Origin of the sequence: Bacillus sp. SJS (genome assembly GCF_000732485.2) — a bacterium.
Classification (GTDB): domain Bacteria; phylum Bacillota; class Bacilli; order Bacillales; family Bacillaceae; genus Metabacillus_B; species Metabacillus_B sediminis.
Genome location: NZ_JAQV02000005.1, coordinates 1 through 57,671, shown reverse-complemented (window position 1 = coordinate 57,671; position 57,671 = coordinate 1). Strand labels below are relative to the sequence as shown.

The 57,671-nt window shown below is 43.7% G+C and carries 52 protein-coding genes, 1 tRNA gene, 1 pseudogene, 1 riboswitch and 1 other annotated feature (1 of these 56 running past the window's edge); of the genes and pseudogenes, 49 read left to right on the top strand and 5 right to left on the bottom strand.

The genetic code is table 11. The features are described from left to right. A protein-coding gene (locus tag AS29_RS03425) for a M42 family metallopeptidase (RefSeq protein ID WP_035410905.1) crosses the window boundary here: on the top strand, positions 1-2 show a 2-nt sliver of it. It extends 1,084 nt beyond the left edge of the window; just 2 of its 1,086 coding nucleotides fall inside the window; its start codon lies off the left edge, out of view; the stop codon is cut by the window's left edge — 2 of its three bases fall inside, at positions 1-2. 253 nt (positions 3-255) lie between these two features. On the opposite strand, the gene sspI is transcribed toward AS29_RS03425, so the two are convergent. Continuing rightward, entirely contained in the window at positions 256-465 is a 210-nt protein-coding gene (gene sspI / locus AS29_RS03420; protein WP_035410902.1) for a small acid-soluble spore protein SspI, read from the bottom strand. 114 nt (positions 466-579) lie between these two features. Here sspI and AS29_RS03415 point away from each other — a divergent pair, with 114 nt between their 5' ends. From AS29_RS03415 to AS29_RS03400, 4 genes are all read left to right on the top strand, one after another. Then, complete coding sequence (locus tag AS29_RS03415) at positions 580-1,332, top strand: TrmH family RNA methyltransferase (protein ID WP_035410899.1); 753 nt, start codon at positions 580-582, stop codon at positions 1,330-1,332. 361 nt (positions 1,333-1,693) lie between these two features. Then, positions 1,694-2,728: a phenylalanine--tRNA ligase subunit alpha gene (gene pheS / locus AS29_RS03410; protein ID WP_035410896.1), complete on the top strand. Its 1,035-nt coding sequence runs from the start codon at positions 1,694-1,696 to the stop codon at positions 2,726-2,728. A 14-nt stretch (positions 2,729-2,742) separates the two neighbouring features. Continuing rightward, a complete protein-coding gene (pheT, locus tag AS29_RS03405; protein ID WP_035410892.1) occupies positions 2,743-5,157 on the top strand; it encodes a phenylalanine--tRNA ligase subunit beta in 2,415 nt (804 codons plus the stop codon). A gap of 131 nt (positions 5,158-5,288) precedes the next feature. Then, on the top strand, positions 5,289-5,801 hold the full coding sequence (locus AS29_RS03400) for a GNAT family N-acetyltransferase (RefSeq protein ID WP_156505853.1): 513 nt from the start codon (positions 5,289-5,291) through the stop codon (positions 5,799-5,801). Between the two features lie 40 nt (positions 5,802-5,841). Here the strand turns inward: AS29_RS03400 and rnhC are convergent, their stop codons facing one another. After that, complete coding sequence (rnhC, locus tag AS29_RS03395) at positions 5,842-6,780, bottom strand: ribonuclease HIII (protein WP_035410886.1); 939 nt, start codon at positions 6,778-6,780, stop codon at positions 5,842-5,844. A 123-nt stretch (positions 6,781-6,903) separates the two neighbouring features. Between rnhC and zapA the strand changes: the two genes are divergently transcribed. The 12 genes from zapA (at position 6,904) to trxA (ending at position 18,942) form a co-directional block, all read left to right on the top strand. Continuing rightward, complete coding sequence (gene zapA / locus AS29_RS03390; RefSeq protein WP_035410884.1) at positions 6,904-7,161, top strand: cell division protein ZapA; 258 nt, start codon at positions 6,904-6,906, stop codon at positions 7,159-7,161. Positions 7,162-7,169: 8 nt separating this feature from the next. Then, on the top strand, positions 7,170-7,715 hold the full coding sequence (locus AS29_RS03385) for a CvpA family protein (protein ID WP_035410880.1): 546 nt from the start codon (positions 7,170-7,172) through the stop codon (positions 7,713-7,715). Between the two features lie 64 nt (positions 7,716-7,779). Then, positions 7,780-9,495 carry a DNA polymerase/3'-5' exonuclease PolX gene (polX, locus tag AS29_RS03380; RefSeq protein ID WP_082883720.1) on the top strand — a complete coding sequence of 572 codons (1,716 nt, stop codon included), beginning with the start codon at positions 7,780-7,782 and terminating at the stop codon, positions 9,493-9,495. Between the two features lie 20 nt (positions 9,496-9,515). After that, on the top strand, positions 9,516-11,882 hold the full coding sequence (locus AS29_RS03375; protein ID WP_035410874.1) for an endonuclease MutS2: 2,367 nt from the start codon (positions 9,516-9,518) through the stop codon (positions 11,880-11,882). Between the two features lie 16 nt (positions 11,883-11,898). Continuing rightward, entirely contained in the window at positions 11,899-12,303 is a 405-nt protein-coding gene (locus tag AS29_RS03370; RefSeq protein WP_035410870.1) for a DUF350 domain-containing protein, read from the top strand. A 216-nt stretch (positions 12,304-12,519) separates the two neighbouring features. Further along, positions 12,520-13,020 (top strand): DinB family protein, encoded by a 501-nt coding sequence (locus tag AS29_RS03365; protein WP_035410868.1) that lies wholly within the window; start codon positions 12,520-12,522, stop codon positions 13,018-13,020. Positions 13,021-13,151: 131 nt separating this feature from the next. Further along, entirely contained in the window at positions 13,152-14,840 is a 1,689-nt protein-coding gene (locus tag AS29_RS03360) for an AMP-binding protein (protein ID WP_035410865.1), read from the top strand. A 137-nt stretch (positions 14,841-14,977) separates the two neighbouring features. Beyond that, the gene (locus AS29_RS03355; RefSeq protein ID WP_035410861.1) at positions 14,978-15,565 is read left to right on the top strand and encodes a TetR/AcrR family transcriptional regulator; all 588 of its coding nucleotides are present in this window, start codon (positions 14,978-14,980) and stop codon (positions 15,563-15,565) included. Positions 15,566-15,587: 22 nt separating this feature from the next. Beyond that, positions 15,588-16,361 (top strand): enoyl-CoA hydratase, encoded by a 774-nt coding sequence (locus tag AS29_RS03350; RefSeq protein ID WP_035410858.1) that lies wholly within the window; start codon positions 15,588-15,590, stop codon positions 16,359-16,361. 83 nt (positions 16,362-16,444) lie between these two features. After that, complete coding sequence (locus AS29_RS03345; RefSeq protein ID WP_035410856.1) at positions 16,445-17,218, top strand: electron transfer flavoprotein subunit beta/FixA family protein; 774 nt, start codon at positions 16,445-16,447, stop codon at positions 17,216-17,218. A 66-nt stretch (positions 17,219-17,284) separates the two neighbouring features. Further along, positions 17,285-18,262 (top strand): electron transfer flavoprotein subunit alpha/FixB family protein, encoded by a 978-nt coding sequence (locus AS29_RS03340; RefSeq protein WP_035410853.1) that lies wholly within the window; start codon positions 17,285-17,287, stop codon positions 18,260-18,262. A gap of 365 nt (positions 18,263-18,627) precedes the next feature. Further along, positions 18,628-18,942, top strand: coding sequence for a thioredoxin (trxA, locus tag AS29_RS03335; protein ID WP_035410850.1), 315 nt, complete (start codon positions 18,628-18,630; stop codon positions 18,940-18,942). A 308-nt stretch (positions 18,943-19,250) separates the two neighbouring features. Here trxA and AS29_RS21210 read toward each other — a convergent pair whose 3' ends face one another. Further along, a complete protein-coding gene (locus tag AS29_RS21210) occupies positions 19,251-19,604 on the bottom strand; it encodes a hypothetical protein (protein WP_156505852.1) in 354 nt (117 codons plus the stop codon). 99 nt (positions 19,605-19,703) lie between these two features. Between AS29_RS21210 and uvrC the strand changes: the two genes are divergently transcribed. Continuing rightward, positions 19,704-21,476, top strand: a complete 1,773-nt coding sequence (gene uvrC, locus AS29_RS03330) for an excinuclease ABC subunit UvrC (RefSeq protein ID WP_035410847.1) — start codon at positions 19,704-19,706, stop codon at positions 21,474-21,476. A gap of 65 nt (positions 21,477-21,541) precedes the next feature. Further along, positions 21,542-21,717, top strand: a riboswitch (Lysine riboswitch). 116 nt (positions 21,718-21,833) lie between these two features. Further along, a complete protein-coding gene (locus AS29_RS03325) occupies positions 21,834-23,066 on the top strand; it encodes an aspartate kinase (RefSeq protein ID WP_035410844.1) in 1,233 nt (410 codons plus the stop codon). Positions 23,067-23,104: 38 nt separating this feature from the next. Here the strand turns inward: AS29_RS03325 and AS29_RS03320 are convergent, their stop codons facing one another. Next, on the bottom strand, positions 23,105-23,560 hold the full coding sequence (locus AS29_RS03320; protein ID WP_035410840.1) for a YslB family protein: 456 nt from the start codon (positions 23,558-23,560) through the stop codon (positions 23,105-23,107). A gap of 572 nt (positions 23,561-24,132) precedes the next feature. Here AS29_RS03320 and AS29_RS03315 point away from each other — a divergent pair. The 16 genes and pseudogenes from AS29_RS03315 to AS29_RS21540 all read left to right on the top strand — a co-directional run. Continuing rightward, a complete protein-coding gene (locus tag AS29_RS03315; RefSeq protein WP_035410837.1) occupies positions 24,133-24,741 on the top strand; it encodes a succinate dehydrogenase cytochrome b558 subunit in 609 nt (202 codons plus the stop codon). Positions 24,742-24,772: 31 nt separating this feature from the next. Continuing rightward, entirely contained in the window at positions 24,773-26,536 is a 1,764-nt protein-coding gene (gene sdhA, locus AS29_RS03310; protein ID WP_035410834.1) for a succinate dehydrogenase flavoprotein subunit, read from the top strand. After that, complete coding sequence (sdhB, locus tag AS29_RS03305; protein WP_035410832.1) at positions 26,533-27,294, top strand: succinate dehydrogenase iron-sulfur subunit; 762 nt, start codon at positions 26,533-26,535, stop codon at positions 27,292-27,294. The genes sdhA and sdhB overlap by 4 nt, the downstream gene beginning before the upstream one ends. 268 nt (positions 27,295-27,562) lie before the next feature. Next, complete coding sequence (gene gerE / locus AS29_RS03300) at positions 27,563-27,787, top strand: spore germination transcription factor GerE (RefSeq protein ID WP_035410829.1); 225 nt, start codon at positions 27,563-27,565, stop codon at positions 27,785-27,787. A gap of 149 nt (positions 27,788-27,936) precedes the next feature. Next, complete coding sequence (locus AS29_RS03295) at positions 27,937-28,383, top strand: MarR family winged helix-turn-helix transcriptional regulator (RefSeq protein ID WP_035410827.1); 447 nt, start codon at positions 27,937-27,939, stop codon at positions 28,381-28,383. A gap of 9 nt (positions 28,384-28,392) precedes the next feature. Continuing rightward, the gene (racE, locus tag AS29_RS03290; RefSeq protein WP_035410824.1) at positions 28,393-29,208 is read left to right on the top strand and encodes a glutamate racemase; all 816 of its coding nucleotides are present in this window, start codon (positions 28,393-28,395) and stop codon (positions 29,206-29,208) included. Between the two features lie 117 nt (positions 29,209-29,325). Beyond that, positions 29,326-30,402, top strand: coding sequence for a GerMN domain-containing protein (locus AS29_RS03285; protein ID WP_035410821.1), 1,077 nt, complete (start codon positions 29,326-29,328; stop codon positions 30,400-30,402). A gap of 117 nt (positions 30,403-30,519) precedes the next feature. Then, complete coding sequence (gene rph, locus AS29_RS03280) at positions 30,520-31,278, top strand: ribonuclease PH (protein WP_035410817.1); 759 nt, start codon at positions 30,520-30,522, stop codon at positions 31,276-31,278. A gap of 4 nt (positions 31,279-31,282) precedes the next feature. Then, the gene (locus AS29_RS03275; RefSeq protein ID WP_035410814.1) at positions 31,283-31,876 is read left to right on the top strand and encodes an XTP/dITP diphosphatase; all 594 of its coding nucleotides are present in this window, start codon (positions 31,283-31,285) and stop codon (positions 31,874-31,876) included. 13 nt (positions 31,877-31,889) lie between these two features. After that, positions 31,890-32,402: a metallophosphoesterase family protein gene (locus tag AS29_RS03270; RefSeq protein WP_035410812.1), complete on the top strand. Its 513-nt coding sequence runs from the start codon at positions 31,890-31,892 to the stop codon at positions 32,400-32,402. 135 nt (positions 32,403-32,537) lie between these two features. Next, positions 32,538-32,611, top strand: a tRNA-Arg gene (locus AS29_RS03265). A gap of 133 nt (positions 32,612-32,744) precedes the next feature. Continuing rightward, the gene (locus AS29_RS03260) at positions 32,745-33,509 is read left to right on the top strand and encodes a tyrosine-type recombinase/integrase (RefSeq protein ID WP_035410809.1); all 765 of its coding nucleotides are present in this window, start codon (positions 32,745-32,747) and stop codon (positions 33,507-33,509) included. 111 nt (positions 33,510-33,620) lie between these two features. Beyond that, positions 33,621-34,223, top strand: a complete 603-nt coding sequence (locus AS29_RS03255) for a recombinase family protein (RefSeq protein ID WP_035410807.1) — start codon at positions 33,621-33,623, stop codon at positions 34,221-34,223. Between the two features lie 260 nt (positions 34,224-34,483). Next, complete coding sequence (locus tag AS29_RS03250; RefSeq protein WP_035410803.1) at positions 34,484-36,061, top strand: GmrSD restriction endonuclease domain-containing protein; 1,578 nt, start codon at positions 34,484-34,486, stop codon at positions 36,059-36,061. A gap of 199 nt (positions 36,062-36,260) precedes the next feature. Continuing rightward, positions 36,261-36,497 carry a hypothetical protein gene (locus AS29_RS03245; RefSeq protein WP_035410800.1) on the top strand — a complete coding sequence of 79 codons (237 nt, stop codon included), beginning with the start codon at positions 36,261-36,263 and terminating at the stop codon, positions 36,495-36,497. 165 nt (positions 36,498-36,662) lie between these two features. Continuing rightward, positions 36,663-36,917 (top strand): annotated as a pseudogene (locus tag AS29_RS21540) (recombinase family protein); the annotation flags it as partial. Between the two features lie 630 nt (positions 36,918-37,547). On the opposite strand, the gene AS29_RS03240 reads toward AS29_RS21540, so the two are convergent. Further along, complete coding sequence (locus AS29_RS03240) at positions 37,548-37,736, bottom strand: hypothetical protein (RefSeq protein ID WP_035410798.1); 189 nt, start codon at positions 37,734-37,736, stop codon at positions 37,548-37,550. A gap of 1,118 nt (positions 37,737-38,854) precedes the next feature. On the opposite strand from AS29_RS03240, the gene ilvE reads away from it, so the two are divergent. The 14 genes from ilvE to yihA all read left to right on the top strand — a co-directional run bounded on the left by ilvE (position 38,855) and on the right by yihA (position 57,458). Continuing rightward, on the top strand, positions 38,855-39,760 hold the full coding sequence (gene ilvE, locus AS29_RS03235) for a branched-chain-amino-acid transaminase (protein WP_035410797.1): 906 nt from the start codon (positions 38,855-38,857) through the stop codon (positions 39,758-39,760). Positions 39,761-39,781: 21 nt separating this feature from the next. Beyond that, positions 39,782-40,024: a binding site (T-box leader), on the top strand. Between the two features lie 114 nt (positions 40,025-40,138). Further along, complete coding sequence (gene ilvB, locus AS29_RS03230) at positions 40,139-41,860, top strand: acetolactate synthase large subunit (RefSeq protein WP_035410796.1); 1,722 nt, start codon at positions 40,139-40,141, stop codon at positions 41,858-41,860. Next, positions 41,857-42,372, top strand: coding sequence for an acetolactate synthase small subunit (gene ilvN / locus AS29_RS03225; RefSeq protein WP_035410795.1), 516 nt, complete (start codon positions 41,857-41,859; stop codon positions 42,370-42,372). Before ilvB ends, ilvN begins: the two co-directional genes overlap by 4 nt. A 15-nt stretch (positions 42,373-42,387) precedes the next feature. Then, a complete protein-coding gene (gene ilvC, locus AS29_RS03220) occupies positions 42,388-43,428 on the top strand; it encodes a ketol-acid reductoisomerase (RefSeq protein WP_082883718.1) in 1,041 nt (346 codons plus the stop codon). Continuing rightward, positions 43,415-44,959, top strand: coding sequence for a 2-isopropylmalate synthase (locus AS29_RS03215; RefSeq protein ID WP_035410773.1), 1,545 nt, complete (start codon positions 43,415-43,417; stop codon positions 44,957-44,959). Before ilvC ends, AS29_RS03215 begins: the two co-directional genes overlap by 14 nt. Before the next feature lie 19 nt (positions 44,960-44,978). After that, the gene (leuB, locus tag AS29_RS03210; protein WP_035410770.1) at positions 44,979-46,091 is read left to right on the top strand and encodes a 3-isopropylmalate dehydrogenase; all 1,113 of its coding nucleotides are present in this window, start codon (positions 44,979-44,981) and stop codon (positions 46,089-46,091) included. A 25-nt stretch (positions 46,092-46,116) separates the two neighbouring features. Further along, a complete protein-coding gene (leuC, locus tag AS29_RS03205) occupies positions 46,117-47,520 on the top strand; it encodes a 3-isopropylmalate dehydratase large subunit (protein ID WP_035410768.1) in 1,404 nt (467 codons plus the stop codon). A 14-nt stretch (positions 47,521-47,534) separates the two neighbouring features. After that, the gene (gene leuD / locus AS29_RS03200; protein ID WP_035410765.1) at positions 47,535-48,125 is read left to right on the top strand and encodes a 3-isopropylmalate dehydratase small subunit; all 591 of its coding nucleotides are present in this window, start codon (positions 47,535-47,537) and stop codon (positions 48,123-48,125) included. Between the two features lie 132 nt (positions 48,126-48,257). Next, positions 48,258-49,289: a tetratricopeptide repeat protein gene (locus AS29_RS03195; RefSeq protein ID WP_035410762.1), complete on the top strand. Its 1,032-nt coding sequence runs from the start codon at positions 48,258-48,260 to the stop codon at positions 49,287-49,289. A gap of 173 nt (positions 49,290-49,462) precedes the next feature. Continuing rightward, the gene (gene tig / locus AS29_RS03190) at positions 49,463-50,749 is read left to right on the top strand and encodes a trigger factor (RefSeq protein ID WP_035410759.1); all 1,287 of its coding nucleotides are present in this window, start codon (positions 49,463-49,465) and stop codon (positions 50,747-50,749) included. A gap of 443 nt (positions 50,750-51,192) precedes the next feature. After that, a complete protein-coding gene (gene clpX / locus AS29_RS03185; protein WP_035410756.1) occupies positions 51,193-52,458 on the top strand; it encodes an ATP-dependent protease ATP-binding subunit ClpX in 1,266 nt (421 codons plus the stop codon). A 258-nt stretch (positions 52,459-52,716) separates the two neighbouring features. After that, positions 52,717-54,363, top strand: a complete 1,647-nt coding sequence (gene lonB / locus AS29_RS03180) for an ATP-dependent protease LonB (protein ID WP_035410753.1) — start codon at positions 52,717-52,719, stop codon at positions 54,361-54,363. Positions 54,364-54,546: 183 nt separating this feature from the next. After that, entirely contained in the window at positions 54,547-56,871 is a 2,325-nt protein-coding gene (gene lon, locus AS29_RS03175) for an endopeptidase La (protein ID WP_035410752.1), read from the top strand. Beyond that, a complete protein-coding gene (gene yihA, locus AS29_RS03170) occupies positions 56,868-57,458 on the top strand; it encodes a ribosome biogenesis GTP-binding protein YihA/YsxC (protein ID WP_035410749.1) in 591 nt (196 codons plus the stop codon). Before lon ends, yihA begins: the two co-directional genes overlap by 4 nt. Positions 57,459-57,671 lie beyond the last annotated feature (213 nt).

Sequence of the window (57,671 nt, the reverse complement as noted above, 5' to 3'; positions counted from 1 at the left end):
AATATGGAAGCAATGAAAAGGGCTGTCTAATAAGCCTTGCAAAGAGGAAATGATTAATCAAAACCCCCTGAACGCTTTGTGTAAGCATCCAGGGGGTTTTGGTTTTTACATAGTATTTTTGAACAATTATTGTATAGGCTGATTGGAGCGGAAAGCAAGCATCCTGCAGCGGAAATCAGCCAAAACCAATCTGCCCTTAAAATGCGAAAAGTGCTTAGGAAACTGACTAAAACAGACTATCTGGACGCCACTTTCTTACTTCTTCAAGCCATTTTCAAGTGTTTCAAGCATTTCCTGTTTTTCCGTGTTATCGGCATGCTGCCAGATCACTTCGAACAAAACGCCAAGTCCCGGAAGCATTTTTTCTTCTCCGCTTTGGATGGCATCGACAATTGTATGCTCAAGTTCATCCTGGGAATTGCCTGTCACATTGTGAAGTACGGCATTGCGCAAATTTAAGTTCATCGCTTATTCCTCCTTATTAAATAACATCTGACCGTAGCATCTGCTAATTTCAATTTTATTATGTACAGAAGAAAGGATATAATGGAGGGAGCATTGGATAAAGGAGTTTGAACCTTGAAAAGAATTGAATCCGCCCAAAACCCTAAAGTGAAACAATGGCGTAAATTACATACAAGAAAAGAACGCGAGAAGAGCGGGACCTTTCTCGTGGAAGGCTATCATCTTGTGGAAGAGGCTTTAAAGAATAAGCAGCAGGTATCTGAAATCATTTTAGGTGAAAACACGAATATTCCGAAAAACTGGGATTTAGATGGAGTGGACCTGTATTTAGTAACGGAGGATATCCTAAAAGCGTTGGCTGAAACCGAGACGTCTCAAGGAGTATTTGCCGTGTACCGACATCATGAATATAAGGATGAACAGCAGTGGAAAAGAGTACTGCTTCTTGATGCCGTACAAGACCCCGGAAATCTTGGGACGATTATCCGTACAGCAGATGCGGCGGGAATGGACGGGGTAATCCTCGGTGAAGGCACGGTTGATGCCTACAATGCAAAAACCCTTCGGTCAAGCCAGGGATCTATTTTTCATATCCCTGTTGTAAGAGGCAATATTCGTGACTGGATAGAAAACCTTAAAAGCCAATCCATTCCTGTTTACGGTACAGCATTAGAGAATGCATTGCCTTTTAAAGAAGTGGAATCTCAGGACGCTTTTGCGTTAATGCTCGGAAATGAAGGGAAAGGGGTATCCTCTGAACATCTTGCCGGGACCGATCAAAATCTGTACATTCCGATTCATGGCCATGCAGAATCTTTAAATGTCGCCATTGCAGCCGGTATTCTTCTGTACCATTTACGCGGATAAGGTTGCGAATCAGACTTGTTTTCACTATAATAAAGCTATTCAGGTTGTAAAATAAAATATCAGAATCGGCGTTGATGGAGAGCAGTAGTTTGCATGGATTAGCCAATAAGGGAGAAAATGCCTTAGACTGGAAGCATTTTTTTGGCTGCCGCAAATGAATTCACCTCCGTAGCCGGCACCAGGACCGTGTACATACGTAAAGGTGCCCCGGTTAATAACCGTTATCCGTTCCAAAGCGACAGACTTTTTTGCGATCCGCAAAAGTCTTGAACAAGGGTGGTACCGCGAATTCAAACCTCGCCCCTTTACCAGGGGCGGGGTTTTTTTATTTTCCAAACAGCCGTATAAAAGGAGGATTTCCATGCAGGAGCAATTAAAACAATTGCAGCAAGAAGCACTTCAAAAGATTGAAGAGGCAGATGGTTTGAAAAGCTTAAACGACATCCGTGTTGCCTACCTCGGGAAAAAAGGGCCGATTACAGAAGCGTTAAGAGGGATGGGAAAGCTTTCCGCTGAAGAACGCCCGAAAATGGGAGCGCTGGCGAATGAAGTCCGCGAAGCTATTGCCACAAAAATTACCGAAAAGCAAGACCGTCTGGAAAAAGCGGAGGTAGAGAAGAAGCTTGCTGCCGAAACGATTGACGTCACGCTTCCAGGACGTCCGGTCAAAACAGGCAACCGTCATCCGATCACAGCAGTTGTAGAAGAAATAGAAGATCTGTTCCTTGGAATGGGCTACTCCATTGAGGAAGGACCTGAAGTGGAAATTGATTACTTCAACTTTGAAGCCTTGAACCTCCCAAAAGGTCATCCGGCGCGCGATATGCAGGACTCTTTTTACATTACAGATGAAATTTTGCTTCGTACCCACACTTCTCCTGTTCAGGCCAGAACGATGAAGAAGTATGCGGGAAAAGGTCCTGTGAAAATTATTTGTCCAGGTAAAGTTTACCGCCGTGACGATGATGATGCGACACACTCCCATCAGTTCACTCAAATCGAGGGTCTTGTCATTGATGAAAAGGTCAGCATGAGCGATTTGAAAGGAACGCTTGAAGTGTTTGCGAAAAAGATGTTCGGCGATGACCGCGAAATTCGTCTCCGTCCAAGCTTCTTCCCGTTTACAGAGCCTTCAGTAGAAGTGGATGTCTCCTGTTTTAATTGCGGAGGAAAAGGCTGCAGCGTCTGCAAAAAAACTGGCTGGATTGAGATTCTTGGAGCAGGAATGGTTCACCCGAACGTGCTTGAAATGGCAGGGTTCGATTCAAAAAAATATCAGGGGTTTGCTTTCGGCATGGGGCCAGAGCGCATTGCGATGCTGAAGTACGGCATCGATGATATCCGCCATTTTTATACAAATGATCTTCGTTTTCTTAAACAATTCAAAAGAGCGTAACAGGAGGGATATACATGTTCGTTTCCTATAAATGGCTTAAGGACTACGTGGACTTAAGCGGGATTACTGCAGAGGAACTCGCGGAAAAAATCACCCGCAGCGGAATTGAAGTTGAGGGTGTTGAGGTACTGAATCAAGGAATCAGCGGGGTTGTCGTTGGACACGTCCTTGAAAGAGAGCAGCATCCGAATGCAGATAAATTAAATAAATGCTTAGTGGATATCGGCCAGGATGAACCTGTTCAAATCATTTGCGGAGCTCCAAATGTTGATAAAGGCCAAAAAGTAGCGGTCGCTACAGTCGGTGCAGTTTTGCCGGGTAATTTTAAGATTAAAAAGGCGAAGCTTCGCGGTGAAGAATCGAACGGGATGATTTGTTCCCTGCAGGAGCTTGGAATTGAAGGCAAGCTTGTTCCTAAAGAATATGCAGAAGGCATTTTTGTATTTCCGGGGGATGTTCAGCCGGGAGCAGATGCACTCCAGCAGCTGAACCTCGATGATGAAGTTCTGGAATTAGGTCTGACTCCAAACCGTTCTGATGCCTTGAGCATGCTTGGAGTGGCGTATGAAGTAGCAGCCATCCTAAACCGCGAAGTGAAGTTACCTGAGATATCTTATGAAACAGAGGGAGAAAAAACCTCTGACTATATTTCAGTCAACATTGAGGCGAAGCAGGAAAATCCTCACTATACTGCCGCAATTGTGCGTAATGTCACGATAGCTCCATCTCCGCTATGGATGCAAACCCGTTTGATGGCAGCTGGAATTCGTCCGCACAATAACGTCGTTGATATCACGAACTACGTCCTGATTGAATACGGCCAGCCGCTTCATGCTTTCGATTATGACCGTTTTGGTTCAAAAGAAGTAGTCATTCGAATGGCACAAACAGGCGAAAAATTGCTGACTCTCGATGATAAGGAACGGGAATTAAAAGAAGATCAGCTTGTCATAACGAATGGCAAAGTTCCGGTAGCTCTTGCAGGGGTTATGGGCGGTGCGGATTCAGAAGTGAAAGAAGATACGGTAAACGTCCTCCTTGAGTCCGCTTATTTTGACGGACAAACGGTTCGCAGAGCTTCAAAGGACCACGGACTTCGCAGTGAAGCAAGTGCACGCTTTGAAAAAGGGGTAGCACCTGAACGAGTAATTGATGCTGCACGACGTGCCGTTCAGCTCTTGGTGCAATATGCAGGCGGAGAAGCAGCAGAAGGATTTGCGGAAGTGAAACATCACGCCCCAGAGCCTAAAACCATTTTTATCTCCGAAGAAAAAATCAACTCCGTTCTGGGAATGAGCATTTCTGAAGAGGAAATTAAATCCATTTTGCTAAGGCTTGGTTTTGCTGTTGAAACGCAAGGAGATAAGCTTAGTGTAACCGTTCCGACGAGACGCGGTGATATTACGCTTGAAGAGGATATCGTTGAAGAAGTTGCCCGGCTTTACGGCTATGATAACATCCCTTCCACTCTGCCGCTATTCCGTTCAACTCCCGGAAAATTGACCGAGTATCAGGCGAAACGGAGAAAGGTGCGCCAATATCTTGAAGGTGCAGGTCTACTGCAGGCGATCACCTACTCTTTAACCAGCAAGGAAAAAGCGGTTCAGTTTGCCTTGAAGGAAACGGAAATGACGCGTCTTTCCCTTCCAATGAGCGAGGACCGCAGCGTTCTAAGGCAAAGCCTGCTTCCTCATCTGCTCGAAGTGCTGAATCATAATTTATCCCGGCAAATGGATCAGGCAGCCGTCTATGAAACAGGCTCTGTTTTCCTTACTAAGGGCAAAGATGAGCAGCCTGTGGAAAAGGAGCACCTGGCAGGAGCGATTACAGGCCTATGGGAGCAGCATCAATGGCAAGGAGAAAAGAAACCTCTTGATTTCTTCGTAGTAAAAGGAATTCTCGATGGCTTATTCTCTGAGCTTGGACTATCAGAGCAGGTTGAATACAAGGCGGCATCAAGAGAAGGACTTCATCCGGGACGCACTGCTGAATTGTATATCAACGGTGTACTTGCAGGCGCTGTCGGGCAGCTTCATCCCACAATTCAGAAAGAAATGGACCTTTCTGAAACCTATGTATTTGAGCTGATGCTTGAAGACCTGATGGAACAGGAAATCGGTGAAATTCAATACACGGTTATTCCTAGATACCCTTCTATTACACGCGATATAGCGTTAGTTGTAGACAAGGAAGTGGCAGCAGGAGAGATGCTGTCTGTCATTAAAGCAGCAGGCGGAACCCTTCTGAAAGAAGCTGTAATCTTTGATTTATATGAAGGCGACCGGATGGAAGAAGGGAAAAAGTCCGTTGCGTTCTCCATCCTGTACCTTGATCCTGAACGGACGCTTACAGATGAAGAAGTAACTAAAGCACATGAAAAAGTTCTAAATGCGGTATCGGAGAAATTCGGAGCAGCGTTAAGAGGATAATGGAGATGCCGCCTTCTTTTTGAAGGCGGTTTTCTTATGTAAAGGCTTCATACAATAAAAACAGTGACAAATCTGCTGTTTTCTCTTACAATCAAGCCAACTTGATCATCCGGAAGGGGATTAACATGAGTATAAACGAACGGATAGCAAAGGAAATCAATATAGAAGATCATCATATGGACGGACTCTCAAATCTATTAAAGCTCGTGGTAGAGGAAGGCTCTGCCGTAGGGTTTCTGCCGCCTATGCCACTGGAAGCAGCAGCTGAATATTGGAAAAGCCTTCCTGCAGAAGGGGTGATTCTATTTACCGTTGAGATAAATGGAGTAATTGCAGGAAGTGTCCAGCTGCATCTTTCCCTTAAACAAAATGGCCAGCACCGGGCAGAAATTGCAAAGCTGATGACTCATCCGGATTTTCGAAAAAGAGGGATTGCGCGTCTGCTGATGGAAAAAGCAGAGCAGCGAGCGAGGGATGAGCAAAGGAGTCTCCTTGTACTTGATACAAGAGAAGGTGCTCCGTCAAACCATTTGTATGTCTCAATGGGATATACGGCTGCGGGAATGATCCCCGCTTTTGCAAAATCTGCGGACGGAAGCCTGCATTCCACGGTTATTTATTACAAACAGCTCGTCGAGGCATAAAAAAACCCGCCGGAGGGCGGGCGGACACGGAAACAATCAGTTAATGGCGTTTACGGCTTGCAATCGCAAGGGCTTTCTCGGTATTGGCAAAGTGTGACTTCGTATATTGGGCAAGATCCTGTTCCCCGTTTTTTAAAATCAATTTTGCCGCTGCTTCATCCACTTGCTTGCCGGCACCTTTTGGGAGAGTCATCCCCGCTTTTTTTGAAAGCTTTTCGAACTCTTTTACAAAGGAGTAGCGGGCAATAATGGAAGCGGCAGCTACGGCAAGGTGAATTCCTTCCGCCTTCGTACTGAAATAAGTGTTTTTCTTTGAAAAGGTCTGGCCTTTCAGGTGGCTGTAATATATATTTGGATCCACAAACTGATCAATCAGAATTGCTTCTGGCTCTTCGGGATTGATTTTGTCAAGCAAATGCCGGATTGCCTGGTTATGCAGCCATGCCTTCATTTTTCCTTGAGTCATGCCCTTTTTCTGAAGCTCGTTGTATTTTTCATTTTTCAAAACGAGCAAGCTGTATGGCACAGCATGAATGAGGTTTTTCGCAATTTCAATAATTTGTGGATCCTTAAGTCCTTTGGAATCACGAGCTCCCATTTCTTTAATGAGCGGGATATTTTCCTTGCTTACATATGCAGCGACAACGGTAATCGGACCAAAAAAGTCGCCTGTTCCAACCTCGTCAGAACCAATAGCAGAGAGGGATGCGATATTTGGAGGCGGAGCAAAGCCGTTAACGGTTTTGGCAGCAGATTTCGGTTTGGATTCCGCTGGTGCTGAGCCCCAGCGCTGAGCCTCGGTTTCGGCATGCTTGCCCTGAAAAAGAATCTTGCCTGACTTGTAGCCTGTAATGGTGCAGCCCTCTATTTTTGCTGAAAAAACGGCACCTGGGGGAGGCTTTGCAGCCGCGCTGCTTTTGTAGTAATTTGCTGCTTTCATGAGCAGCTCTTGATTTGCCTGAATGACGGAATGGGACAAAAGGATTCTTCCTTCCTTGGTAAATTACGGATTTTCGCCCGGATCATGCTCCACACTGCTTCCCATATTGGAAATAAACGTGTTATGATAAAGATTAGGATTCCGAGGAATGGAGGATGTACGTTGTCGAATCGTTCAAAGACTAAAACGAATGTTGATATATATGGTCAGCAATATTCCATCATAGGAACGGAAAGCACAAGCCATATGCGCCTTGTCGCATCCATTGTAGACGACAAAATGCGCGAAATGAACAGTCATAACCCTTCTCTTGATATTAACAAATTGGCCGTTTTGACAGCGGTGAATGTCGTGCACGAATACTTAAAATTAAAAGAAGAATGCGAGCTTCTGGAAAGAAAGCTTTCAGAAAAGGATTGAATGAAAGTATGCTTGATCTGATCCTGGCAGTCGTACTGCTATTTGGAATACTTACCGGTTTGAGGCGCGGCTTTATTATGCAGCTTGTCCATCTTACCGGATTTATCATTGCTTACATTGTAGCATATTTATATTATGATGATTTAGCTCCTAAACTCGAATTGTGGATTCCTTATCCATCAATGGGAGAAGGACAGGCTGCCATCTCATTTTTTACAGGCGGGCAGCTGGAGGAAGCCTATTACCGTGCAATAGCGTTTGCTATTTTATTTTTCGGTACAAAAATTGTTACGCAAATCATTGGATCCATGCTCGATTTCATAGCTATGCTTCCGGTTATCAAGCAGCTTAACCGCTGGGGCGGGGCTATACTTGGTTTTGCAGAAGTTTATCTCATCGTCTTTATCCTTCTTTTCATCGGAGGTCTGCTTCCAATGGAAAATGTTCAGAATGCTATGAAGAATTCTGCATTATCGAATACAATTGTCCATCATACACCCTACTTTTCCGATAAGGTGAATGAACTCTGGATTCAATATACCGGCAAGTCTTAAACTTCTCATGACGAGGGGTTTTTTCCCATGTTTACGATAAATGAAGAGGTGATGCTGTGTGGCTATACATAAAAAGGACGTCATTAAGCTTCTTGAAACGATTGCTATTTATATGGAACTTAAAGGAGAAAACCCATTTAAAATTTCAGCGTTTCGAAAAGCAGCCAATGCACTGGAGCAGGATGAAAGAAGCTTAAGCTCCATTGAGGATTTCACGAAGCTGCAGGGAATTGGTAAAGGAACGGCAGCAGTCATACAGGATTTTTTGCAAACAGGAGAGTCTGAGGCTTTGGCCGAACTGAAAAAAGAAGTTCCTGAGGGCTTAATCCCTTTATTAAAGCTTCCTGGACTTGGCGGGAAAAAAATTGCCAAGCTGTATAAGGAATTAGGCGTTGACGGTGTTGAATCGTTGAAAAAAGCCTGCATTGAGCATAAAATACAAGGACTGGCCGGATTTGGCATAAAAACAGAAGAAAAAATACTTGCTGCAGTTGAAGATATAGGAAAGAGACCGGAACGTCTGCCTCTTGCTTTTATGCTTCCGATTGCAAGCGATATTGAAGCCTATTTAGCTGAATGCCCTGATATTATCAGGTATTCTAAAGCTGGATCTATCAGAAGAATGGCTGAAACCGTGAAAGATCTCGATTTTATCATTTCAGCTTCTGAACCTGAAAAGGTCAGGGACTACCTTATGAAAATCCCGCACAAAGGTGATGTGATTGCAGGCGGCGATACGAAGGTTTCGGTAGAACTCATGTATGATTTTGCCGTCAGTGCAGATTTCCGGATTGTAAAGGATGAGGAATTTGCATCAACCCTGCACCATTTTACTGGATCGAAGGATCATAATGTCCGCATGCGCCAGCTTGCCAAAGAGCAGGGGAAGAAAATCAGTGAATATGGCGTAGAGGATTTAGAAACCGGCCATATTGAGACCTTTAAAGATGAGGCTGAATTTTTTGCGCGCTTCGGTTTGCCATTTATACCGCCCGAACTGAGAGAGGACGGGAAAGAAGTGGAGGAGCGGGTCAATGTGGATGAGCTAGTCTCAAACGATCAGATCCTTGCTGACCTTCACATGCACTCCACTTACAGTGATGGTGCCTTTACAATAGAAGAAATGGCCAATGCGTGCCGAGCAAAAGGCTACAAGTATATGGCGATAACCGATCATTCCCAGTATTTAAAAGTGGCAAACGGTCTGACACCCGAAAGACTGAGAGAGCAGCGAAAAGAAATTGACCGTCTCAATGAGAAATTCAATGATTTTACCATTCTCGCTGGAGTGGAAATGGATATTCTGCCTGACGGGACACTGGATTACGATGATGAGATGCTGCAGGAGCTGGACATTGTCATTGCGTCCATTCATTCAAGCTTCTCACAGCCAAGAGAAAAGATTATGGAAAGGCTTAAAACTGCTTTAACAAGCCGCCATGTTGATATCATTGCCCATCCCACAGGCCGGCTGATCGGCAGAAGAGATGGATATGATGTGGATATTGATATGCTGATTCAGCTCGCAAAAGAGACGGATACAGCACTCGAGTTAAACGCTAATCCAAACAGACTGGATTTAAGCGCCGAGCATTTGAAAAAGGCTCAGGAGGCTGGTGTGAAGCTCGTCATCAATACGGACGCACACAGCCTGGACATGCTGGAACATATGCCAATTGGCATTTCAACCGCGATAAAAGGAAATGTAAAAGGGGAAAATGTCTTAAATACTTGGGAACTGGATCAGCTTAATCAATTTCTGAACAGACATGATTCCTGAAGATTTGGGAGGTCTGCAAGTTGCAGGAAAAAGGATTGCGTGTTTTAGAATTTCATAAAATCAGGCAGCAGCTGACGAATCATGCTGCCTCATCACTGGGTAAAGAGAGAGCCGAGGCTCTGCTGCCGACAAGGGACCTCAATGAAGCGGAGAAGCGGCAGCAGGAAACGTTTGAAGCAGCTGATATATTAAGAGTGAGAGGTCATGCTCCATTTGGCGGCCTGACCGATATAAGAGCAAGTCTCAAACGGGCAAAAATAGGGGGAGTGCTCAGTGCGCATGAATGTATGAGCACAGCAGGCGTTCTTTATGCAGGGAGACAAATGAAGCAATTTATTTTAGACCTTGCTGAAGATGAAATCCTGACCATTCCTTATTCAGAGGAAAAGGCCCGTCTTATTGAGCCCCTGTCAGAGCTTGAGAAAAAAATCAATCAGTGCGTGGATGATAATGGAGATATCCTGGATCATGCGAGTGATTTGCTTCGCTCGCTCCGCCAGCAGCTGAGAACGCTTGAATCCCGCGTCCGTCAAAAGCTTGAATCCATGATTCGTTCCTCTGCGGCGCAAAAAATGCTTTCAGATGCCATTATTACCATTAGAAATGACCGGTTTGTTATTCCCGTTAAGCAGGAATACCGTTCATCATACGGTGGAATTGTCCATGACCAGTCATCATCAGGAGCGACTCTGTTTATTGAACCGCAAGCGATTGTTGACATCAATAATTCTCTTCAGCAGGCAAAGGTAAAAGAAAAGCAGGAGATTGAACGGATTTTGCGGGAGCTGTCAGAGGCGATAGCTGTTGAAGCAGATCTTATTCTTTCCAATGTAGAAGTATTGGCCGACCTGGACTTTATGTTTACAAAAGCGAGGTATGCAAAAGCAATTAAAGCTTCTCGCCCGCTTATGAATGACAGAGGCTATATCAAAATGATAAAAGCCCGCCATCCGCTATTATCTTCAGATGAAGTTGTTGCCAATGATATTGTACTCGGAGACTCGTATTCAACAATCGTTATTACCGGACCGAATACAGGAGGGAAAACTGTTACCCTCAAGACGATTGGCCTTTGCACATTGATGGCTCAATCAGGTTTGCAGGTTCCGGCTGCCGATGGATCAGAGATGGCTGTTTTCGATTCTGTCTATGCAGATATAGGCGACGAGCAATCCATTGAACAAAGCTTGAGTACCTTCTCCTCCCACATGGTAAACATCGTAGACATCTTGAAAAAAGCGGATGAAAAGAGTCTCGTCCTTTTTGATGAACTTGGAGCGGGTACAGATCCGCAGGAAGGGGCAGCTCTTGCGATTTCCATCCTGGATGAAGTATACGGCAGGGGATCAACCGTAGTCGCTACAACTCACTACCCAGAGTTAAAAGCGTATGGCTACAACCGAGAAGGTGTCGTAAATGCGAGCGTTGAGTTTGATGTTGAGACATTGAGTCCGACCTATCGCTTGCTGATCGGAGTACCAGGCCGAAGCAACGCCTTTGAAATTTCAAGAAGACTAGGTCTGTCCGAGCATGTCATCGACTACGCTAAGTCGAATATGAATGCAGAAAGCAATGAAGTCGATACGATGATTGCTTCACTTGAAGAAAGCAAAAAAGAGGCGGAAGCAGAAACAGCAGAAGCAGAACAATTCCGCAAAGATGCTGAAGATCTTCATAAAGAGCTCCAAAAGCAAATTCTGGAGTTTAATGAGCAGCGCGACAGACTGTTCGTGGAAGCAGAACAAAAGGCAGCAGAAAAGCTGGATGAAGCAAAAAAGGAAGCGGAAGAAATTATCCGTCATCTGCGCAAGCTTCAGAAGGAACAATATGGATCGATAAAAGAGCATGAGCTGATCCACGCCAAAAAACGCCTGGAGGAAGCTCAGCCTGTCTTTACGAAATCCTCTCCTCAAAAGAAGCAGGAAAAAGCGAAGGAAGATCATTCTCTTAAACCTGGTGATGAAGTGAAGGTAATCAGCTTCGGGCAAAAAGGAATTCTGCTTGAGCAATCAGGCAACAAGGAATGGCATGTTCAAATCGGAATTTTAAAAATGAAAGTGAAAGAATCCGATCTTCAATATATGAGCAGGCCAAAGCCTGTTGTTGAAAAACCTCTCGCAACAGTAAAAGGGAAAGATTATCATGTTTCCCTTGAACTTGATTTAAGGGGAGAGCGTTTTGAAAATGCAATTTCGAGAGTAGAAAAATATCTGGATGATGCGGTACTGGCCGGCTATCCGAGGGTATCCATTATCCACGGCAAAGGAACCGGAGCATTGCGCAAAGGAGTACAGGAACTCCTGAAAAACCATCGCAGTGTGAAAAATACACGGTTCGGAGAGGCCGGAGAAGGCGGCAGCGGTGTCACCATTGTTGAACTCAAATAAGGAGGTAAACAGCCAGATGAATCCTTTCTGGGAAAATGAACTGGTCCAGACTGCTGCCTATTACAGTGTTGTTGTTTTATGTATGGTCGTGTTCATGAGTATCTTTGAACTTGTAACCAAATATAAAAATTGGGATGAAATTCAAAAGGGAAACCTTGCAGTGGCCATGACAACCGGCGGCAAAATTTTCGGGATCGCCAATATCTTTCGTTTTTCCATTGAGCAGCATAATTCTCTTTTTGAGATGATCGGCTGGGGCTGCTACGGCTTCTTTCTATTGCTGCTCGGTTATTTTATTTATGAGTTTTTAACACCAAAATTCCGGATTGATGAAGAAATTGAAAAAGACAACCGTGCAGTAGGATTCATTTCAATGGTCATCTCAGTGGGGCTATCCTACGTCATTGGATCAAACATTTAAGGGGTATGAAATGGAGACTTTAGCAAAAGTGCTGCTGGCTGTTTGCGGATTGTTTTTAGTAATTGGTTTGCTTTATCTATTTTTTTGGACTTAATCCGATTGGAAAAGGATTCTCATACGAGAGTCCTTTTTTTAATTCTTCAGGAGATGGAATGAAACAAACGAGTGTTCTATAATGGAGATGAAGAGATTTAAAAATGCAAGGAGGAGCAGAGAATGTATATAACCGTTGCAGATTTTATTGCTGAATGGAAAAAGGAAGCAGGATTAACTCAAAAGCTAATGGATTGTTTGACAGATGATTCATTGAAACAGCAAGTGTATCCGGAAGGGCGTACATTAGGAAGCATTGTCTGGCACTTCACGGTGAATATTCCAGATTATTTAGCCGAGTTCGGACTGGAGATTGACCGTATCGGAACTGAGGAAAATGTGCCACCGTCTGCACAGGAAATAGCAGCAGCCTTCAAGGATGTAAGTGCTGAGGCAGCCAGAGTCATTCAGGAACAATGGAAGGATGAAACACTCAGACAAGTGCAGAAAGCCTTTGGAAGACAAGAATCAAATGCTTCGATTCTGATGGGGCTGATTAAACACATTGTTCATCATCGCGGACAAGCGACCGTTCTTATGCGCCAGGCGGGATTAAAGCCGGCATGGATTTATGGGCCCGCAAAAGAAGATTGGATGGAGATGGGCATTCAGCCGCGGCTTTAAAAACATCCGATTCCAATTCCAGCCCCCTACTTATGAAAGAGCAATTAGGCGGTTCAGATAATTTATTTAAAAGTCTGAATATACTGTTATAATAAAGGCGTAAGCCGAAAGTCATAAGGGGGGTAATAGATATGGATTTAATCAGACCATGGCTCGATCAGTATCCCGCGGAAATTCCGCCGGCGTTAAGCTTTGAGCCCAAAACGCTTCAAACCTATTTAGAAGAAACGGCTGGGGAGTTTCCAGAAAAAAAGGCGATTAATTTCCTTGGGAAAACACTCACTTACTCCGTATTGCTGAATGAAGCCAAAAAATTAGCAGGATATCTACAAGGTCTTGGGCTGCAAAAAGGCGACCGTGCAGCGATCATGCTGCCTAATTGTCCTCAGGGGGTCATTTCTTATTACGGTGTACTGATGGCAGGGGGAGTGGTCGTCTCCACGAATCCGCTCTATACCGAACGGGAAATTGAATACCAGCTGAACGATAGCGGGGCGGAATACATCATAACGCTGGATTTGCTTTTCCCAAGAGTGTCTAAAGTGAAAGCGTTAACAAAATTAAAACATGTCATTGTTACAAAGATTCAAGACTATCTGCCATTCCCGAAAAATCTTTTGTATCCGATTGTTCAGCGCAAACAGTCAAAAGTTAAGGTAGATGTTTCCCATGGTGGAACGACGCATTTATTTTCTAAGATTATAAAAGAATCTAAAGCTGTGTTCTCAAAGGTAGAGACGGATCCGGTTGAAGATATCGCGCTGCTTCAATATACAGGAGGAACGACCGGCTTTCCGAAAGGGGTTATGCTTACCCATAAAAATATAGCAGCGAATACCGTGATGTGCTCGGCCTGGATGTACAATTGCCGCCGCGGAGAAGAAAAGGTACTCGGGCTGCTTCCATTTTTCCACGTGTATGGGATGACGGCCGTTATGCACCTTTCTGTTACAGAGGGTTATACCATGATTCTCCTTCCGAAATTTGATGCAGGGGATACTTTGAAAACCATTCATAAGGAAAAGCCTACATTATTCCCTGGGGCACCTACCATCTATATTGCCCTGCTTAATCATCCTGATCTGAAAAAATACGATTTATCGTCTGTACAGAGCTGCATTAGCGGTTCGGCTCCCCTTCCCGTAGAAATACAGGAAAGGTTCGAAAAGGAAACCGGAGGCAAGCTTGTGGAAGGATATGGCCTGTCAGAAGCATCCCCCGTTACCCATTCCAACTTTCTATGGGGAAGAAGAAAGAAAGGCAGCATCGGCGTACCCTGGCCGAATACTGACGCTATGATTTTATCCCAGGAGACAGGAAGCCAGGCCGAGCCAGGTGAAAAAGGGGAATTGATCGTCCGCGGTCCTCAGGTTATGAAGGGCTATTGGGGAAAACCGGAGGAAACAGAGGCTGTAATGAAGGATGGCTGGCTGTTTACAGGTGATATCGGGTACATGGATGAAGAAGGGTATTTTTATGTAGTTGACCGCAAGAAGGATATGATCATTGCCGGAGGATACAACATTTATCCGCGTGAGGTTGAAGAAATTCTCTATGAATATGATAAAATACAGGAAGTAGTGGTCGCCGGGGTGCCGGATCCTTACAGAGGGGAAACCGTGAAAGCATATGTGGTCCCTAAGGAAGGCGTGAAAATTTCGGAGGAAGAACTGAATGTTTTTGCCCGACAGCATTTGGCGGCCTACAAGGTTCCAAGAATTTACGAATTCAGAAGTGAGCTCCCTAAGACTGCCGTTGGGAAAATTTTAAGAAGAGCACTTATAGATGAAGAAAAGGAAAAGCTGAAAAACGCCAATTAACGCAGGCAGGGGGGATTTCTCCCATCAGGAAATTTCCCCTTTTTAAAATAGTGGTTTTCGCTTGACACATCCTGGCCAATTTACTATTATGAAAATATGAATGATGATTCATTCATTTCAAAAAGGAAGGTAGTCCAGTGAAACAAAACAAACCGAAATACAAACAGATTATTGATGCGGCAGTGATTGTCATTGCTGAGAATGGATACCATCAGGCCCAGGTTTCAAAGATTGCCAAGCAAGCCGGTGTAGCAGATGGAACCATCTATTTATACTTCAAAAATAAAGAAGATATCCTCGTTTCATTGTTCCAGGAAAAAATGGGGCTCTTTATTGAAAAAATTGAAGGAGAAACTTCCGGAAGAACGAAAGCTGCAGATAAGCTTTACGTTCTGATTGAAAAGCATTTTTCTCTCCTTTCAGATGATCATCATCTTGCAATCGTCACGCAGCTTGAATTGAGACAATCCAATAAAGATCTCAGGCTCAGGATTAATGAAGTGCTTAAGGGATACTTGAATGTATTGGATTCTATTATTCAAACAGGGATTGACACCGGTGAATTCAGGGAAGATCTGAATCTGCGCCTTGCTAGGCAAATGATTTTCGGTACAATTGATGAAATTGTCACCACATGGGTAATGAATGAAGAAAAGTATGACTTGGTGGCTCTGGCCGGACAGGTTCATCATATGATTGTCCGCGGCTTTGGGAACAGTCAATAAACCATTTTCAGGAGGGTGAACAGTGGGATACTTAACGATTCAAAAAGAGCAATTTGTAGCTTCAGTTAAAATTGATAATCCCCCTGCAAATGCATTAGGTTCCTACGTTCTTGAGGAATTAGCAGGATTCATAGAAGAAGCGGAACACGATCCTTCCATCCGTGTCATATTGCTTTACGGCGAAGGGAAATTTTTCTCTGCAGGAGCTGATATTAAAGAATTCACTACTGTTGCGTCTGGAGCCGAATTTTCAAAGCTTGCAGCAAAGGGCCAGCAGCTGTTTGAAAGAATAGAAAGCTTCAGCAAGCCGGTCATTGCAGCCATTCATGGAGCAGCGTTGGGAGGCGGCCTTGAGCTTGCCATGTCCTGTCATATTCGTTTAGTGACAGAAAATGCCAAGCTTGGTCTGCCGGAGCTGCAGCTTGGGCTGGTGCCTGGTTTTGGCGGTACACAGCGTCTGCCGCGCTACGTTGGCCAGGCAAAAGCACTGGAATTGATGGCGACGAGCGAACCGATCAGCGGGGCGGAAGCAGCGAAGCTTGGACTTGCAACCAATGCGGTTCCGGATGAAATGCTCCTTCATGAAGCAAAACAGCTCGCTTTAAAAATGGCTTCTAAAAGTCCGAATACAATCAAAGCGGTCCTTGAGCTTTTAAGCTTTGGAAAGTCAGCAGACTTCCACAGAGGAATGGAAAGAGAAGCCGTTCTTTTTGGAGAAGTTTTTGATAAACAGGATGCAAAAGAAGGAATTCAGGCTTTTCTTGAGAAACGCACTCCTCAATTTAAAGGGGAATAGTTGGACGGGGGGAATTCCCCGGCTATATAATGGAAGCGTATACAACTAAAACGGAATGATATGCGAAACAGGGGGATGGAGAAATGAATATTTTTGTAATCATGAAGCGCACGTTTGATACGGAAGAGAAAATTTCCATCAGCAGCGGAAGAATTCAAGAGGATGGAGCCGAATTTATCATCAATCCTTATGATGAATATGCGATTGAAGAAGCCATTCAGATCAGGGATGCTGAAGGCGGAGAAGTGACTGTTGTCACAATCGGCGGCGAAGAAGCAGAAAAAGAATTGCGCACCGCTCTTGCAATGGGCTGCGATAAAGCAGTTTTGATCAATACGGAAGATGACCTGGAAGACGGCGATCAGTTTACATCTGCAAAAATCCTTTCTGAGTTTTTGAAGGACAAAGATGCAGACTTGATCCTTGGCGGAAACGTTGCGATCGACGGCGGGTCTGGTCAGGTTGGGCCGCGCCTTGCAGAGCTTCTGGATATTCCTTACGTTACGACAATCACAAAACTTGAAATCGAAGGCCGCAAAGCAACAGTCACTAGAGACGTTGAAGGAGATTCGGAAATCATCGAAACCTCCCTTCCGCTTCTTATTACTGCGCAGCAAGGACTGAATGAACCACGCTATCCTTCATTGCCGGGAATCATGAAAGCGAAGAAAAAGCCGCTGGATGAGCTTGAATTGGATGACCTGGATCTTGAAGAAGACGATGTAGAGCCAAAAACAAAAACCATTGAAATTTATATGCCTGCCAAGAAGGAAGCTGGGAAAGTCCTTCAGGGAGAATTGGATACACAGGTAAAAGAGCTTGTCAGCCTGTTGAGAAACGAAGCAAAAGTCGTATAATCACCGTATTAAATGCTTATTGGCTATAGCATGTTCGGGAATCCGGAGAAATAGGGGGAAATAATGATGGCAAGAAAAGTTCTTGTATTGGGAGAAGTTCGGGATCAATCACTGCGTAATGTTTCATTTGAGGCAATCGCAGCGGGTAAAGTTGTTTCGGAGGGCGGAGAAATCGTAGCCGTTTTAATTGGCGACCAGGTTTCCGCTCTTGCGGAAGAAATGATTCAATATGGAGCAGACCGCGTTGTAACCGTAGAAGATGAAAAGCTTGCTGCATATACACCTGACGGCTATTCACAAGCTCTTATGGCTGTTGTGGAGGAAGAAAAACCAGAAGGAATGGTGTTTGGCCATACGGCTTTAGGAAAGGACTTATCTCCTAAAATTGCTGCAAAACTAAACTCAGGATTAGTATCTGATGCTACAGGTGTAGAAGAAGCAGGAGGCAATATCGTCTTCACCCGTCCGATTTACTCCGGTAAGGCCTTCGAAAAAGTAATCGTAACAGAAGGAATCATTTTTGCTTCCATTCGTCCTAATAACATTGCACCGCTTGAAAAGGATGAGTCCAGAAGCGGAGAGGTTCGTTCCGTAACAGCTGAAATTAAAGACTTGCGTACAATTGTGAAAGATGTCATCCGTAAAGCAACAGAAGGAGTAGATCTTTCCGAGGCAAAAGTGATTGTCGCCGGAGGAAGAGGCGTGAAAAGCACGGATGGATTTAACCCTCTAAAAGAGCTTGCTGACGTTTTAGGCGGAGCGGTAGGAGCATCCCGCGGTGCATGTGATGCGGATTACTGCGATTACTCCCTTCAGATCGGCCAGACAGGAAAAGTGGTTACGCCTGATCTGTACATCGCTTGCGGAATATCCGGGGCCATTCAGCATTTAGCCGGAATGTCCAACTCTAAGGTGATTGTCGCCGTTAATAAAGACCCGGAAGCGAACATCTTTAAAGTGGCTGATTATGGAATCGTAGGAGATCTGTTCGAAGTCATTCCAATGCTAACGGAAGAGTTTAAAAAATTGAAAGTTCATTCTTAACCATAAACGATGTATTATGAAATTCCCTCGGATGATTCCGGGGGGATTTTTTAAGGAATGACCCTATTCCTGTAATAGAATGGTTTTTGGAAAGCGCCCGTTAAAACGAAAACAGCCTTTACCAAAGGCTATGTAAAAAAAAGGCTATGTAAAAGGATGATGTTGTTTTTAACACCAGTTGATTGGAGCAAACGGCTGCAGCGGAAATCAACAGCCTGTTTAACTGAGCTTTACTCAGCTATTCAGACTTTTGTGTTTTTCCATATTTAAATGGGAATAATGACATCGAGGCAAATTCTTAGCACACTCAAAGGTTAGGTGCTATACTAAGTGCATATTCTTTAAGATTTTAGGAGGAATACAAAATGGCTATTTCACACGTAACGGATCAAAACTTTTCTGCTGAAACTGGAGAAGGCGTCGTTCTTGCAGATTTCTGGGCACCTTGGTGCGGACCTTGCAAAATGATCGCCCCAGTACTTGAAGAACTGGATCAAGACATGGGTGACAAAGTAAAAATCGTCAAACTTGACGTTGATGAAAATCAAGAAACAGCTGGCAAATACGGCGTAATGAGTATTCCTACACTGCTTGTTTTCAAAAACGGCGAAGTTGTAGACAAAGCGGTTGGCTACCAGCCGAAAGAAGCTCTAGCTGAATTGCTAAGCAAACACGCATAATGAAAAATCAGCCCTCTTTCGGGGCTGATTTTTTTATTATATAGGCTAAGGTAAAATGTGAGCTTTATTGTTAAGACTTGTTGATTGGAGAGAAAGCCAACAACAATCAATAGTCTAGTCCAATAATGCTAATATCTAAAACTGCAGTCCGGTACAATAAAACTGCGCGGGCGGACAGAATTATTGGGCCGGCCAGAAAACCCGGATCAACGGCCAAAATCGAGACACGAACGGCTAAAAAAGGGTAGCGGACGGACAGAATAACTCGATCGGCCAGAAACGATGTGAGAACGGCCAGAAAACCCGGATTAACGGCCAAAATCGAGACACGTTCGGAATAAATGGTAGCGGACGGACAGAATAAATCGATCGGCCAGATACGATGAGAGAACGGCCAGAAAACCCGGATCAACGGCCAGAATATAGACACGAACGGCTAAAAAAGGGTAGCAGACGGACAGAATAAATCGATCGGCCAGATAAGGCGTGAGAACGGCCAGAAAACCGGGATCAACGGCCAGAATATAGACACGAACGGCTAAAAAAGGGTAGCGGACGGACAGAATAACTCGATCGGCCAGAAACGGTGTAAGAACGGCCAGAAAACCCGGATCAACGGCCAGAATCGAGACTCGAACGGCCAGAATAAAAGGATCGGCCAAAAATGCGGACCGGACGAACAGGTTATAGAAGGCTATTCTTAGTAATTTTCGTGCATTTATCGTACAATAAAAGGCAAATGACTGGATGGAAGTGGTTAGATGAGAGATAAAATCAGAGAAAAATTAGCCCTCCTTCCCGATCAGCCAGGCTGTTATTTAATGAAAGACAGGCAGGGAACCATTATTTATGTCGGTAAAGCGAAGGTTATAAAAAACCGCGTCCGATCTTACTTCAGCGGTTCTCATGATGGGAAGACGCAGAGGCTGGTTAATGAAATTGAGGACTTTGAATACATCGTAACGTCCTCGAATATAGAAGCGCTGATTCTGGAAATGAATTTAATTAAAAAATACGATCCTAAATATAATGTGATGCTGAAGGATGATAAATCCTTTCCTTTTATTAAAATTACGGGAGAACGGCACCCGCGCCTGATTGTTACGAGGAAAATTAAAAAGGATAAGGGGAAATACTTTGGGCCGTATCCGAATGTGCAGGCAGCAAGGGAAACGAAAAAGCTGCTTGACCGGCTGTATCCGCTCCGGAAATGCAACAGTATGCCTGACCGGGTTTGTCTTTACTATCACATGGGGCAGTGTCTGGCACCATGCGTCTATGATGTTACCGCTGAGACGAACCGGAAAATGGTCGATGACATCAGCCGTTTTCTAAATGGCGGCTACGAAGAAATTAAAACGGATTTAACTGATAAAATGTACAAAGCATCCGAAGCGATGGATTTTGAAAGGGCAAAGGAATACAGAGATCAAATTGTTCACATTGAAGCTACGATGGAGAAGCAAAAGATGTCGATGACCGACTTTGTAGACAGGGATGTATTTGCATATGCGTATGATAAAGGCTGGATGTGTGTTCAGGTATTTTTCGTGCGTCAGGGGAAACTGATTGAACGGGATGTTTCAATGTTTCCTATTTATAATGAACCGGATGAAGAATTTTTAACTTTCCTTGGGCAATTTTATCAGCAGAGCAGTCATTTTCTTCCGAAAGAAATCATGATTCCCGATAGCGCAGATGCAGTTATGGCTGAGCAGCTTTTGAATATTCGTGCTCTGCAGCCTAAGCGTGGAGCGAAGAAGGATTTACTGATGCTTGCCCATAAAAATGCCAAAATTGCTCTTGGGGAAAAGTTCTCTCTTATTGAACGGGATGAAGAGCGGACGATTAAGGCGATTGAAAATTTAGGGGAGAAGCTCGGGATTGCTGTGCCGATCCGGATTGAAGCTTTTGATAACTCCAACATCCAAGGTTCTGATCCTGTTTCTGCGATGATCGTTTTTATCGATGGAAAACCGGCGAAAAAGGAGTACAGGAAATATAAAATCCGCACTGTAACGGGTCCGGATGATTATGAGTCAATGAGAGAGGTAGTAAGGAGAAGGTATACCCGTGCATTAAAGGAAAATCTGCCGCTGCCGGACCTGATCGTAATTGATGGGGGTAAGGGCCAGATTTCTGCAGCTAAGGATGTGCTTGAAAATGAACTGGCGCTGGAAATTCCCGTTGCCGGTCTTGTGAAGGATGACAAGCATCGCACGTCCAATCTCATGCTTGGAGATCCTCTTGAACTGATTCAGCTGGAACGGAATTCACAGGAATTTTACCTGCTTCAGCGAATTCAGGATGAGGTTCACCGATTTGCGATCACCTTTCATCGGCAAGTGCGAGGGAAAAATGCAATCCAATCTATCTTGGATGAGATTCCAGGCATTGGGGAAAAGCGGAGGAAGATGCTGCTTAAGCATTTTGGATCCGTTAAAAAAATGAAGGAAGCTACTGTTGATCAGATCAAGGAAGCGGGAGTACCTTATGCAACCGCAGAGCTAATCTATGAAAAATTAAAAGAATAAGCTTGTGCTTTCCTGAAACCTTTGCTACAATACAAACTAATTTAATACGGTCGTTTAGTTCGTTAAATGACGATAGAGGTGCGAACTTCAATAGTAAGCATAAACAGGAAAATGGTTTCCGTTTACTTATGCTGAAAGGGGAGCGTCGCCGAAGAAGAAAGGGTGCCATTGCTGTTTCTTCTGGTTTTGCATTGAATAAATGCAGGGCTGTCAAGATTAATCTTGGAGAGCTATCTCATTGTATGAATGAAGAATTTTTTCGTTTATGCAAGCAATGAGATGTCTGTCTCATTGCTTTTTATTTTGGCCTCTAACGTTTGAACTTGCGATTTACTTTGACCAAAGGAGCGATAACGCGTGGGACTGATCGTGCAAAAATTCGGCGGAACATCCGTGGGATCTGTAGAAAGAATTTTGAATGTTGCAAACAGGGTGATTCAGGAAAAGGAGAACGGTCATGACATCGTGGTAGTGGTGTCGGCAATGGGAAAAACAACGGATCAGCTCGTTTCACTGGCAGGAGAAATTACGTCGAAACCAAGCAAGAGAGAAATGGATATGCTGCTGACAACCGGCGAGCAGGTCACGATTTCGCTATTAACAATGGCTCTTCAGGAAAGAGGGTATGAAGCGGTTTCCTATACAGGCGGACAGGCGGGCATTTTAACCGAATCCCGTCATGGGAATGCCAGAATTACAAATATTGAGGATGATCGGATCTCAAATGATCTCGCTCACGGGAGAATTGTGGTTGCTGCCGGCTTTCAGGGGAAAGATGAGAACGGAGAAATTACAACACTCGGACGCGGAGGCTCGGATACAACTGCAGTTGCACTGGCTGCCGCTCTTAAAGCAGATAAGTGCGATATCTATACAGACGTAACCGGTGTATACACAACAGATCCGCGCTACATTCAGGGAGCGAGGAAGCTTGCCGGAATTTCCTATGATGAGATGCTTGAGCTTGCTAATCTTGGAGCTGGTGTTCTTCATCCGAGAGCAGTTGAATTTGCAAAGAATTATCAAGTTGCATTAGAAGTGCGTTCCAGTATGCATGATGAACGCGGAACGCTAATCGAGGAGGAAAGTACGTTGGAAGAAAATTTAATTGTTAAAGGGATTGCATTTGAGGATCAGGTTACGAGAGTATCAGTATGCGGTCTTCCGAATGACTTAAGTACGCTTTCTACCATTTTCACTACACTTGCAGAGAATGGCGTGAATGTAGATATCATTATTCAGAGTGTGACAGATAAAGAGAATGCGTCTATTTCTTTCTCCGTTAAAACAAACGATCTTGAAGAAACGATTGACGTGCTTGAAACGCATAAAGGCAAAATAAAATTTAAAAAAATCGAGTCTGAAAAAGGTCTTTCGAAGGTTTCCATTGTTGGCTCTGGAATGGTTTCCAATCCAGGTGTGGCAGCAGGAATGTTTTCTGTTCTGGCAAAAGAAGGCATTCAGGTAAAGATGGTTAGTACTTCTGAAATAAAGGTGTCAACTGTAGTTGAACAGGAGGATATGGTCCGTGCAGTAGAAGCGCTGCATGAAGCATTCGAACTGTCTGGCCAAAAAGCACCCGTAAGATAATGAAAAAACAGGCACCCGAGGGTTTGCCTGTTTTTTGCTTACTCAGCAATCATGTCTTTTTTATCCCATTTTACAGTCAGAATTACTTTTCCGGTTCGGCGTTTCACCTGCTCAAAGCTTTCAGCGGCATGCTTGCCGATTGTTTGCACCTGTTCTGCAATAAATCCGGCTTCCAGCTGAAAGGATGGCTCCTTTTTCGATTGAAAGCGCAGCTGAATGATGTCTGATGATAATTCAAATTCCATTTCACCCTGTTTCTTATGTACGAGAGATAAGGTTCCCCAGCCTGCTTGTGTAAAAAACTGAGGAAGTTCTTCTACAGCTTCCAGCGGGTAATGCCTGGCAAGCTTTCTGCCAGCCCAATAAAGCATGGACTGATACTCCTGTCCGAGGATTTCGGGAAGCAGGATTTCACGAAGCAGCTCATGGCCAAAAGCAGGGACGCTCAAATCCTCAAATGCTCCAGCCTCTACCTGATTACGGATACTTTTCATATTCTTTCCCCTCTTTCTAAGCCCATTATATATCAGAGAGGGGGGGATTAACATGAAATAAAAGGAAGATTAGCAGAGCAGCGTGCATCAATGGAGAGTTCTCGTCTATAAGCTAAGAAACACTCTTGTTTTATAGCCATTTTAAGTTTGGATGACAATTTTACAGCAAGGACCAAAAGTTTATATACATATTTTTTTCTATATTTCAATATATTAATAAAATTAATTTTGTAAAAATCCATAACAATTCCGAAAATTATAATTTATGAACACGTTTTCTTGACGCTCTATAATGTTAGGAGTAAAATGAATTTGTCACATTTTATCAGTTATTATTAAGGTGGAACAGCGATTAGTTAAAAGTTTCCAACTGCTCAATGCCAGATTGAGATACTTGCTTCCTAATCTTGCAGGTGAAGGAAAAGCCAGCGATTTCAGGAAATATTTTGGGGTGAAATGCTATTTTAATAGCTTGCCAGTAACTAATCCTCTCGTGTTCCGGGCTGAAAAATGGGGATAAGAGAAACCCGATAAAAAATTAGAACGAACTTTGATTAGGGGGTAAAGGATTTATGGCTGGAAATAAGGAGTTTGCGCTGCGCAGACTGCACTCGCTGCTGGGGGTTATTCCTGTAGGAATCTTCCTGATTCAGCATCTTGTGGTTAACAACTTTGCTACTAGGGGAGAACAAGCATTTAATGATGCTGCTCATTTTATGGAAAGCCTTCCATTCAGGATTGTGCTTGAGACGGTAATCATTTTCCTGCCGCTATTATTCCATGCTATTTATGGTGTTTATATTGCTTTTACGGCAAAAAACAATGCTACCCGATATGGCTACTTCAGAAACTGGATGTTTGTGCTTCAGCGTGTATCCGGCGTCATTACATTTGTGTTCGTTTGCTGGCATGTATGGGAAACAAGAATTGCTGCGGCATTTGGCGCATCCGTTAACTTTTCCATGATGGAAAATATTTTAAGCAACCCGCTGATGGTCGCTTTTTACGTAATTGGTGTTGTTTCAACGGTTTTCCATTTTGCAAACGGGCTTTGGTCATTCTGTGTTACTTGGGGAATTACGGTTACTCCGCGTTCCCAGCTAATTTCTACGTATGTAACACTGGCTGTATTCGCGGCTTTAGCTTATGTAGGTGTTAGTTCCATCTTTGCTTTTATTTAATGAGGAGACGTCAATCAAGGGAGTGGGCTAGATGAATAACAATCGTGTAATTATCGTCGGCGGCGGATTGGCCGGCCTGATGGCTACTATAAAGGCTGCGGAAAAGGGAGTCAGTGTTGACTTGTTTTCTTTGGTTCCTGTAAAGCGTTCTCACTCTGTGTGCGCGCAGGGCGGAATCAACGGAGCGGTAAACACAAAAGGGGAAGGGGATTCTCCTTGGGAACATTTTGATGATACCGTTTACGGAGGGGATTTCCTTGCAAATCAGCCTCCGGTAAAAGCAATGTGCGAGGCAGCGCCTTCCATTATTCATTTGCTTGACCGTATGGGCGTTATGTTTAACCGGACGCCGGAAGGACTTTTGGATTTCCGCCGCTTCGGAGGAACTCAGCATCACCGTACAGCGTTCGCCGGTGCAACAACAGGGCAGCAGCTATTGTATGCATTGGATGAACAGGTTCGCCGCTATGAGGTGGCAGGCCTTGTAAGAAAGTTTGAAGGTTGGGAATTCCTTGGGGCTGTGCTGGATGATTACGGTGTTTGCCGGGGTATCACGGCACAGAATCTTTCCTCTATGGAAATCAAATCCTTCCGTTCCGATGCCGTAATTATGGCAACAGGCGGTCCTGGAATTGTGTTCGGAAAATCAACGAACTCTGTCATCAATACCGGTTCTGCCGCATCAATCGTTTATCAGCAGGGCGCTTACTATTCAAATGCAGAGTTTATTCAAATCCATCCTACAGCCATCCCCGGAGACGATAAGCTGCGCCTGATGAGTGAATCAGCCCGCGGTGAAGGCGGACGTGTCTGGACTTATAAAGATGGGAAGCCATGGTACTTCCTTGAAGAGAAATATCCTGCTTACGGAAACCTTGTTCCAAGGGATATCGCTACAAGGGAAATCTTTGATGTCTGCGTCAATCAGAAGCTTGGGATCAATGGAGAAAACATGGTTTATCTCGATCTTTCCCATAAAGATCCTAAAGAGCTTGATATTAAACTTGGCGGAATCATTGAAATCTATGAAAAATTCATGGGTGACGATCCGCGTAAAGTGCCAATGAAAATCTTCCCTGCCGTTCACTATTCTATGGGCGGACTATGGGTTGACTATGATCAAATGACGAATATTCCTGGATTGTTTGCAGCAGGTGAGTGCGATTACTCGATGCACGGAGCCAACCGCCTTGGAGCGAACTCCCTTCTTTCTGCGATTTATGGAGGAATGGTTGCGGGTCCAAGCGCTGCAAGATATGCACAGGGACTTGATACATTTGCTGAGGACATGCCGGCTAGCGTATTTGAAAGGCATGAAAAGGAAGAGCAGGCTAAGTGGGAAGGAATTATGAGCATGGACGGAAATGAAAATGCTTATGTCCTTCACAGAGAGCTTGGCGAGTGGATGACAGCAAACGCGACTGTTGTACGCTATAACGATAAGCTTATGGAAACAGATGAGAAGATACAGGAATTGATTCAACGTTATGACCGAATCAATATTAACGATACGGCAAAATGGAGCAATCAGGGTGCAGCCTTCACACGCCAGCTGAAAAACATGCTTAACCTTTCCCGTACAATTGTACTCGGAGCTTACAACCGCAATGAAAGCCGCGGAGCTCATTACAAACCGGATTTCCCGGAACGTAATGACGAAGACTTCCTAAAGACAACGATGGCTAAATTCACAGGCGATCATCAAGCGCCTGCTTTGCATTATGAAGAAGTGGATACGTCCTTGATTGCACCTAGAAAAAGGGATTATTCCAAGAAGAAAGGAGCAAAAGCATGAGTGAGAAAAAGATCATCCGATTCGTGATTTCACGGCAGGATTCTCCTGAGGCTGCTCCATATGATGAAGAATTCGAGCTTGAATACCGCCCGAATATGAATGTTATTTCTGCTCTTATGGAAATCAGGAGAAATCCGGTAAACTCAAAGGGAGAAAAAACAACTCCCATTACTTGGGATATGAACTGTCTGGAGGAAGTATGCGGTGCGTGTTCAATGGTCATCAACGGCAAACCGCGCCAGTCCTGTACAGCGCTTGTTGATCAGCTTGAGCAGCCAATCCGTCTTGCGCCGATGAAGACATTCCCGGTCGTACGCGATCTTCAGGTTGACCGCAGCAGAATGTTTGACTCTCTTAAAAAAGTTAAAGCCTGGATTCCGATTGATGGAACGTACGACCTTGGTCCTGGACCAAGGATGCCGGAGAAAAAGCGCCAGTGGGCATATGAACTATCCAAATGTATGACCTGCGGTGTTTGTTTGGAAGCCTGTCCGAATGTAAACAGCAAATCCAACTTCATCGGACCTGCTCCGCTATCGCAGGTGCGTTTGTTTAATGCTCATCCAACAGGGGAGATGAACAAATCTGAGCGTCTCGATGCTTTAATGGGAGACGGAGGCCTTCAGGACTGCGGAAACTCACAGAACTGTGTGCAATCCTGCCCTAAAGGCATTCCGCTTACGACATCCATTGCTGCGCTTAACAGAGATACCAATTTGCAGGCCTTCCGCAATTTCTTCGGAAGCGACCGCTCTTAATAAAGAAGGAAACCGCCGATCTATCAAGGTAGAGATCGGCGGTTTTTTTGTATAAGGCTAAGTTAAAGCAACATGTTGATTGGAGCGAACGCCCGCAGCGGAAATCAACAGGATAGTCCAATAGAGGTTTGTAAAAATTGGACGCCCCGATCACTGCCCGAAATTTTCAATTCAGTCACCGCTCTGCCTGAAAGCACATACTATATGTTGACTAATCGGATACCCACGTGCAAGCGCAGCTCTCACCTAGCAAGGAGGGTTACAATAATTGAAGGACAAAGAGTATCAATCTAAGCCATTACTCACGAAAAGAGAAAGAGAAGTTTTCGAATTATTGGTCCAGGATAAAACTACTAAAGAAATAGCAGGAGAGCTCTTTATCAGCGAAAAAACAGTTCGAAACCATATTTCGAATGCGATGCAAAAGCTTGGAGTCAAGGGGCGTTCACAAGCGGTTGTAGAGCTCCTTCGGATGGGTGAACTAGAGCTCTGATTAACTGCCGGCCGGCCTATACATAGGACCGCCGGTTTTTTCATGTCTAACTATAAGCGGGACTTGCATTTTTAAAGAAAAACGAGGAAAATAACAGAGGGAAACGGCCAATGTATCGTTTCTAATGCAAATGAGCGGGGTATGGCGTGATGAACGATAAACGATCTGAAAAAGGCCATGTAGCGGATATTGAAAAGTCGCTCAGGCGGATTTCGGGGAATATTAAACAAAAAGGCAGAGAAATACTGAATGAATATAAAATAACTCCACCGCAATTTGTAGCACTTCAGTGGCTTCTTGACCACGGCGATATGACGGTTGGGGATCTTGCGGGCAGGATGTATTTAGCGTGCAGCACGACCACAGATCTTGTTGACAGGATGGAGAAGACCAGTCTTGTTGTCCGTATAAGAGATGAGAAAGACAGGCGGGTAGTCAGAGTTCATTTGCTTAAAGAAGGGGAACGGATTATCGAAGCGGTGATTGAGAAAAGACAGGAATATCTCGATCAGCTTTTAATTCATTTTACTCCATCTGAAAGGCTCACTTTTGAGCTTCTTCTGAATAAACTGCAACAGGAAATGAAAGAAGAATGAGGCGATTTTTTGAATAGACCGATAGGAGTCATTGATTCAGGAATAGGCGGTCTGACAGTAGCGAAAGAAATGATGAGACAGCTGCCTAAAGAGGAATTGATTTATTTAGGCGACAGCCAGCGCTGCCCATACGGACCGCGTCCTGAATCTCAAGTACTGCAGTATACATGGGAAATGACAAATTATCTTTTGTCTGCCCATCATATTAAAATGCTGGTAATAGCGTGTAATACAGCAACGGCGATTGCTCTTGAAGATATTAAAAGCAAGGTGGATATCCCTGTTATCGGGGTTATTCAGCCTGGAGCCAGAACAGCAATTAAACTTAAAAAAAACCAGCATATCGGAGTCATCGGCACAGTGAATACCATTCAAAGCGGTGCTTATGAAGAGGCGCTGAAAGCATTGAAACAGACAGTAACGGTTGAGAGTCTTGCATGTCCGGAATTTGTGCCTCTTGTAGAAAGCGGAAAATATGAAGGGGAGCTTGCTAAAGAAATCGTCAAACAGTCTCTTCTGCCGCTAAAGAACCAATCGCTTGATTCACTGATACTCGGCTGCACCCACTATCCGATTCTCAGACCATTAATTGAAGAGTTTATGGGGCCGGGGGTAAAGGTGATTTCGTCGGGGGATGAAACAGCAAGGGAAGTAAGTACCATTCTTTCCTATCATCAGGCTCTAAATGAAACAGACGGCAAAAAGGATCATCAATTTTTCACTACAGGTCCGCGTGACCTTTTCCAATCCTTCGCATCGAATTGGTTCGAAGAGACAATCGAAAACGTGCACCCCATTAATTTGGAAGAGGCGCTTCAGTCGTAAAGAAAGATCCCGTTTGCATGGGATCTTTTTTGCGTATAAAAATGTTTTGAGCGGGCGGTATAAATCCTGCAGAGGCTCGTATACATAGTAGTACAAACTGCCTCAGGAGGGATTATCATGCCTGTTAACAAAAAATTAGCCATTGCTGTTTCTTCCATTGCCGTCACTTCCATTGTGCTATCTGGCTGCGGCATATTCGGCGGAGGAGAGCAAGCGGTCAAAGAAGTGGATCCGCCGCAGGATGTTACGTATACAGATGGGAAGAATGCGGATGTAAAGCCGGCAAATACAGAAAAAGCAGGGGAGCAAAAGGCTCAGACTGTTTCGAGGGATGTATACTTAATCGATAAAAATGGCATGGTTGTTTCACAGGCATTGCCTCTCCCTAAAAAAGAAGGGGCAGCCAAACAAGTGCTGACATACCTTGTTGATGGCGGACCTGTAAGCAATATTCTTCCTGACGGATTCCGTGCCGTGCTGCCTGCGGATACGGAAGTGCTTGGAGTCACCATTAAAGATGGTACAGCAACAGCAGATTTTTCTAAAGAGTTTGCCAATTATAAGCGCGAGGATGAGCTGAAAATTCTCCAGTCTGTTACATGGACGCTTACCCAATTTGAATCTGTGAAAAAAGTGAAAATTTGGGTGAATGGCCATCCGCTTAATGAAATGCCTGTCAATGGAACTCCAATTTCCGGAGATATGGGAAGAGCGGACGGAATTAACCTGGATACGGCAGATGTCACTGATATCACGAATACCCATCCAGTGACTGTTTATTTCCTTGGCCAAAATGATAAAGGAACGTATTATGTCCCTGTCACAAGACGGGTGGATAATAAAGAAAAGGATCCTATTACAGCAGCTGTTACAGAGCTGTTAAAAGGTCCTTCCAGCACAAGTGGGCTTCTGGATGAGTTCCAAGGTCATGTGAAGCTTAATTCGGCCCCGAAATACGAAAACGGAAAAGTGACACTCGACTTTAACAAGTCCATTTATGGCAGCTTTGACGAAAAGAAAAAAGTTATTTCCGAAAAAGTGCTTAATTCCATTGTGCTGACCTTAACGGAGCAGCAGGGTGTGGAGACCGTCGCCTTGACAGTTGACGGAAAGGCTGACCTTCAAAATGAAAAAGGACAGAAACTGGCCAAACCTGTCGCCCGCCCGGCAAATGTGAACACTGGTAGTTTTTAAAGCGGGATTTTTGATATACTATAAAAGGAAAGATAAGAGGCATGCTTGTAATGGAGCTGCCTCTTATTTATTGAGGGGGCGGACGTTTGGCCCGTTAATTGGACGGAGGTTTGATCGATGAGAAACGATGGAAGAAGCAGAAACCAGCTTAGACCGGTTGAAATGGTGACGGAGTTTATTACACATCCTGAAGGATCTGTGCTGATTACGGTTGGGAATACAAAGGTGATATGCAATGCAAGTATTGAAGATAGAGTGCCTCCTTTCATGAGGGGACAAGGGAAGGGCTGGATTACCGCTGAGTATTCTATGCTTCCAAGAGCTACTGAGCAAAGAACAATCAGGGAATCTTCAAAAGGCAAAATTTCAGGAAGAACGATGGAAATTCAGCGTTTAATCGGACGGGCTTTGAGAGCAGTGGTTGATTTGAACAAGCTCGGCGAGCGGACGATCTGGATTGACTGTGATGTCATTCAAGCGGATGGCGGAACGAGAACGGCCTCTATTACTGGTGCATTCACGGCAATGACGATTGCACTGGGCAAGCTTGTAGATAAAAACGTTCTGTCTGAACTTCCGATCACTGATTTTCTTGCAGCAACCTCTGTAGGAATCGACTCAGAGCTGGGTGAAATACTTGATTTGAATTATCTAGAGGATTCTTCTGCAGAAGTGGATATGAACGTGATCATGACATCCAAAAATGAACTGGTTGAGCTTCAGGGAACAGGTGAAGAAGCCACTTTTTCCAGAAAACAGCTGGATCAATTATTAGATCTTGCAGAAGAGGGTATACATACATTAATCGAACATCAAAAATCAGTTTTAGGTGATTGGGGATCTCATATTGTCAAAAATCTTGAGAAAGAGGGATGAACAAATGAGCCAAATCATTATTGCGACTCGCAATGAAGGGAAGGCAGCAGAATTTAAAGCGCTGTTTGAACCAAAAGGGCTTCAGGTTGCCTCATTAAACGAATTGCAGGACCTTCCTGAAGTGGAAGAAACGGGTCATTCATTCGAAGAAAATGCGATACTAAAAGCAGAAACCATCTCCAAGCTGACAGGAAAACCTGTTATCGCAGACGACTCTGGCCTATCTGTGGATTCTCTTGGAGGAGAGCCCGGTATTTACTCTGCGCGCTATGCGGGAGAAGAAAAAGATGATGCAGCTAACATTGAAAAGGTTCTTGAAAGCATGAAGGGTGTGGAAAAGGACCAGAGAACAGCCAGATTCAGATGTGCGCTTGCGATTGCTGCACCAGGGAAAGAAACAAAAACGGTTGAAGGCTCAGTGGAAGGATACATCACCGAGAAACCAGAGGGGCTAAATGGATTCGGATATGATCCAATTTTTCTTGTGAAGGATAAAGGGTCCACAATGGCCCAGCTTCCGCCCGAGGAAAAAAATAAAATCAGCCACCGTTCCGATGCACTGAAAAAATTAGAGAAGCTGATTGGAGAGTACTTTTAACGGGGGGATGGCAATGAACGTTCTCATCATGAGTGACAGCCATGGATTGACAGACGAATTGGAACAGATAACAGCCCGTCATAAGGATGAAGTAACTGCTGTTATTCATTGCGGTGACTCTGAGCTGCAGGCAGACGACCCTGGCATCCGTTCTATGTGGATTGTCGGGGGGAATTGTGATTTTGACGGGGGGCTTCCGAATGAGCTGGTAAAGGAAGCAGGGATGTACCGTTTTCTTATTGCTCATGGCCATTTGCATTCGGTTAAATCCACCCTAAATCATTTAAAGTATAGAGCACAGGAAGAAGATGCATCCATTGTCTGTTTCGGCCACACACATATTGCAGGATCCGAAATGGACGGTAATATCCTGTTCATTAATCCGGGCAGCATACGTCTTCCGAGAGTGCGTCCTGAAAGGTCTTATGCTATAATCAGCCTCGAAGGCAAGCAAGCCGATGTTCTATTTTATGATTTTTCAGGAAATCCGATAAAAGCACTGGAAAAAACCTATACATTTGCATAAAATATAAGAGGAGGAAGAAATTCCTCCTCTTCCATAAAAAAGTTTAGAAAAGTTATTGACTTTATTATCGAAAGAAAATATAATAAATCTTGTCGCTGATACAAAAACAAAAAAACGACAAACAAAATCATTCATGTCCCAGTAGCTCAGCTGGATAGAGCAACGCCCTTCTAAGGCGTCGGTCGGGAGTTCGAATCTCTCCTGGGACGTCCAAAAATCGGGTTCTAAAGCCCGTCAAATTAACCTCTTATATCGTTTAGTGAAACGGTCAGTATAACGGTCATTTAAGAAATTACACCAGTTATTGACTTTAACGCTAAATGATATAGGAGGTTTTTTTGTATGACCAAACGCAAGGGACTGTTAGATGTTAAAGTGGATGTTAAAGATCTTTTAGAGAGGGTGTCCAATTCGCTCTCTACTGCTTCTAAATCATCTATTGAACAAACACTAGCATCCAAAGACTTGATGTCAATTACAACCGCTCTTGAGACGATTACAATGCAAATGAAGGTAAGCGGTAATAGAAGCCGAACAATAAGTGATTATGCCCTTCATGTGGAACATTTTCAAAGGATAACAAATGTACAATATGTTTCTGATATCACAGTGGATTCGATCTATAAATGGTTAGATAGCATGAATGTAAGTAATCAGACCAAACTTACTCGTTTAAAATGTTTGAAGGCATTTCTCTCCCGCTGCTTTGATAATGGCTGGATTGGACTTAAGTTTTGGAAGACAATCAATATCAAGGTTGATCAAAAGGTAAAAGAAGGGGCTACGGAGCGTGAGGTTAATATCCTGCTATCTTTACTCGATTTAGGGAGCTTCATTCAATTAAGGGATGCTGTGGCCGTTTTGGTGATGTTTAAAACTGGTATCCGTATTAATACCCTGAATCAGCTAGAAGAGAGGCATATTGACTTAAATAACAATGTTCTTAACTTAAAAGGAAGCATTATGAAAAATTATCTGCAAATTAAACTCCCATTTGATGAATTCCTAAAAAGTATGTTAATGGTTTTGATTAACCATAATGCAGTGATTAGGAAGGAATATGGCAAGCAAAATAGCATTTTACAAAGCGATAGAATAAGAGTTTGAATAGTATCATATGGTGTTAAATTGTTTTTTTGGAACGTATCATAATTGTTGTTTACCTTTTGAAACTAATTCGGTAACATAAGATTATCAAATAACAAGGTGGAAATAACAATGGACAACAAAGAATTCGGATATGTAAGAGTAAGTAGTAAAGACCAAAATGAGGCACGGCAATTTGAAAATATGTATGCTCTTGGAATTGATGAACGTGATATTCATATCGATAAGCAAAGTGGTAAAGACTTCAACAGACCTCAATACCAAGCTTTGAAACTGCGTATGCGTAAAGGGGATACATTATACATTCATTCTTTAGATAGGCTAGGTCGCAACAAAGAGATGATTCTAAACGAGTGGAAAGAAATAACACAAAACATCAAAGCACATATTGTTGTACTTGATATGCAATTATTGGACACCCGCAAATACAATGATTCAATCGGTTCTTTTGTTGCTGACTTAGTATTACAGGTATTATCTTGGGTTGCTGAGGAGGAGAGAACTAAAATTAAGACTCGTCAAGCTGAAGGTATTGCTTCTGCAAAGGTACAAGGCAAACATCTTGGAAGACCTAAAACATCTATCACAGCAGAGTTTGAGCAGGCTTATAAGGACTGGAAAAAAGGGAATATCACTGCCGTTGAAGCAATGAAAAATTCAAATATGACTAAGGCTACATTCTATCGCAAGGTAAAGGAATATGAACCAAGCTAGGAGACTCCCAAACCGAGGAGTCTCTTTTCTTTTGGTAATGATATGGGGGGGGCATATTTTCCACACTTTTATGGGGTGCAAAGTAAGGATATACCCTCTGTACCCTCATCCACACATCACGAATAATCCGAAACGAAGAAGGAATTAACCGTTCATAGTCTATTACACTATGATACAGAATTCAGAGAATCATAATATGAAAAATAAGAAAAAAATGGTAACATTAAGAGATAATACATAATTCATAGGAGGTAATTCCCATGGCAGATCCCATTTCTATTAGAAGTATAATAAATAAGGTAGTTTCTGGTGAAATACGCATTCCTTCTTTTCAAAGGTATTACGTTTGGACATCTGAACAAGTAGCTTTCCTTTTAGATAGCTTATACAAAGGTATACCTATTGGTAACATTTTCCTATGGAAAACTAGTGAAAAACTTAAAATAGAAAAAGACTTTGGTAACTTCAGTTTACCTGACCCCGAAAAGGACTATCCAATTAAGTATGTATTAGATGGGCAGCAGCGATTGACATCATTATTTACCGTGTTCCAAAATGTTTTAGAACCGACAAAACAGAATCATAATTGGGTTGATATTTATTTTGATTACATAGCCGATGAAAATATGCAGGATAGCCTATTTATACCTCTTGCAGAAGGGGAAGTAGACACGAATCGTCATTTCCCAATGAGTGCAATGTTTGACTCGGTGAAGTATAGAAAAGCTACAGCAGAAATAAATGAAGAGTATATTGAAGTAATTGACAAAGTACAAGAACGGTTTAAAGAAGTTATGATTCCTGTTCAAGAGATAGAAACCGAAGATAAAGGAAAAGTAGCTATAGTCTTTGAGAGAATAAACAGAGCGGGGACAGAATTAGATACTTTTCAACTTTTAACAGCTTGGACTTGGAGTTCTGAATTTGACTTACAAGACCAGATTGATAAGCTAGTAGATGAATTGGATGAATTTGGATTTGGTGATATATCAGAAGATAAAGACTTACTATTAAAGTGCTGTAGTGGTGTGATTTTAGGTGAAGCTTCACCACAATCCATAATGTCCCTAAATGGTGAGGAAGTGAGAAATAACTTTGAAAAAATAAAAAATGGAATAAAGGCTACTATTGATTTCCTTCAAAGAGAGTTAAATATAGAGTCAATAGACGTAATGCCCTATACATCAATGATTGTAAGTTTAACACGCTTTTTTGCGTCAGATAGAAAAAATGGAAGTCTTTATACTGATAAACAAAGACGTGAATTATTACGTTGGTTTTGGAGGTCATGTTTCTCTCGTAGGTATACTAGCGGTGTAACACAAAAACATAAACAGGACTTACAGGCTATGGATAATTTAAAAGGTGATGAAAATCAAGTTATCTCAGATTTTGATTGCAATGTTAATACGAGTTTTTTTACGGAAAACCAATTTAATCTAGGTTCTGTTAACACAAAAACATATGTCATCACGCTTGCAAGCAAATCTCCTTCATCATTCATTTCTGGGGGAAACGTAAATTTAAGAAATGTATTGAAAAAAGCAAGTAGAAATGAATTTCACCATATTTTTCCTAAAAACTTTTTGAAAGGATTAGGTAAAAGTGATAAAGAAATAAATGTGTTAGCAAACCTTTGCTTTCTTAATAATGCAGATAATCAAACAATTAAGGATAAAGCACCTAGTGTTTATAAATGCTTGTTACCATCAGATAGACTTGAAGAAATATTAGAATCACATTTGTGTCCTGCGGATACTTTTGATTTAAATTATGAACAATTTATCGAAAAACGTTCGGAATTTCTTAAAGATTATGTAAGTGAATTCATAAAATAGAACATGGTGAAGGGAATTAATAATACTTTATTCAGTACATTAAAGGCAGCGGGTAAAATAACCACTGTGTTTTTGTTCTAGGAAAAAGAGTACGTTTTTTTGAAGGAAGAACTAGCAAAAACTTCTTTATAGACAATTAATTAGTCATAAAGTAAGATTTAATCATCATAGTTAATTTCTAGGAATAGAGGGGTGCTTAATGGAGAGATGGATATTACTACTTGATAAAAACGAATATGCGGTTTTTGACAATGAGTCTGAAGCTAATGAAGCATATAATAAAGCATTAAAAGATTATCCTTATGAAGGCTCGACGATTGAATTAGTGAAGGTTATCAAATCTACAGGCACACGTAAACTCAAACCATATACAGCAGGTTTGATTAAAAGATTTTTGAAAGACCAAAGCACTGGTCCGAAAAGAAAAGATAGTTAAGCATAAAAGACAGAGAGCATTTACAAGCCTCCTGTCTTTTGTTTTAGAGATGGAAACTATTATTGTAAAAAGGAGTGCGGATTTCCACCTTTTTGCCCTTCACAGTTTTGATAAGGTCATAGTGAGTATGTCCACACGTCATAAATTTCTGCGGAATCACTAATTCCACCAGGAAGACTGATTTTCAATATACTCAGTTCATTTGCAGAATTTGAATGAGATATGATTTTAGAACGTACTCAAGAAGGAAAGACATTGGCTAAGCAACGTGATGATTTCAGAGAGTGTAGACCAAGGAAACACTCTAAGCAGTAAGTACAACATGTCTTATAATTACTTAAGACTCAAACATACAAGGAAGTTGAAGCAATGACTGGAATAAAGAAGCGTACTCTGATTAACAGAAAGAACGAATTGAAGCAAAGCAGCTATAAGAGACTTCCCAACAAAGGAGTCTCTTTTCTTAAGTTGAGGATAGGGTGGATATCCACATTTTCACTGGGGGCAATAGGAAGGGTATACCCATAGTCGCTTCAACTACACACCATAAAAAAGAGATAACAATAGAAAAAGTTGTAATTCTGGTTTGAACTTGCTATCCCAAAATATATAACCCAGCTAGACTACTTTACAGTTTTCTATCACCACTTTATAATTGGAGATGAAGCTTTAACACTAGAAGTGGTTAGTGTTAGTTGAATATAAGTAATACATGATTAAATCAAGGTCCGCTGCATCTGTTGCTGCAATGTTCTTAACAACTGAAGTAGTTATTGTCGAAAAGCTAGCAGCCTTTTTAATAACACAATGTCCAACATAGATGTCTTTGGGTATTCATCACTAGTAGTAAGAATTCTATCTCCTTTTTGGAGGTAGAATTTTTTTTATAAAAATATTGTAATACTTTCTTTGGGGTTTTATACCAAAGAGGGTTGGATATCAATTGTAAAGATAGTAAGGAGTAATCCACCGTTTTTTTACGTTCATAATAAAATATCGATTTTATTCAAAACCAGCTTTATCTGATTTATGATTTTGTTGGACAAGTGATTAATCCTTATCCCATTCTTTGTTACAGTCTGGACATTTCCATTTAATAATCCGATCATCTTCGATACTACTGATACCAATTTTTCGTGTGAAATGGGAAGAACCATATACTTGCTGCGATTCTTTAGGAATAGGTTCTCCTTGTAAATCAGCTTTACAATATGGACAATAATCTTTGTTATCTCTCATGAAATCACTCCTTTAAATAGCAGATTTGAGTATATGTAAATCTGTACTACCTTTTCAATAGGGTTGTTTTCTACTTTATGAATGCTTGAATTATAAATCGTGGGCAAATATAATAGAAATAAAGTCAATCGGTCAAAGTTCGAAAAATGACCGTTATACATGAACGTGAACGAATAGCGAAATATAGGGTGCTGGCGGCGAAAGCCATAGTGGGAAGCTAAGGCGTCGGTCGGGAGTTCGAATCTCTCCTGGGACGTCCAAAGTCAACACAGTCAAAACTGTGCTTGCAGCAGAAAAAGGATACTAACGCAGATTAGATTACTGTGGTAGTATCCTTTTTTTATGCCTGAATTACTCTGTGAAAAAATGCAAATAATTTTCTTGATCTCATAAAGCCAGAGGATATGAAGCTCACTGACGGTCCAATTTTTTGACGTAAACACTGATAATTTTAAAAGCACTTAATGATTTTAATTATGTTTTTCTTTTAAAAAAATTAAGTTCAAGCACGATGATGATTTTTAACACCTGTTGATTGAAGTGGAGGGCGAGAGACTCCAGCGGGAGCAGCGGGACAGGTGAGACCCCGCAAGCGCCCGGCGCTGAAGAGGCTCACCGCCCGCCCCGCGGAAAGCGATCGCCCGCAGCGGAAATCAACAACCTAAGTTAAACAGTTCTTTTAAAGACGTTACATATTGCGAGGCACAATTAAATAAAGTACGAATATTAAATCCCGCTGATCAATTTTATTCAGCGGGATTTTTATTTTGCTGCAAAAGTATTATCGTATCTAATCCCGCCGATCCTTCCCCCTCCATAAAAATCCTGTCAAAAAACCCTGTCAGAAAAAAGTACAAAAAAATTGCAAAAAAGCTTTTCCTATAACAGCGCGGATGTAAGCGTATACAAATAGTTTAATTAATCTAAATTATCAGTTAATTCGGAAAAAGGGTGTTGACTCTCGACTTGAACGGGCGTAAGATAGGTTCAAACATTCAATACACGGCAACGTGACAACTTAAAATCATCCATATAACAATCGTTATAGGATCTTTTTTTACAACTAATTATGTATTGATTTAAAGCGTCTTATCATTAAAGGAAAGGTGTGACCAGGCATGAGTGATCAATGGATCTTCTTGAACGGTGAATTCGTACGGAAGGAAGATGCCAAGATTTCTGTATATGATCACGGATTCTTGTACGGAGACGGCATTTTTGAAGGAATCAGGGTATACAACGGAAACATCTTCCGAATGAAAGAACATATGGACCGGCTATATGAGTCTGGAAAATCAATTTTACTCAATATGCCCTACAATCAGGAAGAATTAAGTGATCTTGTTATTAAAACGGTTGAAAAAAACGGATTGAGAGACGCCTACATCAGGCTTGTCGTATCAAGAGGGGTCGGAGATCTTGGACTGGATCCTTATAAATGCCCTTCAGCGAATGTGGTCATCATCGTAGAACCGCTGGCCATTTTTCCGAAGCATCTTTACGATACTGGAATCGATATCGTAACGGTCCCTACAAGGAGAAACCGCCCAGACGTTCTCAGCCCGAAAGTGAAATCACTGAACTACTTAAATAATATTCTCGTGAAAATAGAAGCACATCTGGCAAACGTAAGCGAAGCACTTATGCTGAACGATCAGGGCTATGTTGCAGAGGGCTCTGCCGATAATGTATTCATTTACAAAAACGGCAAGCTGCTTACCCCGCCGGGATATATTGGAGCATTGGAAGGAATCACGCGAAATGCCATTATTGATATCGCCAATGAACTGGGCTATAAAGTTTCGGAGGAGCCATTTACTCGACATGACGTTTACACAGCGGAGGAAGTATTCCTGACAGGAACCGCCGCAGAAGTCATTGCAGTTGTCAAAGTAGACGGCAGGGTCATTGGAAACGGAGTACCTGGAGAGCATACGAATTATCTGCTTGAAAAGTTTAGAAGAAAAGTCATTGAAGAAGGCGAAAAAGTAAATCTGCCTGATGAAAATCTTCACGTAAGCTAACGAACTATTAAAAATCCATACAGCAAAACAAAGACGAGGATAAGTAGGTATCCGAATACGCCATCTTCAGAGAGCCGGGTTGCTGGAAACCGGCGGTGGCAAGGGTAGTGAACTCACCTCGGAGTGCTCTTCTGAATTGAGTAGGAGGAGCCGGGTGCATCCGAAGCACTCGTTATTAAAATGAACATGATTGTTCCTGAGATGGCCTTAAAGCCATGAAAAAGGGTGGTACCGCGCAGAGTTTCTAACCTCTTCGCCCCTTTGATCCGATAAACACGGGTCTTATGAGGGGTGGAGAGGTTTTTATATTGCTTGACATTGTTCCCGCTGCAGAGAATTTAGGAATGAAACGCTTTTGAAAGAAGAGGAGGCATAAAAATGAAACTGCAAGTAGAGATGGATGAGGCACAGCTCGAACGCCCAGTTAGGATGACCGGAGGAAGCATGCTGATTGAAGCGCTGAAAAGAGAAAAGGTCGAGGTGCTTTTCGGATATCCCGGGGGAGCTGTCCTTCCGCTTTACGACAAACTGTATGGTTCAGGGCTGTTCCATATTCTGACGAGACATGAGCAAGGTGCCATTCATGCGGCTGAAGGGTACGCCAGAATTTCGGGGAGGCCGGGAGTAGTCATTGCTACATCCGGACCTGGGGCAACAAATCTCGTAACCGGACTTGCCGATGCGATGATTGATTCCCTTCCGTTAGTCGTTTTTACAGGTCAGGTAGCATCAACGGTTATCGGTTCCGATGCTTTTCAGGAAGCGGATGTGCTGGGCATCACTATGCCAATCACGAAACACAGTGTTCAGGTCAGGCATGTGGATGAACTGCCGATTGCCATCAAAGAAGCGTTTCACATTGCTACTACAGGAAGACCAGGACCGGTACTAATTGATATTCCGAAAGACATCGCCGTATCAGAAGGGGAATTTAAATACGACCAGGAGCTTGAATTGCCGGGCTATCAGCCTGTTACAGAGCCGAATCATTTGCAAATCAGGAAGCTTGTGGAGGCGGTTAGCCGGGCAAGAAAACCTGTCATTCTGGCAGGAGCGGGCGTTTTGCATGCTAAAGCGTCTGAAGATTTGAAAAATTATGCCGAGCAGCAGGATATTCCCGTCGTTCATACTCTTCTTGGCCTTGGCGGGTTCCCGGCAGACCATAGGCTGTTTCTCGGCATGGCGGGAATGCATGGAACGTATACGGCCAATATGGCGCTCTATGAATGCGATCTTCTCATCAATATCGGGGCGAGGTTTGATGACCGGCTGACAGGAAACCTGGATGACTTCGCAAAATATGCCACGGTTGCCCATGTGGATATTGACCCTGCTGAAGTCGGGAAAAATGTACCGGCGCATATACCGGTTGTTGGAGACGCGAAAAGGGTGCTGCAGGAACTCATTCATCAGAACGGAAAGAAAGCGCAAGCGGCAGAATGGCTTGCAAAACAGGACGAATCCAAAAAAGAATTCCCGCTATGGTATGGAGAATCAAAAGATGTGATCAAGCCTCAAAAACTGATGGAAATGGTTTATGAGAACACCGAAGGAAATGCAATTGTCACGACGGATGTCGGACAGCATCAAATGTGGGCAGCTCAGTTTTATCCATTTAAAACAGCCGACAGCTGGGTGACGTCGGGCGGGCTCGGAACAATGGGCTTCGGACTGCCATCTGCAATCGGGGCACAGCTCGCGGATCGGAGCAGAAAAGTAGTGGCTGTTCTGGGAGACGGCGGTTTTCAGATGACCTTGCAGGAGCTTTCCGTTATTTACGAACTTCAGCTTCCGATAAAGATTATTATCTTAAACAACGAATCTCTCGGAATGGTTAGGCAGTGGCAGGAAATCTTCTACGAAGAACGCTACTCCCATTCAAAATTCGTATCGCAGCCGAACTTCAATAAGCTTGCAGAAGCATACGGAATTAAGGGGCTGACAATTACAAATATGGCAGAGGCTGAAGCAGAACTTAAAAATGCCCTCTGTTCAGAAGAGCCGATGCTGATCAATGTCCTGGTTGAAAAGGAAGAAAACGTTTATCCGATGATTGCTCCAGGCAAAGGAATTCATCAAATGACAGGGGTGAAACCGTGAAACGAATCATTACCATCACCGTGCTGAATCGGCCTGGTGTGCTGAACCGGATCACCGGACTTTTTACTAAACGCCTATATAACATCGAAAGCATCACGGTTGGCCATACCGAGACTGAAGGGGTTTCAAGGATTACCTTTACGGTCGAGGTTGAAGATCATAATCAGATCGAACAGCTCACAAAGCAGCTAAACAAGCAAATACATGTTTTGAAAGTAACAGACATGACCAATCAGAATGTAGTGGCAAGAGAGCTTGCCCTTATAAAAGTGAGCTCTCCGGCCGCAAGCAGACTGGAAATATACGGAATTATTGAACCGTTCCGGGCATCAGTCATTGATGTCGGGAAAGAAAGTCTCGTCATTCAGGCGACAGGTGAACCGGGTAAAGTTGAAGCGCTCATCGATCTGCTGAAACCATATGGAATTAAAGAGGTTGCAAGAACAGGAACCACCGCATTTACAAGGAGCAGCAAACGGAATACATCTGAAAAAGCAACGTTTATTGTTTAACAAAACCAATTCGAAATGGAGAGATGGACAATGGCAAAGGTTTACTATAACGGGGATGTAAATGAACAGGCACTTCAAGGGAAAAAAATCGCGGTAATCGGATACGGCTCTCAAGGTCATGCTCATGCACTGAATTTGAAAGAAAGCGGACTGGATGTAGTTGTAGGTGTCAGAAAAGGCGGTTCATTTGAAAAAGCAAAACAGGATGGACATCAGGTTTTTACAGTGAGGGAAGCAGCTGAATCGGCTGATGTCATCATGGTCCTGCTGCCGGATGAACAGCAAGCGAAGGTATATGAGAATGAAATTAAAGACGCGCTTGAACCAGGAAAGTCATTGGTTTTTGCCCATGGATTTAATATTCACTTCCATCAGATCGTGCCGCCTGAATTTGTAGATGTATTCCTTGTTGCACCGAAAGGTCCGGGACACCTTGTACGGAGAACCTATACTGAAGGGGCAGGTGTTCCAGCGCTGTTTGCGATCCAGCAGGATGTTTCCGGAAAAGCCCGGGATACAGCCTTAGCTTATGCAAAAGGAATTGGGGCCGGCCGTGCGGGAGTTCTTGAAACAACGTTTAAGGAAGAAACGGAGACGGATTTGTTTGGAGAACAGGCGGTATTGTGCGGCGGTTTGACGTCCCTTGTAAAAGCTGGATTTGAAACACTGGTAGAAGCGGGATACCAGCCGGAACTTGCTTACTTTGAGTGTATGCATGAGCTGAAATTAATCGTGGACCTCATGTATGAAGGCGGCTTGGAAGGGATGAGATACTCTGTTTCAGACACAGCACAATGGGGTGATTTTGTTTCAGGACCAAGAGTTGTGGATGCCAAAGTAAAAGAGTCCATGAAAGCGGTTCTTGAAGACATTCAGTCCGGAAGATTTGCGAAGGAATGGATTGTTGAAAACCAGGTGAACCGTCCTCAATTTAACGCGATCAATAAGAATGAAAACGAGCATCAGATTGAAAAAGTAGGAAGAGAACTTAGAAGCATGATGCCGTTCGTCAAGCCAAAAGCAAAAGAGGCGGTGACCGCTGGTGCGGAAAATTAATGTATTTGACACAACCTTAAGAGATGGTGAACAGTCAGCCGGCGTCAATTTGACGTTTGGAGAGAAGCTTGAAATCGCAAGGCAGCTTGAAAGACTCGGGGTGGATATTATGGAGGCGGGATTTCCTGCTTCCTCCAAAGCGGAGATGAAGAGTGTCAGAGAGATCGCCCGCACAATCCGCAGCTGCTCCGTCACCGGCCTTGCAAGGTCCGTTAAAGGGGATATAGACACCGCTTGGGAAGCACTTAAAGACGGGGCTGATCCAAGATTGCACGTTTTCCTTGCAACCTCCCCAATCCATAGAGAATATAAGCTGAAAAAATCGAAGGAGCAGGTCATCGAAGCAGCAGTTGAAGCGGTCAAATACGCGAAGACCTTTTTCCCGATTGTTCAGTGGTCAGCGGAAGATGCATGCAGAACGGAGCTTGATTTTTTAAGCGAAATTGTTGCCGAAGTCATTAAAGCGGGAGCAGATGTTGTAAACATCCCGGATACAGTCGGCTATATACATCCAAAAGAATACGGAGAAATTTTCTCTCATTTAAAAAGACATGCAGATGGCATTGACCGGGTCATTCTCTCGGCTCATTGCCATAACGATCTTGGAATGGCTGTTGCGAACTCCCTTTCTGCCATTGAACATGGTGCCGGTCAAATAGAGGGGACCATCAACGGGATTGGAGAACGGGCAGGAAATGCAGCTCTGGAAGAAATTGCAGTTGCCTTGAAAATTAGAGGAGATCACTATCAATCCTACTTTGATTTGAAGCTGGATGAAATCAAGCGGACAAGTGACATTGTCAGCAAATTGACCGGAATGGCCGTTCCAGGCAATAAAGCGGTAGTCGGTAAGAATGCATTTGCCCACGAATCCGGTATTCATCAGGATGGAGTGCTGAAAGAAAAAACTACTTATGAAATTATTTCTCCGGAAATGGTCGGTGTTTCTTCTAACTCACTCGTCTTAGGAAAGCACTCCGGAAGGCATGCGTTTGGAGCGAGAATGAAGGAATTGGGCTTTACCTTAGAGGATAAAGAATTAAAACGAGCTTTTGACCGGTTCAAAGACTGGTCTGAGAAAAAGAAAGAATTCACGGACGCTGATCTTATTTCTATATTAATGGAGGAAAAAGCGGCAAACGGTGCCTGCGGGTATGAATTAATGACTCTGCAAGTACAGTTCGGAACGTCGAATATAACGACAGCAGCGGTAACGCTCAAAGACCGGAACAAGGCCGTCATTCAGGAAGCCGCCACCGGGGCAGGAAGTGTAGAGGCGATTTACAACACGCTGGAACGCTGTATTGGTGCACCGGTCCATTTGAAGGACTACCGGATTCAATCCAACAGCAGCGGCAGAGACGCACTTGCAGAGGTTTATGTGAAAGTTGAATTTAAAGGAATTGAAACGAGTGGACGCGGAATGGCGCAGGATGTACTGGAAGCGTCAGCGCGTGCTTATGTAAATGCTGTGAACCGGGTGCTTTTGTTCAGTCAGGAAGAGCAGGAAGCCATCAAGATGCCAGTCTAAACGAAATGGGGGATGAATCATGAAGAAAACAATCGCAATGCTGCCGGGAGATGGAATTGGAAAAGAAGTGATGCAGGGTGCACAGGAAGTCTTGTCCGTCATTGCCGAACAGTTTGGCCATGAATTTATCTTTACATCCGGATTAATTGGCGGTTCCGCCATTGATCAGCGGGGAGTTCCGCTTCCTCCTGAAACCCTTGAGCTTTGCCGGAACGCGGACGCTCTTATGCTTGGCGCAGTAGGGGGCCCGAAATGGGACGGGGAGCCTCCGGAAAACAGACCGGAGAGAGGATTGCTTGCGCTTCGCAAAGAGCTTGGCCTATATGCTAATATCCGGCCTGTCAAAGCATATGAGTGTCTGACGGATCACAGCCCGTTTAAAAAATCGGTGCTGGATGGAGTGGATTTCGTTATTGTCAGGGAATTAACGGGCGGTTTGTATTTCGGGAAACCGAGTGAACGTTCCGGCAAGGGCGGAGCGGAAGCAGCGGTGGACACTCTTTTTTACACGAAGGAAGAAGTCAGACGGATTTTAACAGCTGCATTTGAAATGGCAGCCGGCCGAAGGAAAAAGGTCACGTCCGTAGACAAGGCCAATGTGCTGGAATCGAGCAGAATGTGGAGAGAAACCGCTGAAGAAGTGAAGGCGGGCTATCCGGATGTCGAGCTTGAGCATATGCTGGTCGACAATGCTGCCATGCAGCTTATTAAAAATCCTGCTCAATTTGATGTTCTCGTGACGGAAAATATGTTTGGCGATATTTTAAGCGATGAGGCTTCTGTATTAACAGGATCGCTCGGGATGCTTCCTTCTTCAAGCTTATCGCTGAACGGCCTCCATCTATATGAGCCGGTACATGGATCCGCTCCTGATATAGCCGGGGAAAATAAAGCCAATCCGCTCGCGATGATCTTATCGGCTGCGATGATGCTTCGCACTTCCTTCGGTATGGAGGAGGAAGCAAATGCGGTTGAACGCGCTGTCCAGCTTGTTTTGGATGCGGGAAAACGAACCGGAGATCTGGCATTTGAAAACGATCATCCGCTTACTACAGAAGAAATGATTGCTGAAATTAAAGAAGGACTGGCCGATGATAATGCCATTCTTCATATTATGGAAGCTTACGCTTAAAAGCTGAAAAAGGAGGAGGAGAAACATGAAACGAAGAACGCTTTTTGAAAAACTGTGGGATCAGCATGTTGTCTATAAAGAAGAGGGGAAACCGGATCTTCTCTACATTGACCTGCATCTCATTCATGAAGTAACCTCTCCGCAGGCATTCGAAGGACTTCGGACAAAAAACAGGAAGGTTAGAAGACCGGATCTGACCTTTGCTACCATGGACCATAATATTCCTACCGTCAATCGGACCGTTATAAAGGATGAAACTGCAAGAAATCAAATTAGTGCTCTGGAAAGGAATTGCCGGGAGTTCGGTGTGGAGCTTGCCGATATGGAAAGTGAAGATCAGGGGATTGTTCATGTCATTGGACCTGAGCTTGGATTGACCCTTCCCGGGAAAACAATTGTATGCGGAGACAGCCACACTTCAACACACGGTGCATTTGGTGCTCTGGCATTTGGAATCGGAACGAGTGAAGTGGAGCACGTTTTTGCGACTCAGACGCTTTGGCAGCAAAAGCCAAAAACCCTGAACATTCAAATTGACGGGGAACTGGGAGAAGGGGTTACGGCAAAAGACGTAATCCTTTATATCATCGGGAAATACGGGGTGCGTTTCGGAACGGGGTATGTCATTGAATACAGCGGAAGTGTTATCCGCAGCCTTTCAATGGATGAGCGGATGACCATTTGCAACATGTCCATTGAAGCAGGTGCCAGAGCTGGATTGATTGCTCCTGATGAAACGACTTTTTCTTATATAAAAGGCAGAAAGTACGCGCCTAAAGGCGAAGCGTTTGAACGGGCAGCCGAACAATGGAAGCAGCTTGCCTCAGATGAAGGAGCTGTTTACGATAAAACAGCCGTCATTCATGGAGATGATATCGGACCGATGATCACATGGGGGACGAACCCGGGAATGGCTTTATCTGTTGACAAGCATGTTCCGATGCTAGATTCCTATTTAACAAAGGAAGAAAAGCGGGAAGCGGAGCGCGCCTATTTTTATATGGATCTTACTCCGGGCCAGCCGCTTGAAAACCTTCCTGTTCAGCACGTTTTCATCGGTTCCTGCACAAACTCCCGTATTCATGATCTTAGGGAAGCTGCGGCCTTCGTGCAGGGAAAAAAAGTAGCCTCAACGGTCAGGGCTATGGTCGTCCCGGGCTCTGAAGCAGTCAAGCGCAAGGCGGAAGAAGAGGGACTTGATGCCATATTCACAGCAGCAGGCTTTGAATGGAGGCATTCAGGCTGCAGCATGTGCTTAAGTATGAACGATGATGCAGTTCCAGAAGGAGAACGGTGCGCCTCTACGTCCAACAGGAATTTTGAAGGACGTCAGGGAAAAGGGGCACGCACCCATTTAGTAAGTCCGATTATGGCCGCTGCGGCAGCGGTTTACGGGCAGTTTACAGATATACGGAAAAATATCGGATAAGGAGGGAGATCTTCATGCTTCAGCCGTTTCTTCTTCATAAAGGAAAAGTTGCAGTTCTCGATCGAGACAACGTCGATACCGATCAGATTATTCCGAAACAGTTTTTAAAACGGATTGAAAGAACGGGCTATGGCAGATTTGCCTTCTATGACTGGCGCTATAAAGAGGATTATGAGCCAAATCCTGATTTTGAATTAAACAGGCCTGAATTTGCGGGAGCGACGATTTTGGCTGCCGGAGAAAATTTCGGGTGCGGATCCTCGAGGGAACATGCGCCATGGGCCTTAGGCGATTACGGCTTCAAAGTCATCATTGCCCCGTCCTTTGCAGATATTTTCCATCAGAACTGCCTGAAAAACGGCATTCTTCCGATTCGACTGGAAAAAGAAAAAATTACGGAATTTATGGAAAAAGCCAATAGCGGGGGAGTGGAGCTCACCGTTAATTTGGCCGACCAGACAATCTGGGCGGATACAGGATTGGCAGCCGCCTTCGAAATCGATCCCCATTGGAAGGATATGCTGATCAATGGAAGAGACGAAATCGCTTATACACTCATCCATGAGGACAGAATTCGCCAATTTGAAGAAAGCCGGATTGTATAATGGGAGATAGGTGCAAAGCATTTACTGCTTTGCACCTTTTTGCTGGCTGCAGCCGGGACTCCTTGCTGCTTGTGTTCCGTTCAGCACATTGGTAAACTTGTAACAAAAATGAACGCGGAGTTGGTCTGATTCATGAGTGAAGACAAAAAATCAAAGATCATTCCATTTCCAAACCTGAAGGAGCGCCTCGTCGACAAGGGGATGGAAGCTTTGAAAAAGAAACAGTTCCAGGATGCACTGGAATTTTTCTCGGAAGCAAGAAATATGGATGAAGATCAGGCTGAAATACAGCTTGGAATTGCTTTGTGCCTTATGGAAATGGGGGAGCTGCACGAAGCAGGCAAAGTATGCAAAAAAATGCTGAATGAAGACATCGGCCAGTATTTTACTGTGCTGCAGGTATATTTGACGATTCTAATTCAGCTGAGGGAATATAACGAAGTCCAAACGACAATCGAAGCCGTTTTACAGGAGAATCAGCTTCCGGCAGAAAGTGCAGAGCAATTTTACAGATTGCTTGATTTTAGCCGTCGGATGAGCGGCTCTGAGCAGGATGCCGGATTGGAAGAAGAGGAGTCTTTCAGCTACGAGCCTGATGATTGGACAGAATCAGAAACATTTATGGCGGATCCCTCCCGGCAGATTGAATATATTCAATCGATCCGTGACCGGAACGTAGCAAAGCATATGCCTACACTGAGATCTCTTTTGGAGCATACTCATGCCCACCCGGTCATTAAAACAATGATTCTGCAGGTGCTCATGGAGCATGAGGTGGAAAAAAGCGTTACGATTGAGAAGTTTGAGGATGTGCTGACCGTTGTGCCTGCTTCTTTGTCAGACCTATCTGATACACCTTTTGCCAAAAAGGTGCTAATTTTACTTGATGATGTACTTGGAGCTGAAAACCCGGCTCTATTTGAAGCGGTAAAAGAGCTGTGGATCCGTCACCTGTTTGTTCTGTTCCCTTTCCTGCCAAAGCCTGCTGATGCTTCCCTTTGGGCTGCAGCTCTTCATAAGGCTGGTTATGAAATGCATGGAATCGATATTGATGAAGAGGAGATTGGAAATATGTATCGCATTCCTCCTTTTCAGCTGGCAGATGCTTGCAGCAGGATCTTTCAGATTGAAAAAATGTCATATCTGGATCATGGGCCTGTCTAATTTAGAAAAATATTGGAATAGGTTGAAACCAAGTCATTCTGTGTTATAATGAAATGGTTTCATATCGTGATGTGGAGCGGAAAACGCTCGATTTACATAATGCAGCTGATGTTGCTGCTGATTTAATGAATCATGAAACTAACCACATACTATAGATTTTTGGAGGGAAACGCATGTCTGCTAAATGGGAAAAACTTGAAGGTAATCAAGGGATTTTGACTGTTGAAGTGGATGCTGAAACTTTCGACAACGCTTTGGACGAAGCATTTAAAAAAGTCGTACAGCAAGTATCCATTCCTGGCTTCCGCAAAGGGAAAGTTCCGCGCAGCCTGTTTGAACAACGTTTTGGAGTAGAATCATTGTATCAGGACGCACTCGATATTCTTCTTCCGGTTGAATACGGAAAAGCAATTGACGAGACTGCAATCGAACCAATCGACCGCCCTGAAATTGACATCGATTCAATGGGTAAAGGTGAAACACTTACTTTCACAGCAAAAGTAACAGTGAAGCCTGAAGTGAAACTTGGGGATTACAAAGGCCTTGAAGTTGACAAGGACGATGCTGAGGTAACAGACGAAGATGTAGATCAGGAATTAAAGCAGCTTCAAGAGCGCCAAGCTGAGCTTGTTGTGAAAGAAGATGGCAAGATTGAAGATGGAGACACAGTTGTAATGGACTTCGAAGGCTTCGTAGATGGTGAAGCATTTGAAGGCGGACAAGCGGACAACTATTCTCTTGAAATTGGATCCGGTTCTTTCATTCCAGGTTTCGAAGAGCAGCTTGTAGGACTTGAGACAGGTGCTGAGAAAGATGTGGAAGTAACATTCCCGGAAGAATACCACGCTGAAGAGCTGGCTGGAAAAGCGGCTACATTCAAAGTGAAAATTCATGAAATCAAAGCGAAGGAACTTCCAGAGCTTGACGATGAATTCGCTAAAGATGTTGATGAAGAAGTAGAAACACTTGAAGCGCTAAAAGCTAAAACGAAAGAGCGCCTTCAGGAAACACGCAAAACTGAAGCAGAAAACAAGCTTCGTGACGCACTTGTAGAAAAAGCTGCTGAAAATGCAGAAGTAGAAATTCCGCAAGTGATGATCGACAGCGAAGTAGAGCGCATGATGAAAGAATTCGAACAGCGTCTTCAAATGCAAGGGATGAACCTTGAACTGTACTTCCAATTCTCCGGTCAGGATGAAGAAGCACTGAAACAGCAAATGAACGAAGATGCTGCAAAACGTGTGAAATTCAACCTTACTCTTGAAGCGGTAGCTGCAGCAGAAAACCTTGAAGTAACGGATGCCGAAGTGGATGAAGAGCTTTCTAAAATGGCTGAAATGTATAACATGCCTGTAGATAGCATCAAACAAGCCCTTGGTTCAACCGACGCTGTGAAAGAGGATCTTAAAATCCGCAAAGCCATTGATTTCTTAGTGGAAAACAGCAAAAACGCTGCATAATATAAATTAGCTGACAGGGCGCGATTAGATCGTGCCCTGTTTTCTAAACAAAAGCTTTTGCAGAAAATGGCGACACATACTTAGAAGCAGGATCATTCCTAATTAATTGAAAACATGCTAAAATACATATACATACATCATTACATATCCCTTTCAGGGAACTCCGTGATTTACCTGCCGCATAAGTATGCAAAAGATGTTTTTTCTTCAAAATTTAGGGTAGGATATAGGAAAGCATACATAGCAGCAATTGATCTTCAAACATCTTAATATCCATCACCGCAGTGTTTATGTTAAAATGCAGTACATACTTGATTGACTTGCGATTCCTATACCTTATCGGAGAACAGCCCTCACGGATTATCTCTGTAAATGTACCATTTGTATTCGCTGATGGACGGGGTTTTGATCGTATGAAGAGATAAAGAATAAGGGGTGAAATAATGTTTAAATTTAATGATGAAAAAGGACAGCTTAAATGTTCATTCTGCGGAAAGACACAGGATCAAGTACGCAAGCTGGTAGCTGGACCGGGTGTTTATATATGTGACGAATGCATTGAGCTCTGCACGGAAATCGTTGAAGAAGAGCTTGGTACAGAAGAGGAAGTTGAATTTAAAGATGTTCCGAAACCTGCTGAAATCAGAGAAATTCTTGATGAGTATGTAATCGGACAGGATGCAGCGAAAAAATCATTGGCTGTAGCTGTATACAATCACTACAAGCGAATCAATTCTAGCAGCAAAATTGATGATGTTGAGCTTTCAAAGAGTAATATTGCCATGATCGGACCTACTGGGAGCGGTAAAACCCTACTTGCTCAAACATTAGCCAGAATTCTGAATGTACCATTTGCCATTGCGGATGCTACTTCTCTTACAGAGGCTGGGTATGTTGGTGAAGACGTAGAAAATATCCTTCTTAAGCTGATTCAGGCAGCAGACTATGATGTAGAAAAAGCTGAAAAAGGCATTATCTACATTGATGAAATTGACAAAGTGGCACGAAAATCTGAAAATCCATCGATTACTCGCGATGTTTCAGGTGAAGGCGTTCAGCAGGCATTGCTGAAAATTCTTGAAGGAACGGTTGCAAGCGTACCTCCGCAGGGCGGACGCAAGCATCCTCATCAGGAGTTTATTCAAATCGATACAACAAACATTCTCTTCATTTGCGGAGGAGCGTTTGATGGGATCGAACAGATTATCAAACGCCGTTTAGGCAAGAAGGTAATCGGTTTTGGATCAGATAATACGAAAGAAGAGCTGGATCAAAAAATGCTTCTTTCTAAAGTCCTTCCAGAAGATTTGCTTAAATTCGGTTTGATTCCAGAATTCATCGGCCGTCTACCGGTTATTTCAAGCCTGGAGCCGCTTGATGAAGGTGCGCTTGTTGAAATTTTGACAAAGCCTAAGAATGCCCTTGTTAAGCAATATCAGAAAATGCTTGATCTTGATGGAGTAGAGCTTGAGTTTGAAGAGGAAGCCCTGCTCGAAATCTCCAAAAAAGCCATTGAGCGTAAAACCGGAGCCCGCGGCTTAAGGTCCATCATTGAAGGACTTATGCTGGACGTTATGTTTGAACTGCCATCCCGTGATGATATTGAAAAATGTGTCATTACCGGAGCAACGGTTTCTGATCAGGTTCCGCCAAAGCTTGTTACAAATGATGGAACAGTGATTGAAAAAGATAAAAAGACTTCAGCTTAATCGCTGATATAAAGCCCGGGGCCTCCCGGGCTTTTTTATGTTTCTTAAAAAAATTTCTGCTGGCATTCCTCCTTATGTTACGGTCTCTTCCGCATCAAATGGTCATCCGTAAAACTCATCGTTTCCGACTGTAAATCTTTAAGCTTCGGGTTTATTCCTTTGAGGAGGGGGAGATACTAGATGGAGCAAGAAGCAGCAACATGGCTAAGAGAGGATGACTCTTTTACATAGAAAAAGGAAGCGGCAGGAGGGACCAATATGAGTTGGACAAGCATCGCACTGTTCGTGCAATTGTTTTTCGGCATTATCATCGGCCTGTATTTTTGGAATTTACTTAAAAGCCAAAGGACTCAAAAGGTTTCCATAGACAGGGAATCGAAAAAAGAAATGGAACAGCTTAGGAAGATGAGATCCATTCGTTTAAGTGAACCGCTATCGGAAAGAGTGCGTCCGAAGACGTTCGCAGACATTGTTGGACAGGAGGATGGCATTCGGTCCTTAAGTGCAGCGTTATGCGGCCCGAATCCTCAGCACGTGATCATTTATGGGCCTCCAGGAGTTGGGAAAACGGCGGCGGCAAGGCTTGTTTTAGAGGAAGCAAAACGAAATGGAAAATCGCCATTCAGGCCATCCGCAGTATTTGTAGAATTAGATGCGACCACAGCAAGATTTGATGAGCGGGGAATCGCCGATCCACTCATCGGCTCTGTTCATGACCCGATTTATCAAGGAGCAGGGGCAATGGGACAGGCTGGAATTCCTCAGCCCAAGCAGGGAGCAGTCACCCATGCGCACGGAGGAGTCTTGTTTATTGATGAAATTGGCGAGCTCCATCCTATCCAAATGAACAAGATGCTTAAAGTTCTGGAAGATCGAAAGGTTTTTCTGGAAAGTGCCTATTACAGTGAAGAAAATTCAAACATCCCGACGCATATTCATGATATTTTCCAAAATGGCCTGCCGGCGGATTTCCGTTTAATCGGAGCAACCACGAGAACTCCGAATGAGATTCCCCCTGCAATTAGATCCCGGTGTGTGGAAGTGTTCTTCCGGGAGCTTGACCAAGCAGAGCTGTCCATTGTAGCCAACAAAGCAGCTGTTAAAATTGGCATGAACGTGTCACCTCAGGGAATTGATTTGATGACCTCTTATGCGAGAAATGGACGGGAAATCGTCAATATGATGCAAATTGTTGCGGGCATGGCGATGAATGAGGACCGGGGTGAGGTGACCGTTAAAGATATTGAGTGGGTCATCCATTCCAGTCAAATGTCACCGAGATTTGACCGGAAAATCGGTCTTGAAGCCAAAGTTGGTCTAGTAAACGGCCTTGCGGTACATGGTCCTAATACAGGCTCCCTCTTAGAAATTGAGGTAATGGTTCTCCCTGCGAAAGATAAAGGCAGCGTAAACATTACCGGCATTGTAGAAGAGGAAAGCATTGGGGACCGTGGAAAATCGATTCGGAGAAAAAGTATGGCAAAAGGGTCAGTGGAAAACGTGATTACCGTCCTTAAGTCTATGGGTGTGGATGCGGAGAACTTTGAAATTCATGTTAACTTCCCTGGCGGCGTTCCGATTGACGGACCTTCAGCGGGAATTGCCATGGCGGCAGGTATTTTTTCAGCGATCCACAAAATCCCCATTGATCATACCATTGCGATGACTGGCGAAATCAGTATTCATGGTCATGTGAAGCCCATCGGCGGCGTTGTCCCGAAAATAAAAGCGGCAAAGCTTGCCGGTGCAAAACGAGTCATTATTCCGGCAGAGAACAGTCAGTCCATATTGGAAGACATACCTGGAATTACCATCATACCCGTATCGAATTTTCAGGAAGTCCTGGATCATGCACTGCTTGATCCTCCTGCTGAATTTTTGTTGAACGAGAAAAAATCAGTTTGAGTCTGCATATAGTAAATAGCGGTGAACCTCCAGGCAGCCTGGGGGTTTTCCTGTGCATAGAGAAGGCAGGTTCACTCGATGGGCAAAAATTAAACATCCAAATAGACACCCTATAAAGAATAAGTTAGAATTAGACAAGAACTCGCACATACTCTATCAAGAAAGAGACGGAGGTGCATAGGTATGGCGAATAATAATAAGGCAACCATTCCTTTGCTTCCATTAAGAGGGCTATTGGTCTACCCAACCATGGTTCTTCACTTGGATGTCGGCAGGGATAAATCAGTTCAGGCGTTGGAAACGGCCATGATGAACGATCACATGATATTTTTAGCTACACAAAAGGATATTTCTATAGATGAACCTGCAGAGGACGATGTGTACCGTGTAGGAACATATACGAAAATAAAGCAGATGCTGAAGCTTCCAAATGGAACAATCCGTGTGCTTGTTGAAGGCTTGGAAAGAGGAGAGATTCATTCTTTCCAGGAAGAAAATGATACGCTCATGGTTACGATTGAGACCTTGACGGACTCATCGAAAAAAGACGTGGAAAGTGAAGCGCTCATGAGAACGCTGCTTGAATACTTTGAGCAGTACATAAAGCTTTCCAAAAAGGTATCTGCGGAGACCTTTGCTTCTGTTGCAGACATAGATGAACCGGGCCGCGTGGCTGATCTTGTTGCATCCCATTTGCCTCTGAAGCTGAAGGAAAAACAGGAAGTCCTGGAGACTGTGGATATAAAAGACCGCCTGCACAAGGTGATCAGCATGATCAATAACGAAAAAGAAGTGCTGAACCTTGAAAAGAAAATTGGCCAAAGGGTTAAGCGGTCAATGGAACGTACGCAAAAGGAATACTACCTGCGCGAGCAAATGAAGGCCATCCAAAAAGAATTGGGCGACAAAGAAGGCAAAACGGGTGAAGTCTCCCTGCTGGCAGAAAAGATTGAACAGGCTGGCATGCCAGAAGAGATAAAAGCTGCAGCCGCAAAGGAACTCGACAGATATGAGAAGGTCCCTTCCAGTTCAGCTGAGAGCGCCGTCATCCGCAATTATATTGACTGGCTGCTATCTCTTCCTTGGTCAAATGCAACGGAGGACCGTCTTGATTTAAGAATTGCTGAAAAAATTCTCGATGAGGACCATCATGGACTGGAGAAAGTGAAAGAGCGGGTTCTGGAGTATTTAGCCGTTCAAAAGCTGACAAACTCGCTTAAAGGACCGATTCTTTGTCTTGCCGGACCTCCTGGGGTCGGGAAAACATCACTTGCCCGCTCGATTGCAAAATCACTGAACCGGAACTTCGTGAGGATTTCTCTTGGCGGTGTCAGAGATGAATCTGAAATTCGAGGCCATCGCCGGACCTATGTTGGAGCAATGCCGGGCCGTATCATCCAAGGAATGAAAAAAGCCGGCAGCATTAATCCGGTCTTCCTTCTGGATGAAATCGATAAAATGTCCAGTGATTTTAGAGGGGATCCTTCTTCAGCTCTGCTTGAAGTTCTCGATCCTGAGCAAAACCATAATTTCAGTGACCATTATATAGAAGAAACCTATGATCTATCGAAAGTTATGTTTGTTGCAACAGCGAATAACCTTGCAACGATTCCGGGTCCGCTCCGCGACCGCATGGAAATCATTACGATTGCCGGATATACAGAGCTTGAAAAAATCCAAATTGCTAAAGATCACTTAATGCCGAAGCAGCTCGAAGCTCACGGTCTGAAGAAGGCCAATCTTCAGGTGAAGGAAACAGCTCTTCAGAATATCGTGCGGTATTATACAAGAGAAGCGGGCGTGCGCGGAATGGAGCGCCAGCTTGCAGCTATTTGCCGTAAAGCGGCTAAAAAGATTGTTTCAGAAGAAAAGAAAAAAATTATTGTTACGGACAAAACGCTTCAGGATTATCTCGGGAAACAGATTTTCCGTTACGGCCAGGCAGAGATCGAGGATCAAATCGGAGTTGCCACCGGACTCGCTTATACAACGGTTGGAGGCGATACCCTATCAATTGAAGTATCCTTGTCCCCCGGAAAAGGAAAACTGATTTTAACCGGTAAGCTTGGAGATGTGATGAAGGAATCCGCTCAGGCTGCCTTTAGTTTTATCAGGTCCAGAGCAGAGAAATTGAATATTGATCCTGAATTCCATGAAAAGAATGATATCCATATTCACGTTCCAGAAGGAGCTGTACCAAAAGACGGGCCTTCAGCCGGTATTACAATGGCCACTGCTCTCATCTCCGCTCTTACAGGAAGACCTGTGAGGAAAGAGGTGGGAATGACAGGAGAAATCACCCTGAGAGGCCGTGTGCTTCCGATTGGCGGGTTGAAGGAAAAATCGCTGTCAGCCCACAGAGCAGGATTGAAAAAAATAATTTTGCCCAGAGAAAACGAAAAAGACTTGGAAGATATACCGGAAAGCATTCGCAACGATCTGACCTTTGTTTTAGTGTCCGACATTGAAGAAGTGCTTAAACATGCATTGACTGGAGAAACGAAATGAAAGTAACCTCATCAGAAATTGTAATAAGTGCTGTAAAACCCGAGCAATATCCAGATGGAGGTCTTCCCGAAATTGCGCTTGCAGGCAGGTCGAATGTTGGGAAATCCTCCTTCATCAACAAACTGCTGAATCGTAAAAATCTGGCCAGGACTTCCTCTAAGCCCGGGAAGACGCAAACCCTGAACTTCTATATTATTAATGAAGTGCTTCACTTTGTGGATGTACCAGGATACGGGTTTGCAAAAGTATCCAAGAGCGAGCGGGATGCATGGGGAAGAATGATCGAAACGTATTTAACGAACCGGGAAGAACTGAAAGCGGTCGTTCTCATTATTGATGTCCGTCATAAACCGACTAAAGATGATATCATGATGTACGATTTCCTTAAGCATTATGGAATCCCTGTTATTGTTGTCGCAACGAAAGCGGATAAAATTCCGAAAACGAAGTGGCAAAAGCACGTAAAGATCGTGGAAGAGGAATTGGACCTTGCTGAAGAAGACTCCATCGTACTATTCTCCGCTGAAACTGCCAAAGGCAAGGAAGAGGCGTGGGGAGCCATTAAGAGGCTGACTGGAGTCAAATAAAGAAGAGGTTGCCCATAAATTAGGCTGGTTTTGGCTGATTTCCGCTGCAGATTGCTTGCTTTCCGCGGGGCGGGCGGTGAGCCTCCTGATATGAACGAAACTGTCAAGGCCTCCACTCATTCTTCGGTTAGGTACTATTTTTGACCATGTTTAAGAAGAGAAGCTCATTTTGGCTTCTTTTTTTTTGCGGTATTTCGACAAACAGCGGTTTAA

What these genes read in the sequence shown, in the direction of transcription:
- leuD (WP_035410765.1), top strand. Translation starts at nt 47,535, where the DNA reads ATGCTTCAGCCGTTTCTTCTTCATAAAGGAAAAGTTGCAGTTCTCGAT.
- AS29_RS03360 (WP_035410865.1), top strand. Translation starts at nt 13,152, where the DNA reads ATGGATTTAATCAGACCATGGCTCGATCAGTATCCCGCGGAAATTCCG.
- sdhA (WP_035410834.1), top strand. Translation starts at nt 24,773, where the DNA reads ATGAATAACAATCGTGTAATTATCGTCGGCGGCGGATTGGCCGGCCTG.
- pheT (WP_035410892.1), top strand. Translation starts at nt 2,743, where the DNA reads ATGTTCGTTTCCTATAAATGGCTTAAGGACTACGTGGACTTAAGCGGG.
- AS29_RS03240 (WP_035410798.1), bottom strand. Translation starts at nt 37,736, where the DNA reads ATGAGAGATAACAAAGATTATTGTCCATATTGTAAAGCTGATTTACAA.
- leuB (WP_035410770.1), top strand. Translation starts at nt 44,979, where the DNA reads ATGAAGAAAACAATCGCAATGCTGCCGGGAGATGGAATTGGAAAAGAA.
- AS29_RS03260 (WP_035410809.1), top strand. Translation starts at nt 32,745, where the DNA reads ATGACCAAACGCAAGGGACTGTTAGATGTTAAAGTGGATGTTAAAGAT.
- rph (WP_035410817.1), top strand. Translation starts at nt 30,520, where the DNA reads ATGAGAAACGATGGAAGAAGCAGAAACCAGCTTAGACCGGTTGAAATG.
- leuC (WP_035410768.1), top strand. Translation starts at nt 46,117, where the DNA reads ATGAAACGAAGAACGCTTTTTGAAAAACTGTGGGATCAGCATGTTGTC.
- AS29_RS03365 (WP_035410868.1), top strand. Translation starts at nt 12,520, where the DNA reads ATGTATATAACCGTTGCAGATTTTATTGCTGAATGGAAAAAGGAAGCA.
- ilvC (WP_082883718.1), top strand. Translation starts at nt 42,388, where the DNA reads ATGGAGAGATGGACAATGGCAAAGGTTTACTATAACGGGGATGTAAAT.
- AS29_RS03340 (WP_035410853.1), top strand. Translation starts at nt 17,285, where the DNA reads ATGGCAAGAAAAGTTCTTGTATTGGGAGAAGTTCGGGATCAATCACTG.
- uvrC (WP_035410847.1), top strand. Translation starts at nt 19,704, where the DNA reads ATGAGAGATAAAATCAGAGAAAAATTAGCCCTCCTTCCCGATCAGCCA.
- sspI (WP_035410902.1), bottom strand. Translation starts at nt 465, where the DNA reads ATGAACTTAAATTTGCGCAATGCCGTACTTCACAATGTGACAGGCAAT.
- AS29_RS03195 (WP_035410762.1), top strand. Translation starts at nt 48,258, where the DNA reads ATGAGTGAAGACAAAAAATCAAAGATCATTCCATTTCCAAACCTGAAG.
- trxA (WP_035410850.1), top strand. Translation starts at nt 18,628, where the DNA reads ATGGCTATTTCACACGTAACGGATCAAAACTTTTCTGCTGAAACTGGA.
- AS29_RS03295 (WP_035410827.1), top strand. Translation starts at nt 27,937, where the DNA reads ATGAACGATAAACGATCTGAAAAAGGCCATGTAGCGGATATTGAAAAG.
- AS29_RS03270 (WP_035410812.1), top strand. Translation starts at nt 31,890, where the DNA reads ATGAACGTTCTCATCATGAGTGACAGCCATGGATTGACAGACGAATTG.
- AS29_RS03320 (WP_035410840.1), bottom strand. Translation starts at nt 23,560, where the DNA reads ATGAAAAGTATCCGTAATCAGGTAGAGGCTGGAGCATTTGAGGATTTG.
- lonB (WP_035410753.1), top strand. Translation starts at nt 52,717, where the DNA reads ATGAGTTGGACAAGCATCGCACTGTTCGTGCAATTGTTTTTCGGCATT.
- ilvB (WP_035410796.1), top strand. Translation starts at nt 40,139, where the DNA reads ATGAAACTGCAAGTAGAGATGGATGAGGCACAGCTCGAACGCCCAGTT.
- pheS (WP_035410896.1), top strand. Translation starts at nt 1,694, where the DNA reads ATGCAGGAGCAATTAAAACAATTGCAGCAAGAAGCACTTCAAAAGATT.
- AS29_RS03250 (WP_035410803.1), top strand. Translation starts at nt 34,484, where the DNA reads ATGGCAGATCCCATTTCTATTAGAAGTATAATAAATAAGGTAGTTTCT.
- ilvE (WP_035410797.1), top strand. Translation starts at nt 38,855, where the DNA reads ATGAGTGATCAATGGATCTTCTTGAACGGTGAATTCGTACGGAAGGAA.
- sdhB (WP_035410832.1), top strand. Translation starts at nt 26,533, where the DNA reads ATGAGTGAGAAAAAGATCATCCGATTCGTGATTTCACGGCAGGATTCT.
- lon (WP_035410752.1), top strand. Translation starts at nt 54,547, where the DNA reads ATGGCGAATAATAATAAGGCAACCATTCCTTTGCTTCCATTAAGAGGG.
- AS29_RS03315 (WP_035410837.1), top strand. Translation starts at nt 24,133, where the DNA reads ATGGCTGGAAATAAGGAGTTTGCGCTGCGCAGACTGCACTCGCTGCTG.
- AS29_RS03275 (WP_035410814.1), top strand. Translation starts at nt 31,283, where the DNA reads ATGAGCCAAATCATTATTGCGACTCGCAATGAAGGGAAGGCAGCAGAA.
- yihA (WP_035410749.1), top strand. Translation starts at nt 56,868, where the DNA reads ATGAAAGTAACCTCATCAGAAATTGTAATAAGTGCTGTAAAACCCGAG.
- AS29_RS03385 (WP_035410880.1), top strand. Translation starts at nt 7,170, where the DNA reads ATGCTTGATCTGATCCTGGCAGTCGTACTGCTATTTGGAATACTTACC.
- AS29_RS03370 (WP_035410870.1), top strand. Translation starts at nt 11,899, where the DNA reads ATGAATCCTTTCTGGGAAAATGAACTGGTCCAGACTGCTGCCTATTAC.
- tig (WP_035410759.1), top strand. Translation starts at nt 49,463, where the DNA reads ATGTCTGCTAAATGGGAAAAACTTGAAGGTAATCAAGGGATTTTGACT.
- AS29_RS03255 (WP_035410807.1), top strand. Translation starts at nt 33,621, where the DNA reads ATGGACAACAAAGAATTCGGATATGTAAGAGTAAGTAGTAAAGACCAA.
- AS29_RS03345 (WP_035410856.1), top strand. Translation starts at nt 16,445, where the DNA reads ATGAATATTTTTGTAATCATGAAGCGCACGTTTGATACGGAAGAGAAA.
- AS29_RS03245 (WP_035410800.1), top strand. Translation starts at nt 36,261, where the DNA reads ATGGAGAGATGGATATTACTACTTGATAAAAACGAATATGCGGTTTTT.
- clpX (WP_035410756.1), top strand. Translation starts at nt 51,193, where the DNA reads ATGTTTAAATTTAATGATGAAAAAGGACAGCTTAAATGTTCATTCTGC.
- AS29_RS03285 (WP_035410821.1), top strand. Translation starts at nt 29,326, where the DNA reads ATGCCTGTTAACAAAAAATTAGCCATTGCTGTTTCTTCCATTGCCGTC.